The following is a 57355-nucleotide window of genomic DNA, read 5'->3' on the forward strand; positions in this document are numbered from 1 at the left end:
GATCTTGTCCGCCAGCGTCATCGCCTCGACCTGGTCGTGGGTGACGTAGATCATCGTCGCTTTCAGCCGCCGGTGCAGGCCGGCGATCTCCAGGCGCGTCTGCACACGCAGCGCCGCATCGAGGTTCGAGAGCGGCTCGTCGAACAGGAAAAGTTTCGGTTCGCGCACGATAGCGCGGCCGATCGCGACGCGCTGGCGCTGACCGCCGGACAATTCGGCAGGGCGGCGAGTGAGATAGGGATCGAGCGACAGCATGGAGGACGCCTTGGCGACACGCTTGTCGATCTCTGCCTTTTCTGTGCCGGCCTGTTTCAGGCCAAGGCCCATATTGTCCTTGACCGTCAGGTGCGGATAGAGCGCATAGGACTGGAACACCATGGCAATGCCGCGTTTGGCAGGCGGCACATTGATGACCTCGGCGCCATCGATCCTCACGCTGCCCGATGTCGCGTCCTCAAGGCCGGCTATCACTCGCAGCAACGTAGACTTGCCGCAGCCGGAGGGGCCGACGAAGATGACGAATTCTCCGTCCTTCACCTCGAGATCGATGCCCTTCAGCACCTCGTGGGTGCCGAAGGCCTTGCGGATGGATTTCAGTTCAAGGGAACCCAAGGGCTTTTTCCTTAAAGTTTCACGGGCCTGCCGGTGCGCACGCTTTCATCCGCAGCAAGGCAGATGCGCAGCGACTGCACGGCATCATCCATGTGGCGGGTGAGATCGATATCCTCGCGGATGGCTTTCAGCACATAGGCCTGTTCGAGATCGCAGAGTTTCTGGTGATCCGGTTCGCCGGTCATCGACAGATCCTCGTCGGGGCGGATGAACAGGCCGTCCGGGCCGGTCTCGGCCGAATGGACGCGGATCACCGAGGTTTTCGTATGTGTATCGATGTCGTCGGATTTCGCCTTCGCGTCGACGAGGATCGAGACCGAGCCCTTGGGCGACATGACGTCCTTCACGAAGAAGGCCATTTCCGACATCATCGGGCCCCAACCCGCCTCGTACCAGCCGACCGAGCCGTCCTCGAACAACACTTGCATGTGGCCGTAGTTGTACATATCCGGCGCGACCTCTTCGGTCATGCGCAGCCCCATGCCGCGCACTTCGACCGCTTTGGCATCGGTAATCTGGCACCAGACGTCGACATAATGCACGCCGCAATCGACGATCGGCGGGGTCGTCTGCATCAGCGCCTTATGCACGTCCCACTTGTCGCCGGAGGACTGCTGGTTGAGGTTCATGCGGAACACGTACGGAGGCCCGAGCTTGCGGGCCTCCGCGATCAGCCGCATCCAGGACGGATGATGGCGGAGGATATAGCCGACCACCAGCTTGCGGTCATGCTTCCTGGCGGCCGCAACGACGCGCTCGGCATCGGCAACGGTGGTCGCCAGCGGCTTTTCGACGAAGACGTGGCAGCCGGCCTCGAAAGCCATGACGGCATAGTCCGCGTGGCTGTCGGAATAGGTGTTGATCGAGCAGAGATCCGGCTTCGTCTCCCGCAATGCCCGCTCGAAGTCCGTAAAGAGCGGATAGGCATCGAGTTCGCCCGGCAGGTCGCGCTTGGTGCGATTGACGAGACCGACGATCTCGAAGCCCGCATTGTCGTAATAGGCCAGTGCATGGCTCCTGCCCATATTGCCGAGGCCGGCGACAAGGACACGGATGGGACGATTGGACGGGTTCACTTGACGGCTCCGGAGGTAATGCCGCGGATCAATTGCCGCGAGAAGATGACGTATAGAACCATGACCGGCAGAATGGCGAGCGACAGCGCCGAGAGGACCGCATTCCAGTTGGTGACGAACTGGCCGATGAACATCTGCGCACCAAGCGTGACCGTCTTGGTGCTTTCGCCGGGGGCGAGGATCAGCGGGAACCAGAGGTCGTTCCAGATCGGGATCATGGTGAAGACTGCGACCGTCGCCATGGCCGGACGCACCAGCGGCAGGACGAGGCGGAAGAAGATCGCGTATTCCGAAAGCCCGTCGATCCGGCCGGCATTCTTCAGGTCGTCCGAGACGGTGCGCATGAATTCCGACAGGATGAAGATGGCAAGCGGCAGGCCCTGCGCTGTGTAGACGAGGATCAGCGATGTCAGCGTGTTGACGAGGCCGGCCGCCACCATGCCCTGCAGGATCGCCACCGTGCCGAGGCGGATCGGGATCATGATGCCGAGCGCCAGGTAAAGCCCCATCAGCGTATTGCCGCGGAAGCGGTATTCGGAGAGCGCGAAGGCGGCCATGGCGCCGGTGAGCAGAACCAGCGCGATCGACACGACCGTGACGATCAGGCTGTTCTGGAAATAGCCGACGAAATCGCCCTGGTTCAGCACGGTCTGGTAGCCGATCAGGCTGAAGGTCGACGGCGTCGGTAGCGCCATCGGCTCTCGGAAGATGGCATTGCGGCTCTTGAACGAATTGACCAGCGTCAGGAAGACCGGGAAAAGCGCCACCAGCGTATAGGCGATCAGCGCCAGGTGAATGAGCGCAGTGCGCAGCGGAGCGGAGCGGGCTTTCGACATGTCCGTCTCCTCAGAACTGATAGCGGCGCATGCGCCGCTGGATGACGAAGAGATAGAGCGAGACGCCGGCGAGGATGATGAGGAACATCACGGCAGCGATGGTGGCGCCCATCGAGCGGTCGCCCATCTGGTTCTGGAACCCGAAGAAGGTGCGGTAGAGCAGCGTGCCCAGGATATCCGTCGAGCCGTTCGGGCCGGCGAGTGCCCCCTGCACCGTGTAGATCAGGTCGAAGGCGTTGAAATTGCCGACGAAGGTCAGTACCGAGACGATGCCGATCGAGGGCAGGATGAGCGGCAGCTTGATCTTCCAGAACTGGCTCCAGCCGGTAATGCCGTCGCACTCGGCGGCTTCCAGCACCTCGTCGGGAATGTTCAAGAGCGCCGCATAGATCAGCATCATCGGAATGCCGACATATTGCCAGACCGAGATCAGCGAGACGGTGACGAGCGCCGTTTCCGGCTTGCCGAGCCAGGGCGCGAAGGCCCATTTCAGTCCCACCCAATCCATCATGCCGGGCGCAATGCCCCAGATCGGCGAAAGGATGAGCTTCCAGATGAAGCCGACGATGACGAAGGAAAGCAGTGTCGGCACAAAGATCGCCGAACGGTAGAAGGCGGCGAAGCGCAGGTTCGGCGCCGACAGCATGGCGGCGATGGCAATGCCGACCGGGTTCTGCACAAGCATATGGATGATGAAGAAGATGACGTTGTTGCCAAGCGCATTCCAGAAATCGGCGGAAAGCCTCGGATCGCTGAAGAGGACGCGGAAATTGTTGAAGCCGACGAAAGCAAGCTGGCCTTCGACCATGTTGAAGAGCGAGAGCCTCAGCGTTTCGATGAGCGGCAGGATCATCACCGCCGTATAGACGAGGAAGGCCGGCGCCAGGAAGACGAGGATATGCCAGCGAGCGGGCCGCTTCACCGGGACGATCTCGGTATCGGTCATGTCGGTATCGCTCATGGCGCGGGTTCCGGTCTTTAGTTACGGCGTGTGCAGGATGTTACGGCAATGCTCCTCATCCGGCTACCGCCACCTTCTCCCCGTTTTGACGGGGAGAAGGAATATGCCGCAAGGGTTTCCTCCATCTCGAAGGTCGAGCGAGGCAGGTCCCCTCTCCCCGCAAGCGGGGAGAGGGTTAGGGTGAGGGGCAGATGGTGGGCGTGAGGCGTTACTTCGCCGGCTTGTACCAGCTGTCGAGGCCTTTCTGAGTCTCGGCGGCAGCTTGCTCAGGCGTTTGCGTGCCGTTGATGACGTTTGCCGAAACGCGCCACATTTCGAGGTCGAGGTTCGGCTGGCCGCGGCCGACGATCGCAGCACTCGGACGGATCGTCGTCTTGCAGTTCTCGCGCCAGGACACGAATTCCTGGGCAAGATCATCCGTCATTTTCACCGGCGTCGAGTTCAGGCTGAAGAAGCCCGGAAGCGCATTGGCGTAAAGCTCGGCGAATTCCGGCGAGGCGACCCAAGCGAGGAATTTCTTCGCCGCTTCCGGATTCTTGCCCTTGGCGTTGAGGCCGAGACCGATGTCGTTATGGTCGGAGATGTAGCAGGTGTCACCTGCCTTCTTCACCGGCGGCGGGAAGGCGCCCATTTCGAAATCGGCCTGAGCCTTGAACGGAGCGATTTCCCACGAACCGGCCGGATAGATCGCGGCGCGGCCAAGCGTGAAGAGATTCTGGCTGTCCGGATAGGTCTGAGCCTCGAAACCATCGCCGAGATAGGGCTTCCACTTGGCAAGCGTTGCATAGGGCTCGATCCATTGCGGATCGGTGAGCTTTTCGGTGCCTGCGATCAGCGCCTTGCGGCCCTCCTCACCCTTCCAGTAGTTCGGGCCGATGTTGTAGTAGCCCATCGTGGCGGCTTCCCACTGGTCCTTGGTGCCCATGGCGAGCGGGATGTAATTGCCATCCTTCTTGAACTTCTCGAGCACCGCGAAGAATTCATCCTCGGTCTTCGGAACCTCAACGCCGGCTTCTTCGAAAGCCTTCTTGTTGTAGATGAAACCGTGAATGACCGATGCCATCGGCACGCAGAAGGTGGTCTTGCCGTCATCGGTGGTCCAGGCGGACTTGGCGACGTCGGAGAAGTTCGAAATGCCGGGCAGGTCGTTCAGCGAGGCGAGCTGGCCTTTCTGGAACATGGCAAGCGACAGGTCGAACGGACGGCAGGTGATGAGGTCTCCGGCCGTGCCTGCCTCCAGCTTGGCGTTGACGGCGGAATTGTATTCCGTCGGCGCCATCGGTGCGAAGGTTACTTTGATGTCGGGGTTCTTCGCTTCGAAGGCCGGAATGATCTTCTCCTGCCAGATCGGCAGGTCGTCGTTGCGCCAGCTCTCGATGGTGAGCTGGGCGGTCTGTGCGGACGCGTTGGTGGCGACAAGGCCCGCAGGCGCGAGCACGGTCGTTGCGAAAAGCATGCCTTTCAAGATGCGGGTCATGATGCTCTCCCTCTTTTTGCGCCGTCAAGCGCGCTTCATGGAACTTTTGCCTGCGTGCAGCTCATTAAGCGCGGCACGCAGCACCTCGCCGGACCTGGCCAGCAGCGCCTTCGCCGCCTCCGCATCGGCCGCACCGGCCGCAAGCAGAACCGCCACCTTCACCGAACCATCGGCAGCGCCGAACCAGGCGCGCGCTTCTTCGAAATCGATCCCTGCAATATCCGCCACCATGCGGGCGGCGCGGGCCTGCAGCTTGTCGTTATCGGCGCGCAGGTTGACCATATGGCCGTCATGCACGTGGCCAAGCTTCACGGCCGCCAGCGTCGAGAGCATGTTGAACGCCATTTTCTGCGCCGTGCCGGCGCCCATTCGGGTGGAGCCCGCCACCACTTCCGGCGGCGTTTCAAGCAGGATCGCCACATCGGCGCCATCGAACAGTCTTGCGCCGGCATTGTTGGCGATCGCCACCAGTTTCGCGCCGCGTGCCCTGGCCACTTCGGCGACGGCGACCGTATAGGGCGTCGAACCGCTGGCCGAGACACAGATTACGCAGTCTTCCGCGAAGATGACATCCGCATCGCGCTGCCCGAGCACCGGATCGTCTTCCGGTCCGCCGGGCAGATCGGTGACCGGGGAGAGGCCGCCGGCGAACAGGACAACCAGCTTCTCCGGCGCGATCCCGTAGGTTCCGGGCAATTCAAGAGCATCGGTCATGGCGACCAGACCGGCGCTGCCGGCACCGACGTAAACGAGCTTGCCGCCAGACTTCAACGTTGCAGCCATAAGATCAGCAGCTTCGGCGATAGCCGGGATGGCGCGATCGACCGCTTTCGCAGCCTCCTGCTGGGCCGCTGCCAGAAGCTCAAGGATTTCGGCGGGCGCGCGCATGTCGAGCCCTTCCGCTTTCCCATGTCTTGCTTCGGTGGCGTTTTTGCTCATCCGATTTCTCCCTCTGACCAAAATGATGCCAAAAAAATACCAATTGTCCAGAAGGAAAATTAACTTTTATCACCAAATCAATAACGCACTTTGGGGAAAATGAAAATAATCCAATCATTTCAGCGCAATATCGCAGAGCATTTCGAAAATCGGAAATCTCTCTTGGTTATTGGTATTTTTTTGGTATTATCAATTTCTGGAGGTATCCATGGTCGATTATTTCATCGGAATCGATGGCGGGGGAACCAGCTGCCGCGCAGCATTGGCTGACGGAAATGGCACTATTCTCGGCCGCGGCAAGAGCGGCGCGTCCAATATCCTCACTGATCCGGATACCGCGTTGAAACATATCGCCGAGGCGGCACGGCTGGCCTTTGAGGAAGCCGGGATCACGCCCGATCTCCCATCCGCGCCCGCCGTCCTTGGCCTTGCCGGCAACAATGTCGGAGACGCCGTGAACTACGTTCAGGCGCGGCTGCCCTTCAAGCAGTCGGAAATCGTCTCCGACGGCGTGATCGCGCTGCAAGGCGCGATCGGCGACGAGGACGGCGCGATCGGCATCGTCGGCACGGGAACGGTCTATATTGCGCGACATGACGGCGAACTTCATTCGATCGCAGGCTGGGGATTCCAGGTGAGCGATCTCGGCAGCGGCGCGCGACTCGGCCAGCTCGCACTGCAGGAAAGCCTGCTCGCCTACGACGCTATCCGCCCGATCACCGGGCTCTCGAAAGCCATTCTTGCGGAGTTCGGGAACAATCCGGAAAACGTGGTCGATTTCGCCCGGCTGGCGAAACCGGGCGACTACGGACGTTATACGCCGAAGGTTTTCGAATTTGCCCGGCAAGGCGACGAAGCGGCGATCCGCATCCTGAAAACCGGCGCGGACGGCATCAACGAAGCACTTGACGCAGTGAACGCCATCACCAGGGGTAAAGGCCGACTCTGCCTGCTCGGGGGCCTCGCACCGCTCTATCCCGAATATCTCGCAGAACGGCATCGCAGCCGGCTTTCCGAGCCGCTTGCCGACGCGCTGACGGGTGCCGTGGCGCTCGCGGTCAAGGCCTATGGCTCACCTTCGGAGGCGCGTGCATGAACGAGACGCTTGCCGCCATCCTTCCCCTCGACGGCCTGCAGAATGCCGGAACCGGGCCGCTCTACAGGAAATTGCGCCAGAGCCTGGAAGATGCGATCCGCTCCGGCAAGCTCGGCCACGGCGACGCGCTGCCGGCCGAACGCGACCTTGCGGATTACGCCAATGTCAGCCGCGTCACCGTGCGCAAGGCGGTCGACGATCTCGTCAAGGATGGACTGCTTACCCGCAGGCATGGTTCCGGTACCTTCGTGGTCAAGCCGCTGTCACGCGTCGAGCAGCCGCTGACCCGGCTCACGTCCTTTACCGAGGACATGGCGCGGCGCGGGCTGGTGACCAAGTCCGAATGGCTGGAACGGGGCCTGTTCCACCCTTCCCCTGAAGAAATGATGATGCTGGGCCTCGCCCCGGGGACGAAGGTGGCCCGCCTCGGACGCCTGCGCATCGCCAACGACATGCCGCTTGCCATCGAACGCGCCAGCATTTCCGCCGAATTCCTGCCGGACCCTTCCGCCGTCACCAATTCGCTCTACGCGGAGCTGGAAAAAAAGGATGCCCGGCCCGTGCGCGCCATACAACGGATATCCGCCTGCAATATGAAGAACCCGGATGCCGGATTGCTGGCAGTGCCCGTGGGCTCCGCCGGGCTTTCGATCGAACGCGTATCCTATCTGGCATCCGGCCGCGTGGTGGAACTCACCCGCTCGCTCTATCGCGGCGACGCCTACGATTTCGTGGCCGAGCTCTCGCTCGGCGAAAACTGACAAGGACTGAACCATGCAAACCCATATGCGGCAAGAGATCAACGAGATACCGGAGGCGACGGCCCGGTTGCTTGACCGGTCGGCAGCGGAGATCGTTGCCGCCGGCCGGGCGCTCCGGGAGAAGGATCCCACGTTCCTGATCACCATCGCCCGCGGCTCCTCCGACCACGCGGCGACCTTCATCAAATACGCGATCGAGCTTACCGCCGGCCGGCCCGTCGCTTCGCTCGGCCCCTCGCTTGCCTCGATCTACGGCGCGAAGCTGAGGCTCGAGGGCGGCGCGGCGATCGCGATTTCCCAATCCGGCAAAAGCCCGGATATCGTCGCCATGGCGGAAGCCGCAACCAGATCCGGCGCCGTCACGATCGCGCTCACCAATACGCTGCCGTCGCCGATTGCCAGCGCTTCGAACCATGCGATCAACATCAATGCCGGACCGGAACTTGCGGTCGCGGCAACGAAATCCTTCGTCAATTCGATTGTCGCGGGCCTTGCGCTGCTTTCCGAGTGGGTGGACGACGAGGACCTGAAGGCCGCCATTCGCAACCTGCCGTCGCATTTCGAAAAGGCGGTCAAGCTCGACTGGAATGAACTCGCCAAAGAGCTCGGCGACGCGGAATCGCTCTACATGCTCGGTCGCGGACCGGCGCTCTCGATCGCCAGCGAGGCGGCGCTGAAATTCAAGGAAACCTCCAACATGCATGCGGAGGCCTATTCGGCTGCTGAAGTGCTGCACGGCCCCGTGGCGCTGGTGGAAAAGCAATTTCCGGTCGTCACCTTCGCGGCGCGCGACGCGGCCGAGGCCTCGGCCGTCGAGATTGCCGAGAACCTCGCCGCCAAGGGGGCGCTTGCCTTTGCGACCTCCGACAAGGTCAAGGCCGCTCGAAAGCTGCCTTTCGTCGCGACCGGCCATCCACTCACCGATGCGCTGGCGCTCATCCTGCCCTTCTACGGGTTCGTGGAAGCCTGGTCGCGCGCGAAAGGCTTCAACCCGGATGCGCCAGTTGCATTGAAGAAGGTGACTGAAACACTATGAGTACAGCCAAGGCCATCACCGGCGCCCGCATCTTCGACGGCGCTTCCTGGCATGAGAATGCCGCGCTCGTTTTCGGCAACGGCCGGGTCGAGGCGATCCGGCCTGTCGCGGCCCTGCCGGAAGGCATCGAGACGATCGATGCCGGCGGCGGTCTGATCGTGCCCGGCTTCATCGACCTGCAGGTGAACGGCGGCGGCGGCGTGCTGCTCAACGAGGAGCCGACTGTCGAGGGTCTCAAGCAGATCTGCGCGGCGCACGCCAAGTTCGGCACGACCGGCCTGCTGCCGACCCTCATCACCGACACATTCGAGATCACGGCAAAAACCGTCGAGGCCGGCAAGCAAGCGAAGCAACAGGGCGTGCCGGGTTTCCTCGGCCTGCATCTCGAAGGTCCGCATCTTTCCATCGCCCGCAAGGGGGCGCATGACCCGAAGCTGATCCGGCCGATGGAGGAGAAGGACATCGAACTCATGCTCTCCTGCCAGGGTATATTCGATGCGATGATGATCACCGTCGCGCCGGAGAACGTCACCCCGGAACAGGCGAAGCGGCTTGCGGAGGCCGGCTTGATGGTAAGCCTCGGCCACACAGACACGACCTATGAAACAGCCAGGGCCTATTCCGAGGCGGGCGTGCGCACCGTCACGCATCTCTTCAACGCCATGAGCCCGCTCGGCCATCGCCAGCCGGGCGTTGTCGGTGCGGCGCTGGACATCGGCCCGCTTTATGCTGGGCTGATCGCCGACGGCATCCATGTCCATCCCGCCGCGATGGGCATTGCTCTGCGGGCAAAGAACGGACCGGGCAAGATCTTCATCGTCACCGATGCCATGTCGCCGATCGGTACGGACATGAAGAGCTTTACGCTGAACGGCCGCGAGATCCTGCGCCGGGACGGACGGCTGACGCTTGCAGACGGCACGCTTGCAGGGGCCGACATAGACATGATCTCGTCGGTGCGCTTCGTGCATGAAAGGCTCGGCCTGCCGATCGAAGAGGCATTGCGGATGGCCTCGACCTATCCGGCGGAAGCGGCATGGCTCTCCGGCCGCAAGGGGGCACTGAAACCCGGCTTCGATGCGGATTTCGTTGTCCTCACCGAGGATCTCGGCATGGAGAGCACCTGGATCGGCGGAACCATGGTTCATCAGGAATGAATTAGCCGGCTATCGGAAAGCGGATTTCCACCGTCAGCCCTCTGGCCTCGCGGCCGTCCGCGAGGGTCATTGCCGCACCGTGGAGCCGGGCAATCTCCTCGATGATCGGCAGGCCGAGACCGCTGCCCGCCTTGTCCGTTTGCTCGCCACGCTCGAAGCGCTTCAATACGGAAGCCCGTTTCTCCGGCGGAATGCCGGGACCGTTGTCCTCGACTTCCAGCACGGCCGTATCGCCGTCCTGTCTCACGCGGACTGTCACCTCCGCGCCGTCCCCGGCATAAAGCAAAGCATTGCCGATCAGGTTCTTCAGGAGCTCGCCGATCAGCAGCGGCTCCGCGAAGATCGCAACGCCGCACCCGCCTTCGAACCCGAGATCGATGCCGGCTTCGGCGGCAAGCGGCACATGGTCCGCCGTCGCGCCCTGCGCCAGGGTCGCCAGATCGACCTTCTGCATCGAAGCGGAGCGCTTCGATGCATCAATCTTCGCCATCAGCAGGAGCTGGGCCAGGATGCGTTCGGCATCGGCAACCGCCTCATCCGCCTTGCGGACCGCTTCCTTCGCCCCGTCCAGCCCGGCAGCGCGGCCGGCCAGCGCAAGCTGCGTGCGGATGATGGCAAGCGGCGTTCGGAGCTGGTGGCTGGCATTACCGGTGAAATGCCTGAGAGCCTCCAGTGCCCCCTCGAGCCGCACCATGAAGGAGTTGACCGTATCGACAAGCCCCTGGACCTCGCTCGGCACCCGTTCGCTGATCGGATGCAGGTCGTCCGGGCTGCGCTCGGCGATCGCTTCACTGAAGCGGTAGAGCGGGCGGAGCGACAGGCTGACAGCAACCCAGACGATGACCGCTGCGCCGGCGATCATGAAAAGCAGGCGCAATGCCGACCGGATCAGAATGGTCCGGGTCAATTGCTGGCGGGCGATCGTGGTTTCCGCCACGGTGACGATGAAGGGCACCGAATTGATGCCGGTCGAGGCCGACCGGGCCAAAGCAGCAACGCGGATCGGCTCACCCCGAAAAGTCGCGTTTTCGAACGCCGCCGCCTGCCCTTCACGTCGCGGGATCGACGGCAAGGTCTGATAGCCGGTGATAAACGTGCCGGGCGGGCCGTCGACCCGGTAGAAGACGCGATCCTGTGCCGCCGACGTCAGCATCTCCAGCGCCACATAGGGGATATCGACTTCCAGCGAGCCGTCTTCGGCAACGATCACCCGTTCCGCGATCGCCAGCGCCGAGCCGGCCAGAACGCGATCGGAAACCTCGTTCGCCGTATCGACGGCCTCGTCCCATGTGTCGACCATGGCGACCGTGCCGATCACCGCCGTCGAGATGAGGAGCCAGGCGAGCAGCCGCCGGCGCAGCGAGTAGGCGGCAGTTTGCGTCATTGGCGGCGTCATGGTACGGGCGCCACCGTATCGAGATAGTAACCGATGCCACGGGCAGTCTTCACCGTCAGCCCATGCGGCGCAAGACGACGGCGCAGTCGACTGACATATTGCTCGATCGCATTGGCCGAAAGATCGTCGTCGAAACCCGTCAGCGAGCGCATGATCGCGTCCTTGGAGACGACCTTGCCAGCGCGCAGGAAAAGGAGTTCCAGGAGCGCCACTTCGCGTGCAGGAATATCGAGCGGAGCGCCATGGCTGGAGAATGTCCGGGAATTCAGGTCGAAGGTGACGCCGCCATAATTGACGATCGAGCTTCTCAGGCCCGCATGGCGGCGCAGGAGCACGCGGATACGCGCCTCGAATTCCGAGATGTCGAAAGGCTTGATCATGTAGTCATCGGCGCCGAGATCGAGCCCCTTCACCCGCTCCTCCGGCGTGCCGCGGGCCGTCAGGATCATGACGGCGGCCTTGTTCTGCCTGGCCCGCATCGCGCGCAGCACGTCGAGCCCATCCATCTCGGGCAAATTCAGGTCGAGGATGACGAGGTCGTATGTCTCCGCAGCGGCAACCGCTTCCGCCGAAGCACCGTCCGCCACCGCATCGACGGCATAGCCGCTGCCGCGCAGGATCGTCGACAGCCCCTCGGCCAACGCCTGATTGTCCTCGACCAGAAGGATACGCACCCGTTGTTCCCCTTTTTCCTTCCAGTTTACAGGCGCAGGTCAGGGAAGTCACGGAAGCGTTGGGAGCATGGTTATTGGCTCCGGCCGATATAGTCCATCTTGCCGATCGGCACGCCCTTGTGGCGCAGGACCGCGTAGGCCGTTGTGACGTGGAAGTAGAAATTCGGGATGGCAAAGCCCAGGACATAATTACGGCCGGTGAAGGTCGTCGATCCGCTGCGGGTCTTCAGCACCACCTCGGCCTCTTCACGGTCGGCCATTACGGCCGGATCGACACTTTTAAGAAAAGTCACGGTCCTTTCGATGCGGGCATGCAGGTCGGCAAAAGTCGCTTCGTTGTCGTCCATCGGCACGTTTTCAACCTGTCCGAGCCGGACGGGCACGAACTTGGCCGTGTCGCTGGCGCGCTGGATCTGCGCGATCAGCGGATACATGTCCTCGATCAGCCGGGCATTGAGAAGCTCCTTGTGCGCCAGGCCCTTTTCGTCGGCATAGGCCTCGCCCTTCTTCAAGATTTCGGTGAGATTGCCGAAGGCGCGGATGAAGACCGGTACGGTGATATCGTAGAGTGAGAGCGACATGGTTCTGACCTCTGTTTGCGGCAAGGCACCGGATCTTCCGGCGTGAAAAGAACCGCCCACAGGTAATGAGGCCTGTGGGGAAAACAAGCCGGATAAAGGCTGCAATCGGTGACCGTGACGCGAAAGCCACGCGGCCACCGGTCTACTTGTCCCTGGAACCTCTGTAAGGCATTGTGGTCGTATGAAAAGGCTCCTTCTCGTTTCGCTCTGCCTTGTCCTTTCGCCGGGTCTTGCGGCTGCCGGCATAACGCTGTTTCCCGCCCTTTCCGGCCGTAGCGACGCCCGGGTGCTGAGCGTCTATTCCTCCCTCGACGAACCGCTTGCCAAGCCGATGATTACCGGCTTCCAGCAGGCAAACCCGGATGTGACGGTGCGCTACGAGGACATGCTGACCGGTGAAATCTACGACCGGATCGTCCGCGAGACGGATGCCGGCCAGAAAACCGCCGATTTCGCATTCTCTTCCGCCATGGACCTGCAGGTGAAGCTCGCCAATGACGGGTATGCGCAGCCGAGCGAGCTGCCGATGAGCGGCCAGTGGCCAGCCTGGGCGAACTGGCGCAACACGGCCTACGCGCTGACCTTCGAGCCGGCCGTCTTCGTCTATCACAAGCCGAGCTTCAAGGATGCTCCGCCCCCGTCGACCCGGGCGGAATTCGTCGAGTTCCTGCACAAGCAGGGCGACGCCATCTATGGAAGGATCGGTACCTATGACATCGAGCGCTCCGGTGTCGGCTTCCTGTTCATGGCGCGCGACCAGGAACAGTTCGGCGATATCTGGTCGGTGATCCGGGCCATGGGTGCGGCGGGCGTCAAGCTCTATTCCACGAGCCAGGCGATCCTGGAGCGCATCGCGGACGGGCGCTTCCTGCTCGGATACAACATCCTCGGCTCCTATGCCGCCGACTGGGCCTCGCGCCATCCCGACGTCGGGATCGTATTGCCGAAGGACTATACCGTCGTCATGTCGCGGATCGGCCTCGTGCCGCAGGCCGCCGCCGCGCCGGACCTCGGAAAACGCTATCTGCAGTTCTTCATGTCGAAGGAAGGCCAGACAATCATGGCCCGCGAACTGCAGATCCCGGCCGTCAGCCCCGAAGTCGCCGGCAACAATACCGCAACCACATTGCGGGAGATGCTGGGCGGGCAGTTGAAGCCCGTTCCCGTCAGCCTCGGGTTGATGGTCTATCTCGACCAGGTGAAGCGGGCGCGACTGATTTCCCGCTGGAACGAGGCTCTCAGGCTGCAATAGCCACAAAATTCGACGCGGCACGGCGGATACCTCTTGCCAAACGTCAAACCCGCGAAAAATGTCAGGTAGATGTCAGCTTCATATGCTGGCTTATGTCTAATCGGCCCCCGTTTGGAGGCGGGCTCCGATCAACGACGGGAGGGCGTCGGTAGCGGTTCTTGCGCACCGGCCCATCTTTTTCGTTTCGACAGAAGAAACATTTGCGTCCACTTCGGGCGCCAACGGAGGATCAACCCTTGAAACATTTCTTTCTCGCTTCCATTCTCGCGGGCGCACTTGCCTTGCCGGCCGCTGCGGCCGACTACACGATCATGGCTCCAGCCGCACCGGGCGGTGGATGGGACCAGACGGCCCGCACCATGCAGACGGCGCTCCAGCAGGAAAAGATCGCCGGCAACGTGCAGGTCGTCAACGTACCGGGCGCCGGCGGCACGATCGGCATCGCCCAGTTCGCCAGCCAGCAGAAGGGCAACCCGAATGCACTCCTGGTCGGCGGCTACGTCATGGTCGGCGCAATCCTGACCAACAAATCGCCCGTGACGCTCAAGGACGTCACGCCGATTGCCCGCCTCACCGGCGAATATGAGGCAATCGTCGTTCCGGCCTCTTCCGACATCAAGACGATCGGCGATCTCGTCGCCAAGCTGAAGGAAAACCCAGGCGCCGTTTCCTGGGGCGGTGGCTCGGCTGGCGGCACCGACCATATCCTCGTCGGCCTGCTTGCCAAGGCGGCCGGTGTCGACCCGACCAAGATCAACTACATCGCGTTTTCGGGCGGCGGCGAAGCCCTTGCCGCCATTCTCGGCAGCCAGGTGACTGCCGGCGTTTCGTCCTACGGCGAGTTCGAATCGCAGATCAAGGCCGGCACGTTGCGCCTCTTGGCCGTTTCCTCCGACAAGAAGATCGAAGGCGCCGATGCCCCGACGCTGAAGGAATCCGGCTTCGACGTGGTTGTCCAGAACTGGCGCATGGTCGCCGCCGCTCCCGGCCTTTCCGATGAACAAAAGAAGGCCGTGGCAGCCGACATCGAGAAGCTCGCCCAGTCCAAAACCTGGCAGGAGGCCCTGAAGACCAAGGGCTGGACCGATACCTATCTCGCCGGCTCGGCCTTTGATGAACAGCTCGCCAAGGACATTTCCGCCACGGAAGTGGTCCTCAAGGACATCGGGCTGGTCAAATGAGCCTCGACCGCAACAAGACCGAGCAGCGCCGCCCCGATTGGGCGGCGCTTGCCGTTGCCGTAGTCCTGGCGGCAATAGCCGCCGTGATTTTCATCGATGTGTCACGGTTGAAGGGTACGGGCGGCTATTCGCAGGTCGGTCCGGCGACGGTGCCCGACTGGATCGGCTTTGCGCTGATCGGACTTGCGATCTGGACGGTGATCGAGGCTTTCCGCGGCGATTTTCCGACGCGCGACAAACAGGAGATCGGTCCGGTCGTCTGGATCGTCGCGGGGCTTATCGCACAGATGCTGCTTCTTCGCGTTGCCGGCTTCTCGATCGCGACCGGTATCCTGTTCGGCCTCACTGCCGCGGGCTTCGGCAAACGCAAACTGTGGATCACGATCCCGCTCGGCATCGTCGTCTGTCTCTTCATCTGGCTGATCTTCGCAGGCCTCCTGCAGCTTGCGCTGCCCGCCGGCCCGCTGGAACGGCTTTTTTGGTGATCGGGCCCGGAAAGTAAGACCATGAGCACATTCGAATTCCTCCTGCAGGGGCTTGCCTCCGCAGCGCAACCCATCAACCTGCTCTATGCGCTGATCGGCGTGACGCTCGGCACCGCAGTCGGTGTTCTGCCCGGTATCGGGCCGGCGCTGACCGTCGCGTTGCTTCTGCCCGTCACTTATCGCCTTGATCCGACCGGTTCGCTGATCATGTTTGCGGGTATCTATTACGGCGGCATGTATGGCGGTTCGACCACCTCCATCCTGCTCAACACACCGGGCGAGAGCTCATCGATCGTCACCGCGCTCGAAGGCAACAAGATGGCCAGGGCGGGACGTGGCGGACCGGCACTGGCGACGGCGGCGATCGGCTCCTTCGTCGCAGGCCTGATCGCCACGATGGCGCTTGCCTTCATCGCGCCGTATATCGTCAAGCTGGCGCTGGTCTTCGGACCGCGCGAATATTTCGCGCTGATGGTGCTCGCCTTCGTGACGGTATCCTCCGCCTTCGGCGATTCCACTTTGCGCGGCCTCACCTCACTGTTCATCGGTCTTGCCTTCTCTGTCGTCGGCATCGACCAGCTCACCGGCCAGAACCGGCTGTCCTTCGGCATCCCCGACCTTCTCGACGGGATCGAAGTCACGACCATGGCGGTCGCCATGTTCGCGATCGGAGAAACCCTGTTCATCGCCGCCCAAGGAAACAAGGGTCCGGAAACGGTGGAAGCCGTCAAGGGCTCCGTCTGGATGAGTGCGCAGGATTGGGCGCGGTCCTGGAAAGCCTGGCTGCGCGGCACGGTTATCGGCTTCCCGATCGGCGCCATGCCGGCGGGCGGAGCCGAAATCGGCACCTTCCTCTCCTACGCGACCGAAAAGCGCCTCAGCAAGCATCCGGAAGAATTCGGCAATGGCGCGATCGAAGGGGTTGCCGGCCCGGAAGCTGCCAACAATGCGTCTGCCGCCGGCACGCTTGTGCCGTTGCTGACGCTCGGCCTGCCGACGTCCGCGACCGCGGCGATCATGCTTGCCGGCTTCCAGCAATACGGTCTGCAGCCGGGCCCGCTGCTCTTCGTGACCAATCCCCAGCTCGTCTGGGGCCTGATCGCGTCGCTGCTTATCGCCAACCTGATGCTGCTGGTCCTCAACCTGCCGCTCGTCGGTCTTTGGGTGAAGCTGCTGACCATTCCGAAGCCATGGCTTTATGCCGGCATCCTGCTGTTTGCGACGCTCGGGACGATCGGTGCCAATCCGTCGGTTTTCGAACTCGGCATGCTTCTGACCTTCGGATTCCTCGGCTATGTCATGCGTGTCCTGGGTTACCCGATCGCGCCGGTCGTCGTCGGCCTGATCCTGGGGCCGCTTGCCGAACAGCAGCTCCGCCGCGCGCTGGCGATCAGCCAGGGCGATGTCACGACGCTGGTCCAGTCGCCGATCGCGGCCGTTCTGCTCATCCTGGCAGCGCTGGCTTTCATCATACCGCTGATCCTGCGCATACGCGGACGCGGCGAAGTGCTCTCGCAGATGGCAGCCAGCGAGGACTGATCACAACACGCTGCCACTACATTCAACCCGGCTTCGGCCGGGTTTTTTATGCCGTATGCGGGATCAATGGCCGAAGACCGACCAGCCCGTGCGGGTCGTCAGCATTTCCAAAGCCAGCGAACCAAGAAGCGAATTGCCATTGTGATTGAGCCCCGGCGACCAGACGGCAACCGAGGCCCTGCCCGGTGCGACAGCGAGGATGCCGCCGCCGACACCACTCTTGCCCGGCAGGCCCACCCGATAGGCAAAATCTCCCGAACCGTCGTAATGCCCGCAGGTGAGCATGAGCGCATTGATGCGCCTTGCCCGCTGTTTGGAGACGACTGTGTGTCCCGTCAGCGGATTGCGGCCGGAAGCAGCGAGGAAAAGACCGGACTTCGCAAGCTGCGTGCAGGTCATGGCGAGTGCGCAGTGATGGAAATAAACGCCGAGCACATGCTCGACCGGATGGTCCAGCTTGCCGAAGGAGCGCATGAAATTGGCAAGCGCGAAATTGCGGTAACCTGTCGCCTGCTCCGATTTCGCTACCTCCGGATCGATGGCGATCGAATCGTCGTCCGCCAGATAGCGTACAAAACGGACGATCTCGCCGATCGCCTCGCGCGGCGTATGCCCGGCAAGAACGAGATCGCTGACGGCGATCGCGCCGGCATTGATAAATGGATTACGTGGCTTACCCTCTTCGTGTTCCAACTGGACGATCGAATTGAAGGCAGAGCCAGACGGCTCGCGTCCGACACGGTTCCAGGTCGTCTCGCCATGCTTGCCGAGCGCCAGCGTCAGCGTAAAGACCTTGGAAATGCTCTGGATCGAGAAGGAGGCATCGGCATCGCCAACTTTGAAGGTCTCCCCGTCCACGGTCACGATCGCCATGCCGAATTTCTTCGGATCGACATGGGCGAGCTGCGGAATATAGTCGGCGACCTTGCCCTCGCCGAGACGCGGCGCCAGCTTGTCGTGAATCTCGTCGACGATCGCCTGGAGGTCTGCCATCTATCACCCCGAATTCGTTACCAGCACCGGGTCTACTGATCGAAAGCGCTGCTGGAAAGGTGATTGCTGGCAGAAATTTTCACGGCCCCAATCTCCGACCACAGCGATGCGATCGTGGCCGGAGCGACATCTGCCATGATATCCCGCAGCCAGCCTTCATGGGCAGCGGCCATGGCAACGAAAAGCTTCGTACCCTCCGGCGTCAGCCTGGCGACCGTAACGCGCCGGTCACCGTCCGGCGTTACCCGCTTAACGAAGCCATCGGCCTCCAGTCGCTCGACAAGACCGGTCACGTTGCCATTCGTCACCATGGTTCGCTTCGAAAGCTCGCCCAGGCGCAGGCCGTCGCTTTCGCGATAGAGCTGGGCCATCAGGTCGAATTGCGGCAGCGTTGCACCAAATTCGGTCCTGAGCCGTCGGCGGATTTCGTTGGTGATCAGCTTTGTGGTGGAAAGCATACGCAACCAGAGCCGCGTTTCCGGCTTGTTGCGCCCATGCGGACCGTGGGCGATCAATTCCAGATCGGCGCTTCCCGCTTCACCATCCATCGCTTACACTCCGAGATATCGATCCTGCAGTTCCGTCGTCAGTTCCTCAGCCTTGCCGCTCCAGGCGCTTCTTCCGTTTTCCAGGATGACACAGCGATCCGCAACCGGCAAAAGCTCGGAAAGCGTCTTATCCACCACAAGGATCGAAAGCCCTTCCGCCTTCAGCCTCCGTATGGCTCTCCAGATATCCTGGCGTATGACCGGAGCAAGCCCCTCCGTTGCCTCATCGAGGATCAGGATGCGCGGATTGGTCATCAGAGCCCTGCCGATCGCCAGCATCTGCTGCTCACCGCCGGAGAGCGACCGCGCCATCTGGGCATGCCGTTCCTGGAGGCGGGGAAAAAGCGCATTGACCTCGTCCAATGTCCATCTGCCCGGCCGCGCAGCCGCGACCAGGTTCTCATGCACCGTCAGGTTCGGAAAGCAGCGGCGACCTTCCGGCACGAGGCCGATGCCGAGCTTCGCCACATGATGCGGTCGCCTGCCCTTGAGGTCCGCGCCACCGAGCCGGACTGCGCCGGCGCGCGGCGGATTGAGGTTGCAGATGGCACGTATGGTCGTGGTCTTGCCCATGCCGTTGCGGCCCATCAGCGCCACGGCCTCGCCCTCCGCCACAGACAGGTCAACGCCGAACAGCGCCTGGCTTGCGCCATAAAATGCTTCGATCCGGGAGACGTCGAGCAGCATCAAACGTGATCTCCGAGATAGGCGGTGCGCACAGCCGGGTCGCCACGGATTTCCTCAACCGTGCCAGTAGCAATAATGCGGCCGTAGACGAGCACGGAAATCCGGTCGGCGAGTGCAAATACTGCATCCATATCATGCTCGACCAGCAGGATCGGCGCTTCCTGCCTGAGCGCATCCAGGAAACGGGTGAGCGATTTCGAGCCTTCCGGCCCCATGCCGGCCATCGGCTCATCAAGCAGGAAGGCTTTCGATCGAAGCGCCAGCGCCATGGCGATTTCGAGCTGCCGGCGTTCACCATGCGAGAGCTCGGCAGCGGGGATGCGGGCGCGGGCAGCGAGGCCGACACGCTCCAGCATGGCCATGGCCGGGTCGATCAAGGATCCGTCGCGCATCACCGGCTTGAAAAAACGGAAGCTCGTACCCTCCCTCGCCTGCACCGACAGCATGACATTGCGGAGCGCCGAAAATTCCGGCGCCAGCGAAGAGACCTGAAAGGTACGCCCCAGGCCCAGCCGGGCACGGCCTGCAACACCCAGGCCGCCAATATCCTGCCCCGCGAAGCGGATCGTGCCGCTATCCTGCCGGAGCGTGCCGCAGATCTGGTGAATGAGCGTCGACTTGCCGGCGCCGTTCGGGCCGATCAGCGCATGGATTTCGCCCGGCCTGAGATCGAGCGTGACGCCGTCGGTCGCACGCAGCGCTCCAAAATTCTTGACCAGGTCGGAGATTTCGAGAACCGGCTCAACCATGTCTGGCCTTTCCGGCGAGAAGCCCCAGCAGGCCGCCGCGGGCGAAGAGTACCACGACCAGCAAAATAAGCCCCAGGAAGAACTGCCAGCGTTCCGTGATGCCGCCGAGCGCATATTCGAAGGCGACGTAGAGCGCCGCACCCGCCAGCGGACCGAACAGCCGGCCAGTTCCACCGAGCACGATCAGCACGATCAGCTCCCCCGACATGTGCCAGGAGAGCATGGAGGGACTGACGAAACGGTTGAGATCGGCAAACAGCGCGCCGGCAAGGCCGGTCATCATTGCCGAAATGGCAAAGCCCGTGAGCCTGATACGGTACGGCTGGATCCCGACCGTCGCGACGCGCACCTCATTCTGCCGCGCCGCCTGCAATGCGGTGCCGAAACGCGAGGCGCGGATCAGCGCGAAAAGGCCTATTGCGACCAGCAGCACCACGTAACAGATCAGGAAGAAGCTCAAGGGCCGCATCGTCATGACGCCCGGAAACTGGTTCCGGACGAGGATCGACAGCCCGTCCTCCCCGCCATAGGCCGGCCAGGAGACCGCGAAGTAGTAGACCATCTGCGCAAAGGCGAGCGTGATCATGATGAAATAGACGCCTGACGTCCTGAGGCTGATCGCGCCGATCGCAAGGCCCAGGAGACCCGCGAGCAGGACCGCGACAATCCAGATCACCCACATCTGATTGGTGCCCGGCAGACCGAAGAGCAGAGGTTCACCTGAGAAGCTGTGCGTCGCCAGGATGCCGGCAACATAGCCTCCGATACCGAAGAAGGCCGCATGACCGAAGGAGACGAGGCCGCCCAGGCCCAATGCCAGATTGAGGCCGGTCGCGGCAAGAGCAAGAATCGCAACACGGGTTGCCAGCGTGACGTAGAAGGGCTGGCCGACAGCGTTCGCCGCAAACGGCACGGCAAGCAAAGCCAAGGCCAGGATGAGGTTGACGAGGTTTTCGCGGCTCACGATCCGGACCTCACGCATGCGCTGCCGGGAAGAGCCCGCGCGGCTTCACCGCGAGGATGACCGCCATGACGATATAGATGAGCATCGAGGCCACGGCGCCGCCGATCATGCCCGCCTGGGCCGGCGGAGCGAAGAATGCGAATATCTGCGGCAGCAGGAAACGGCCCATCGTGTCCGTGACGCCGACCAGAAGCGCGCCCAGGAGCGCCCCCTTGATCGAGCCGATGCCGCCGATGACGATCACCACGAAGGCGAGGATGAGCACCGGCTCGCCCATGCCCACCTGCACCGATTGCAAGGCGCCGACCATGGCACCGGCGAACCCGGCCAGCGCCGCACCAAGGGCGAAGACGACCGTATAGAGCGTGCGGATATCGACGCCGAGCGCCCCGATCATCTCCCGGTCGCTTTCGCCGGCCCGGATGCGCATGCCGAGCCGCGTCTTCGAGATCAGCATGTACAGCCCGAAAGCGACAACCGCGCCGGCAGCGATGATGGCCAGACGATAGACCGGATATTGCGTGCCGCCGGGCAGTGTCACCGCCCCCTGCAGGAGCGGCGGGATATCGAGATAAAGCGGAAACGAGCCGAAGAGCCAGCGCGTGCCTTCGGAGAACATCAGGATCAGCGCGAAGGTGGCAAGCACCTGATCGAGATGGTCGCGATCGTAAAGCCTGCGGATCACCACGAGCTCGACGATCGCACCGGCCGCCGCCGCGGCGACGAGGCTGGCGATGAGCCCGATCCAGAACGAGCCGGTCCAAGCCGCCACGGCGGCGCAGGCGAATGCGCCGACCATATAGAGCGAGCCGTGAGCAAGATTGATCAGGCCCATGACGCCGAAGATCAGCGTCAGCCCGGCGGCCATCAGGAACAACATGACGCCGAGCTGCAGGCCGTTCAGCAACTGCTCGAGAGCAAGCGCAACGGTCACGGGGAGACCTTAGATCTTGCAGTCTTTGGCATAGGCGTCCTTATGATCGGTGAAGATCTTTTCCACCGTCTTGTTGGTGAGGACGCCATCCTGCTTCACCACTTCCGTGAGGTAGATGTCCTGGATCGGATGCTGGTTCGTGTTAAACTTGAACTTGCCACGCGGCGACTGGATATCCGCCTTCAGAAGTTCGGCGCGGAAAGCATCCGCATCCTTCACATCCGCCTTCGCAGCAGCAGACAGGATGAGCTGCGCGGCGTCATAGGCCTGAACTGCATAGATCGATGGCAAGCGGTTATATTCCTTCTGGAAGTCGGCGAGGAACTTCTTGCTGGCTTCGTTGTCGAAATCCGGAGCCCACTGGCCGGACGCCTTGGCGCCAAGCGCCGCATCGCCGATTGCCGGAAGCACGTCTTGGCTGAAGGAGAAGCCCGGCCCCATGACCGGAATCTTCACGCCCGACTGGGCAAATTGCTTCATGAACGCAATGCCCATGCCGCCCGGCAGAAAGACGAAGATACCATCGGCACCGGAAGCGCGCATCTGGGCGATTTCCGCCGCGTAATCCGTCTGGCCAACCTGAGTATAAACCTCGGCAGCGAGTTCGCCCTTGTAATAGCGCTTGAAGCCCGTCAGCGAATCCTTGCCGGCCGGATAGTTCGGGGCAAGGATGAACATCTTCTTGTAGCCCTTATTGGCATATTCGCCCATCGCCTCGTGAAGATTGTCGTTCTGATAGGCCGCATTGAAATAGAGCTTGTTGCAGTTCGCCCCGGCAAGTGCAGCGGGAGCGGCATTCGTGGAGACGTAGAACTTGCCTTGCGCAACAGCACTCGGAGCAACCGCCATCAGCAGGTTCGACCAGACGATGCCGGTCAAAATATCCACCTGGTCGCTCTGGATCATCTTGTCGGCGATCTGCACCGCAAGTTCCGGCTTCTGCGCATCGTCCTCGGTGACGACGGTAATGTCCTTGTTGCCGGAATTCTTGATCGCCAGCATGAAGCCGTCGCGTGTATCGATGCCGAGACCGGCGCCGCCGCCCGAAAGCGTGGTAATCATGCCGATCTTCAACGGCTCGGCAAAAGCAAGGCCCGAGGCGCTCATGCTCAGGGTCAGCGTGGCTGCGGCAAGCAGTTTCTTCATGTGACGAACTCCCGTTTGTTGTTGTATGTCGTTCCCAGATATTCCGGCAGCGGGGCAGCAGCCCGCCGAACGTTTCATTACCTTCCACATTTGCGCGGAAACTTCCACTCTGCATACGCAGTGAAACGCAACCACCACGAAGTACGGTTAAGCTGAAAGTTTCCGCTTCAACCGGAAGCGCTGGATCTTACCGGATTCGGTCTTCGGCAGCGCGTCGGTGAAAACGATCGAACGCGGATATTTGTAAGGCGCAATGACGCTCTTCACATGCTCCTGCAGCAGCTTCACCATCGCGTCGCAAGCCTCACTGCCGGGAACAAGCACGACATGCGCCTCGACGATCATGCCACGTCCGTCGTCCGGCACGCCGATCACGGCGCATTCCAGCACTGCCTCGTGCTTCAGGAGAGCCGCCTCCACTTCCGGGCCGGCGATATTGTAGCCGGCCGAGATGATCATATCGTCCGAACGCGCAGCGAAATGGAAATAGCCGTCCTCGTCCTGCACGAAAGAATCGCCGGTGAGGTTCCAGCCGTTGCGGACATAATCCTTTTGCCGCTCGTCGGCGAGGTAACGGCAGCCGATCGGGCCTTTGACTGCGAGCCGGCCGATCGTGCCACGCGGCACCTCGCTCATATCGTCGTCGACAACGATCGCCTCATAGCCGGCGAGCGGCTTGCCGGTGCAGGCGGGCCTGGCATCGCCCAAGTGGTTCGAGATGAAGATATGCAGCATCTCAGTCGCACCGATGCCGTCCAGAATGGGTTTGCCCGTCTTTCTCACCCATTCTTCGAAAACGGGGCCCGGTAAGGTCTCGCCGGCCGAAACGGCGATGCGCAGAGAAGAAAGGTCCGCACCTTCGTCCATCGCGGCCAGCATGGCGCGGTAGGCGGTGGGCGCGGTGAAGCTGATCGTCGCCTTGTAGGTTTCGATGATCTCGATCATCTTCGGAGGCGTCGCCTGCTCCAGAAGCGTCGCAGAGGCGCCGAAGCGCAATGGAAAGACCGCGAGGCCGCCGAGGCCGAAGGTGAAGGCAAGCGGTGGCGAACCGACGAAAACATCGTCCGGCGTGACGTCCAGCACCTCTTTGGCATAGGCATCGGCGATGATCAGGAGATCGCGATGGAAATGCATGGTAGCCTTCGGTACACCGGTGGAACCGGAGGTGAAACCGAGCAGGGCCACATCGTCCCGACCTGTCTTCACCGCATCATAGAGCACCGGCTTGTTCAGCGCCGCGCGATCGAGTTCCGCATCATGGTTGGCAGTGCCATCAAAACCGATCACCTGCTTGAGGAACCGGCTTTCCTTGGCGCAAGCGACCAGTTCGTCCATCAGGCGCGTGTCGCAGAGCGCCAGGGAAATCTCCGCCTTGTCGATGATCTTGGCGAGCTCGCCGGCACGCAGCATCGGCATCGTGTTGACCACGACAGCGCCGGCCTTCGTCGCCGCCAGCCAGCAGGCGACCATGGCCGGATTGTTGGCGGAGCGGATCAGCACCCGATTTCCGGGTTTCAGGCCATAATCCTCCGTGAGCGCCAGGGCGATGCGGTTCGTCCAGTCGGAGAGCTCCTTGTAGGTGCGACGGCGGCCGTTGCCGATCAGGGCGGTATGATCGCCAAAACCCTTTTCCACCATACGATCGGTGAGCTCAACCGCTGCGTTCATCCATTCCGGATACTCAAAGCCGTCGAGCTTGATTTCCGGCCAAAGATCCGGCGGTGGAAGGTTGTCGCGGGCAAACGTATCCAGATGGCCTGACGGTCCCAGCATTTTTCAGTTCCCAAGTTTTTTATCCATGCGGCTTTTTGCCTTTTGTTCAGAATTGCACCGCTTCCTTCCGGTTGCAAGAGAGAAATTTTAAGTTTGTAATAATTTTCACCGGCTGCCATTTTCCGCTCCGGACGGGTTCCAAGCAGGCGATGGCGATGCCAATATGCGGCCGGGGATCATAACCGCATTGAGGGGAGAAAACGAAAATGCGCCATCGGATCAGCGACTGGGACAATGCCTATGCCAACGGCATCAACATTCCCCAGGGCGACCGCTGGCCGGCGGCATGGGTGGAGCCTGCACAGCAATATCGTGAAGCGCTTTCCGCCGAAGGACGTGCGAAACTCGGCCTTGTCTATGGCGGAAAGCCTCGCAACCGCTTCGATCTTTTCCTGCCGGAGTCCAGGCCTGCCGGCCTGATGGTCTTTGTCCATGGCGGCTTCTGGATCGGGCTCGACAATAGCTACTGGTCGCATTTTGCCAAGGGGGCGGTGGAACGCGGTTATGCCGTCGCCATGCCGTCCTACACACTTGCCCCCGAAAGCCGCATCGCCGACATCACGATTGAAATCGGCGGGGCGATCGAAGCTGCCGCCGAAGAGGTCGAGGGACCGATCCGACTGATCGGCCACTCCGCCGGAGGCCAACTGGTGACGAGAATGATTTCCGCGACGTCACCGTTGCCGGAAACGGTTCGAGGCCGCATCGCCAATGTTGTTTCACTCTCCGGCGTCCATGATCTCCGTCCCCTCCTTACCACGAAGATGAACGAAAAGCAGCGCATAGACCGGGACGAAGCCTATCGCGAAAGCCCTGCCCTTCTGGAGCCGATGCCAAACGCAAGGGTAACCTGCTGGGTGGGTGCTGCGGAACGTTCTGAATTCGTCCGCCAGAATGCACTGCTCGCCAGCATCTGGAAAGGCCTGGGCGCTGAGACCGAAGCCGTCGAGGAGCCGGACAAGCACCACTTCAACGTGCTGGACGGAATGACGGATCCCGATCATCCGTTGATGGAAGCGCTTTTCTCCTAGAGGGATGCGGCGGCGCGAGCCGCCTGATCGTAGTGGCCGGAAAGTGCGCGGAGGCGGGCTGCCACTTCCGAAAGCGATTCAGCCGAGACTTCCGTGGCCAGCACCGAACGGACCAGCAGGCTTTCGCGCATCGCCTTGTAGCGGGCGCAGGCCTCGGCACCTGCTTCCGTCGCCATGACCAGCTTTTCCTTGCCGCGGCGCCCGGATTTGATCAGCTTGAGCCGCTCAAGCTTCTTTAACGCGTAAGTGACGACATGCGTATCCTCGATGTTGAGGACCAGTGCGATGTCGGCCAGTGTCTTAGGCTTGTTGCGGCTGTTGATGTTGTGCAGCACGAGGATGTCGATCGGGGAAAGATCCGGCACGCCGGCTGCCGCCATGCAACGAACCATCCAGCGATTGAAGGCATGATTCAGCATGATCATGCCGAACTCGATCTCGGAAAGCGCCGGCAGGGCGCCGCTCGCCAGATGCCCGGAGGAAACGATCGGGCCTAAATAGTCCTTTTCCGATGACATGACTTCTCCTCCCGGCAAATGAAAACGCCGCTAGCGACTGCTTGCGGCGTCCTCAAATCACATCTTCTTGTAGGCGTCCAGAATGGCGGCGCCGTCGGCGCCGGCTTTCTTCGACCAGTCTTCGGTCAGTTTGCTACCAACATCGGCGAGACCCTTCTTGAGCTCGTCGCTGGGTTCGATCACCTGCATGCCGTTCTGCTTCAGTGTGTCCATGTAGCTCTTGGTTTTTTCGACTGCGAGGGACCAGCCGCGGGTTTCGGCCGCTGCCGCCGCATCGGCAACTGCCTTCTGCACGGCCGGATCGAGTGCTTCGAACACAGCCTTGTTGACGAAGATGATGTTCTTCGGAATCCAGGCCTGGGTGTCGTAATAATGGGTGAGCGATTCCCAGATCTTTGAATCGACGCCGGTGGCGCTGGACGTCATCAGCCCGTCGACGACGCCGGTTGCGAGCGCCTGCGGCAGCTCGGCGGCCTGGACGGTGACCGGCTGGGCGCCGACAAGCTCGGCGATGCGCGACGTGCCGACATTGTAGGCGCGCCATTTGAGGCCCTTGAGGTCAGCGGTGCTGTTGACGTCCTTCTTGGTGTAGATGCCCTGCGGCGGCCATGGCGTCGAGTACAGAAGTTTCAGCCCCTGCGCATCGAGCGCCTTTTCGACGGTCGGCTTGGAAGCCTCCCAGAGCTTTTTCGCCCGATCGAAGCTGGTGGCCAGGAAGGGCACGACATCGATGCCGAAGACCGGATTCTCGTTCTCGTGCAGGGAAATCAGCACTTCGCCTGCCTGGGCCTGGCCGGTCTGGACCGCGCGCTTGATATCCGGAGCCTTGAAGAGCGCTGCACTCGGATGAACGGTGATCTTCAGCGCGCCATTGGTTGCCGTTTCGACGTCCTTGGAAAACTGCATCAGGTTTTCGACGTGGTAATTGGCCGGCGGATAGGCCGAGGGCAGGACCCAGGCAGTCTGAGCCAGAGCCGAGCCGGCACAGGCGATTAAGGCAGCAGCCGTGAGGCCGACGCGGGTAATGGCCTTGAAGTGCATCATCATGTTTTCATTCCCCTTTTTAAGAAATTAACCCGGAAAAGCCATTTTCGGCAGGACCAGCACGATATCCGGGAAGATCGTGAGGATGGCGACCGTCGCCAAAAGCAGGAAGAAGAACGGCAGCGCGGCGCGCGCAACCGTCAGGCTGTCTCTACCGCTCATCGTCTGGAGCACGAAGAGATTGAAGCCGACCGGCGGGGTGATCTGAGCCATCTCCACCATCAGCACCAGGAAGATGCCGAACCAGATCAGATCGAAGCCGGCCTGCTGGATCATCGGCAGCACCACCACAGTCGTCAGGACGATCATCGAAAGACCGTCGATCGCGCAGCCGAGCAGCACATACATGACGGTGAGCACCGCAATCAGCGCATAAGGGCTCAGGTGGAAGCTATCGACCCAGGAGGCCAGCGCATTCGGAATCCCCGTATAGCCCATGGCGATCGACATGTATCCGGCACCCGTCAGGATCAGCATGATCATCGCCGTCATGCGCGCAGCGCCCATGACGCTTTCCCAAAAGCTCTTCCAGGTGAGCGCCCGTTGCCAGAGCGCGATCACGAGCGAGCCGAGCACGCCCCAGGCCGCACATTCGGTGGCTGTCGCCCAGCCGAGTACCAGTGTTGTGAAAATGACGGCAATGAGAAGCGCAAGCGGGATGAGATTGAGCGTCTCCTTCAGCTTCTGCCGGAAGCTCAGGCCGGGCGCCGGAGGCGGAGACTTGTCGGGGTTCTTCAGCGACCAGATGACGATCGCTCCCATATAGAGCGCCATGACGATGACCGCCGGGAGCAGGCCAGCCAGGAACATCTGGATGATGGAAACGTTCGCGGCGACAGCATAGACGATCATGGTAATCGACGGCGGCACGAGAAAGCCGAGCGTACCGGCGCCTGCCAGCGAACCGAGACTGATCATCTCGTCATAGCCGCGCCTCTTCAATTCTGGCAGAGTGATCTTCGCGACCATGGCTGTCGTGGCGGCGGACGACCCGGAGACTGCGCCGAAAAGCCCGCAACCGAGAACATTGACATGTACCAATCTTCCCGGAATTCGGTTCAGCCAGGGGGAAAGCCCTCTAAACATTTCGTCAGATAATCTCGTCCTGTAGAGGATCTCCCCCATCCAGACGAAAAGCGGTAGAGCGGCGAGAGACCAGGAGGCGCTGCCCGCCCAGGCATTGGTCGCAAGTGCCGCGCCGATCTGTATTCCCGCCGGCGCGAACTGCATGGCGATGAAACCGCAGATCAGCAGCGAAATCCCGATCCAGACGCCACCGACGAGGAAGAGCAGGAGGGCGCCAAGGATGAGGCCCGATATTTCGACAAGGTTCGAGGCATCCATGGTCAGGCTCCGCTTTCCATGATCCGCTCGATCATCTCTTCCTCGGATTTCGGGGCCGGCTTTTCGTAGCGAGGCACGCCGCCAAAAAGCAGGTGGACCAGTTCATCCACGAAAGCGATTGCCAGGACGACCACGCCGACAGCCATGCCGAGCTGCGGTATCCACAACGGCACGGGTATGACGCCCTGAGAGATGTCGTTGAATTTCCAGGACGTCCAGACCATGTCCACCGCATACCAGGCGAAATAGAGCATGGCGGCCGCGCCGATCGCCGTGCAGGCGATCTCGATGACCTTGCGCGCAACACCGCTGAACCTGTCGATGAGAAGGCCCATGCGAATGAGCTCTCCGGAGCGGAACGTGTGGGCAAGGCCCAGGAAGGCCGCGGCCGCCATGCACCAGGAGGCGAAGTCGTCGCCGGCTGGGACATCCAAGCCGATTGGCCGGCCGGCCGACAGCGATAGCATGATGACGAAAATAGCGATCAGAAAAAGCCCGGCCAGCCAGCCGGAAACGAGATAGAGCCCGTCAAGCGTTTGACGGAGCCATTCAGGAAAGATGCTGTGGCGAGCATTAGCGGTGGACACGTGACGTCCTCCCCGCTGCGCGATGGCAAAGGATCATGGTCGGCTCCCCTCGGTTGCCGGTTTTGCAGGTGGAGCTCTTTGCTGGCTTCCTTGCCTGTTGGAAAGGCATGATGCTTCAAAAGACATTTTCCTGTCAACTAATCATTGACGTTTTATCGACGAAATGTTTTCGTTATTGCAAATCAAGCTTTCAACGAGGGGCAGAACATGGCCGATGGCAAGTGGGACTTCTGGATCGATCGCGGCGGCACCTTCACCGACATTGTCGGACGCAGACCTGACGGATCGCTGATCGCCCACAAGGTGCTATCGGAAAATCCTGAGGCCTATCGCGACGCAGCCGTGCAGGGTATCCGCGAGCTCCTGGGTATTCCGGCCGGCGTTCCGATCCCCTCGGAGGTGATCGGCGCGGTGAAGATGGGCACCACCGTCGCCACCAATGCGCTGCTCGAACGCAAGGGCGAACAGACCCTGCTCGTCACCACGCGCGGCTTCCGCGATGCCCTGGCGATCGGCTACCAGGCCCGCGCCGACATCTTTGCAAAGAAGATCATCAAACCTGAACTGCTCTATTCGGCCGTCGTCGAGGTCGACGAACGCGTCCGTGCCGACGGCACCGTCGAAGCGGAGCCGGAGGAAGGCGCGATCCGCGCCGAGTTACAGGGCCAATTCGACGCCGGTTTCCGCGCCGTCGCGATCGTCTTCATGCACGCCTATCGTTACCCGGCTCACGAACAGCTTGCCGCACGGATCGCCCGCGAGATCGGCTTCACCCAGGTTTCCGTCAGTCACGAGGTCTCGCCGCTCATCAAGCTGGTCGGGCGCGGCGATACGACGGTGGTCGATGCCTATCTGTCGCCGATCCTGCGCCGTTATGTCGACCAGGTGGCGGGCGAGCTTGGCGCCAACGAGGAAACCGGCCCGCAGCTCATGTTCATGCAATCCTCCGGCGGGTTGACTGCCGCCCGGCTCTTCCAGGGCAAGGATGCGATCCTCTCCGGTCCTGCCGGCGGCGTGGTCGGCGCAGTCGAAACCTCGCGGCTTGCCGGTTTCGAGCGCATGGTCGGCTTCGACATGGGCGGCACGTCCACCGACGTCTCGCATTATGACGGAGAGCTCGAACGCTCCTTCGAGACGGAAGTGGCCGGCGTGCGCATGCGCGCGCCGATGATGTCGATCCATACGGTCGCGGCCGGCGGCGGCTCGATCCTGCATTTCGAGAGCGGCCGCTTCCGCGTCGGGCCGGATTCGGCGGGCGCCAATCCCGGCCCCAAGGCCTATCGGCGCGGTGGGCCGCTCACCGTTACCGACGCGAACGTCATGCTCGGCAAGCTTTCACCCAAACTCTTCCCGGCGATCTTCGGGCCGAACCGCGACCAGCCGCTCGACGCCGACGCAGTGCGCGCCGCCTTCGAGGAGATGGCCAAGGTGATTGGCGATGGCCGCTCGCCGGAGGAAGTGGCCGACGGTTTCCTGTCGATCGCGGTCGAGAACATGGCGAATGCGGTCAAGAAGATCAGCGTCCAGCGCGGCTACGACGTCACCCACTATGTGCTGACCTGCTTTGGCGGCGCCGGCGGCCAGCATGCCTGCCTGACGGCCGACGCGCTCGGCATTTCCACCGTTCTGATCCACCCCTTCTCCGGTATCCTTTCCGCCTATGGCATGGGGCTTGCCGATATACGCGCCACCCGCCAGCGGACGATTTCGCTCGGGCTTTCGGCAGCGCTCGAAACGCTTTCTCCGATCCGCGAGGAACTTACGACAAGCGTGCTCGAGGAAATGGCCTCGCAGGGCGTCGCTCGCTCCGAAACGGACGTGCTGCATCGCGCCCATCTACGCTATCAGGGCACGGATACGACCTTGGCCGTAACTCTCGATGGAGCGACCGCGATGGTCGCCGCTTTCGAGACGGCGCACAAGAAGCAATTCGGCTTCATCTTCGAGAATCGCGAGATCATTTTCGAAGCCTATGAAGTGGAAGCGATCGGCGGCGGCGCCTCTTCCGCCGAGCCGGAATTTTCACTCGAAAGCTCCATGCCGACCGCGAGCGAGAAGACGAGATTCTTTTCGGGCGGTGCATGGCGTGAGGCTCCCGTCTATCGCCGATCCGACATCAAGTCGGGCGCCAAAGCGAACGGCCCCTGCCTCGTCGTGGAGCCGCACCAGACGATCGTCGTCGAAGATGGCTGGGCCTTCGAGATCACCAAATTGAACCATGTCGTCCTGAAGCGCGTCGCGGCGCTTTCCCGCGCCTTGCCGATCGGTACGCAAGCCGATCCGGTGCTGCTCGAAGTGTTCAACAACCTCTTCATGTCGATCGCCGAGCAGATGGGCGTCACGCTGCAGAACACCGCCTCCTCGGTCAATATCAAGGAACGGCTCGACTTCTCCTGCGCCGTCTTCGACGAAAACGGCGCGCTGGTCGCAAACGCCCCACACATGCCGGTGCATCTCGGCTCCATGGACCGATCCGTCGAGACGGTGATCGCTGCAAACAAGGGAAAAATCCGCCCTGGCGACGTCTTCGCCCTCAACGCGCCCTATAACGGCGGCACGCATCTGCCGGATATCACCGTCGTCACGCCGGTTTTTGACGAGAAGGCGCAAGAGGCGGGGAGCGCCGAAGGCGCGACAGGGAACAAAGAACCGAAGATTCTCTTCTACGTCGCTTCGCGCGGCCACCATGCGGATGTCGGCGGAACGGCGCCGGGCTCAATGACGCCGCTTGCGACGACGGTGGACGAGGAAGGCGTTCTCTTCGACAACGTTCTCCTGGTCGACCGTGGCCGCTTCGACGAGGCGGGCATCACCAGGCTCCTCTCCGACCATCCCTATCCCGCCCGCAACGTCGCCCAGAACGTCGCGGACCTGCGCGCCCAGATCGCAGCCAACGAAAAGGGCGTGCATGAGATGCGCAAGATGATCGCGCAATTCGGCCTCGACGTGGTCAAAGCCTATATGGGCCATGTGCAGGACAATGCGGAAGAAAGTGTCCGCCGGGTCGTCGCAAAGCTCAGCGACGCGGAGTTCTCCTATGCGACCGACCAGGGCAGCGTCATCAAGGTCAAGATCACGGTGGACCGGGACAAGCGCGAAGCGACCGTCGATTTCACCGGCACCAGCCCGCAGAAAAAGAACAATTTCAACGCCCCGGAGCCGGTGACGCGCGCCGCCGTGCTCTATGTCTTCCGGGTAATGGTGGAAAGCGCGATCCCGATGAATGCCGGCTGCCTCAGACCGATCCGTATCGTCGTGCCGGAAGGCTCGATGCTGAAACCGCAATATCCGGCGGCCGTCGTCGCCGGCAATGTGGAAACCAGCCAGCACGTCACCAATGCGCTCTTCGGCGCACTGGGAGCGATGGCCGCGAGCCAGGGCACGATGAACAACCTCACCTTCGGCAATGCGACCTACCAGTATTACGAGACGCTGTGCTCCGGCTCGCCCGCCGGCCGCTTCAACGACGGCACCGGGTTTGCCGGCACGGACGCCGTGCATGTGCACATGACCAATTCGCGCCTCACCGATCCGGAAATCCTGGAAACCCGCTATCCGGTGCTGCTCGAAGACTTCCACATCCGGCCGGATTCCGGCGGCAAGGGCAGGTTTTCCGCCGGCAACGGCACGAAGCGCACCATCCGCTTCCTGGAGAGAATGGATTGCGCCATGCTTTCCTCACACCGGACGATCCGGCCGCACGGGCTTGACGGCGGCGAGGCCGGCGAACTCGGCCAGACCCTGGTGCGGCGCCTCGACGGAACGATGGAAGAGCTCGCCGGCTGCGACCAGACGGTGATCGAGGCCGGCGAAGCGGTGATCGTCGTCACGCCGACCGCCGGGGGCTATGGCAAAGCGGATTGATTTGTCCTAACCCGCAAGGGATGACGAAACAGATCGCGATTATCGGCGGCGGACCGGCAGGGCTGATGGCGGCGGAAGTTCTTTCCGCCGCCCATTATGCTGTGACTGTTTATGATGCCATGCCGACCTTCGGCCGGAAATTCCTGCTGGCCGGCAAGTCCGGGCTCAACATCACCCATTCGGAGGATTTTTCGCGGTTCGCGGAGCGTTTCGGCGCGGCGTCCGCTCGCCTGCGGCCTGCCCTTGAAGCCTTCAAGCCGGTCGATATCCGGGCCTGGGCGCTCGGCCTTGGCACAGAGACCTTCGTCGGCACGTCCGGCCGTGTCTTTCCCAAGGTCATGAAGGCCTCGCCGCTTCTGCGCGCCTGGATAAGGCGCCTGGAAGCGCAGGGCGTCCAATTGAAGACGCGGCACCGCTGGACAGGCTTTGCGGACGACGGCTATCGCTTCGAAACCCCGGAAGGAGTGACGGTGATCCGCCCGGATGCGGTGCTGCTGGCGCTCGGCGGCGCAAGCTGGCCGCGCCTCGGGTCCGATGCGGCCTGGCTGCCCTGGCTCGGGCAGAAAGGCGTTACGGTCGCCGCTTTCCAGCCCGCCAATTGCGGGTTCGACGTCGCTTGGAGCGAGCCGTTTCGAGAGCGTTTTGCCGGTGTGCCGCTGAAATCCGTTTCCGCATCATCCGATGCCGGCACGATACAAGGTGAGTTTATCATTTCCAGGCATGGGATAGAAGGCAGCCTTGTCTATGCTCACGCAGCAGCACTGCGCGACCGCCTCGAACGGGAGAGCCATGCCGCGCTGACGGTCGACCTGGCACCCGGACGTTCGGCCGAGCGCCTGACCATGGACCTTGCCCGGCTTAATTCCAAAATGAGCTTCTCCAACCGGCTACGCAAGGGCGCAGGGCTCGAAGGCGTGAAGGCCGCCCTGGTGCGTGAGCTCGCGCCGGAAGCGAACCGCATGGCGCCAAAAGAACTGGCCCTATTCATCAAGGCCCTGCCCATTCCGCTCGTCCGACCGCGTCCGATTGCCGAGGCCATATCCTCAGCGGGCGGCATCGCGTGGAGCAATCTTGATGAAAACTACATGCTGAAGCCCCTACCGGGTCTTTTTGTCGCAGGCGAGATGCTTGATTGGGAGGCCCCGACTGGTGGTTATCTACTGACCGCCTGTTTCGCCACGGGCCGCGCCGCAGCAAAGGGTATCGAAGCCTGGCTTCGCTTGCGACTGAGCTGACGCACCGGGCAGATTTGCGATTTTTCAATTTGTCCACGACCATGCCGGGTAACACCATCCGGCATGGGTTCACTCCTGCTTTCGAGGCGAGAGGGCCTCCATGTCCAGAACCAGACGACGCCACATCATCAAACGAAGACGGACAATCACAGGCCTTGCGCTTGTCGCGGCAATTTCCTTCGTCGCCGGTATGACGGATGCGATCGGCCTGCTTCTTTCCGGCGACTTCGTGTCGTTCATGACCGGCAACACCACGCGCGCCGCGCTCTCCTTCGCGGACGGCAACTATTCCCATGCGCTCATCCTCTTCTGCGCGCTTTGGGTCTTCATCGCCGGCAATGCATTCGGTATCGTGCTGGCGCATACCGTCTCGGCCCGCCGCACTTTCGTGGTGCTGTCTGGCGTCGCAATCATCCTGGCTACCGCGTCGGTGCTGCCCGAGACAAGTTTCCCGCGGCTGCAATTCTATCTGGTCGTGCTTTCCATGGGCATGATCAATGCGACGGTAGAACATATCGAGGGATTGCCGATCGGCCTCACCTATGTCACCGGGGCGCTTTCCCGCTTCGGCCGGGGCATCGGCCGATGGCTCGTTGGCGACCGCAACCCCGCCGGCTGGCTGATCCAGACGGTGCCCTGGACGGGCATGGCCTGCGGCGCAGTGACGGGCGCCCTGCTGACGAAATATGTCGGTAACCACGCGCTCTGGATCGTCGCCATGCTGACCGTGGCGATCGCCCTGACAACGGTGCTCATGCCCCGCCCCCTGCATCTCCATTTTCACCAGCAGCCGATGGTGCCGGCCAGGCGCCGCTCTTGACGGGCGAGCCGGCCCGCCGCCATAAGATGTGCCGATGTTCCTGATTTCCAAATTCTTCTGGCTGGCGGCGCAGCCCTTGTCGATCGCCTTCGGCCTGGCTGCGCTTGCAACCCTGCTGGCCTTTGCCGGCCGGCCAAAGCTCGCGGGCACATTCTCGCTTCTCGCAGCCCTCGTGCTGTTCGTCACGCTCTACACGACGACAGGCACCGCTGCGCTGCAGATCCTGGAGGCGCGGTTTCCGAAACCCCGGCAGGAGCCTGCCGATCTCACCTGCATGATCGTGCTCGGCGGCGCGCTTGAGACCGAGGTGACGACCAGCCGCGGCGGCATGGAATTCAACCAGGCAGCCGATCGCTTTGTCGAGACCTTGCGGCTCGCCTTGCGCCATCCGCAGGCGCGCATCCTGATTTCCGGCGGCGACGGCTCCATCAGCGGTGTCTATGAGGGGGAGGCAGAAGCTTCGGAACGGTTCTTCTCCGCTTTCGGCATCCCGGCCGACCGGCTCGTGAAGGAGAATACGTCCCGGACAACCTATGAGAACACAGTCAATACCGCCGAACTCCTGAAGAGCCGGGGGCTCGAAAACTGCCTGTTGATCACATCGGCCTATCACATGCCGCGTTCGGTCGGCCTGTTCCGCAAGGCAGGAATTCAGGTCGTGCCCTGGCCGGTGGATTATCGGACGAGCGGCATTGCCGGCCTGTCGCTGGATTTCACCCAGCCTTCGCTCAACGCCCAGCTCACCACCACCGCCGCACGGGAATGGATGAGCCTGACGGCCTATTATCTGACCGGACGCATCGGCGATGTGTTTCCGCAGTGATCACTTCTTGGAGATCGTGACGAAGCGACCGCCGCGCACGCGCACGCGCATCTCGCAGGGCACCGCATCGGTGCGCTCGCAGAAGCGCGGATGCATCTTCAGCAAAAACACCATGTTGCCGAAATATTTGACGAAGTCATAGCTGTAGATTTGTGCCGTGGCGATCATGAAATAACCGCCCTCCCTGGCTTGCAGATAGAAGTTATAGGGGCAGCCATCGCTGTTGCAGCCCGGTCCTCTTTTTCCGTCGCAGACCAATTTACTGTGGTCGGAGACCAGATCGATGATCCCATCGTTGTTGATGTCGAACCGTTCGATGAAGTCCGGTTCGAACTGCGCCATCTTGCACTCGCTCCGGAAGTGATCCTTCTCGTAGATCTCCGGATCGCTGATGAGCTGCTGCTGCGCGAAGGCAAGGGTCGGCACCAGGATCAGCACAACAACCCGGACCCATACGATCAAGAACCTTTTCACGGGATCACCTCCGCAAATTCATCTGTTCACGGCGCACGCGCACCGGTGACGGGTGCGATCGCCGGTGATTATGCTAAGGAGGAGCACTTGCGCGACGCTGACCACACGGGCCGCAACGCTGGGGAATTTGCATGTCCTTGCTGATGATTCTCGACTATGCCGGCATCGCGCTTTTCGCGGCGACAGGCGCGCTTGCCGCCTCGAGAAAAGAGCTCGATCTGATCGGCTTCCTGTTCTTCGCGGCCGTTACCGGGCTTGGAGGCGGCACGCTGCGGGACATCATCCTCGACCGCATGCCGGTCTTCTGGGTTCTCGATCCGACTTATATCCTGATATGCGTGATTGTGGGCGCTTTTCTGTTCAGCACGGCGCACCGGGTGGGATGGCGCTATCGTCTGCTGATCTGGCTCGATGCAATCGGGCTTGCCGCCTACAGCGTGCTGGGAGCGGCAAAAGGGCTCGCCGCCACAGGGTCGCCAACGATCGCAATCGTCGCCGGCACATTGACCGCCACCTTCGGCGGCATCCTGCGTGACCTGCTTGCCAACGAACCTTCCGTCCTGCTTCGGCCGGAAATCTATATCACCGCTGCACTTGCCGGCGCCGGCGGCTTTACCGCGGCTGACGCATTTGGCCTGCCTCTTTATGCCAGCTCCGGCCTCGGCGTGGCAATCGCCTTCGCGCTGCGCGGCGGCGCCATCCATTACGGCTGGACCCTGCCGCGTTACAAGCCCCGGCCCGGCCGGCCTCCGGACGAAGCTATCAAAGGGAAAAAGACGAAATAACCCGTATCAGGACTTCTTTTCGCGCAGGCGGATGATCACATCCACATGAGCAACTTCCATGCCTTCCGGCGCTTCGGGGAGATTGCCGATCTCCAGATTGCTGACCGGAATATCGAGCACCTCGTTGCGGCCTTCCACGAAGAAGTGATGATGATCGGAGATATTAGTGTCGAAGTAAGTCTTGGTGCTTTCGACCGCGAGGACGCGAATAAGACCGGCCTCGGTGAACTGATGCAGCGTGTTGTAGACGGTTGCCAGCGAGACGAGAACGCCGGCCGCAGCCGCTTCCTCGTGCAGTTCCTCGACTGTCAGATGACGGTCGCCCTTGGCGAATAACAGATCGGCAAGCGCGACGCGCTGTCGCGTCGGACGCAGGCCGCAATGGCGCAGTCTCGCCTCGATATCGATCATGGCTTCTGCCATATTGCCTGTCAGCTCCCACCGTTCACGCGCATGTCAGGTATCTTGACTTTCGCATATAACTTTTACGGCCAGCACTTTCAATAGTTTCCGGAGGATACCGGCCGGGAGATCGGCAAAAACGCGCAAATTCCCTCACAAGCCTCTGGTTTGCGCCCATAGCTTCCTATATGCGGACCTAAACAGACGAATGTTCCCACGCTTGGCTATCCCCAGGGCAAAGTGAAAGGTCATCGTCACACTTCAATTTGGACCGATCTTGCAATAGTGGTTCTGATACAGAAGGTTCAACGGGGGAAACGGAAATTTATGGCAACCAGACAGTCCAGCTTCTCTTACGAAGAAATCCTCACCTGCGCCCATGGCCAGATGTTCGGCCCGGGCAATGCGCAGCTTCCGCTGCCGCCCATGCTGATGTTCCACCGCATCACCGAGATATCGGAAACCGGCGGCCCCAACGACAAGGGTTTCATCCGTGCTGAGTTCGACATAACGCCGGATCTCTGGTTCTTCCCCTGCCATTTCGAAGGTGACCCCGTCATGCCGGGCTGCCTCGGGCTCGACGCCATGTGGCAGTTGACCGGCTTTTATCTTGGCTGGCTCGGCGAACCCGGCAAGGGGCGCGCCATATCTACTGGCGAAGTGAAGTTCACCGGCATGGTTACTCCCTCAACCAAGCTGGTGGAATATGGCATCGACTTCAAACGCGTCATGCGCGGCCGTCTCGTGCTCGGAATTGCCGACGGCTGGATGAAAGCGGACGGCGAGGTGATCTACCGCGCCAGCGATCTGAGGGTCGGCCTGTTCCAGGAAAAGGCGGCCTGACACCGGCCTCGCGCCCAAGGCAGAACAGAGAGAAAAGGTTTTGATGAGATGAGACGGGTAGTTGTCACGGGTCTCGGTATCGTATCCTCGATCGGGAGCGATGCCGCCGAAGTCACCGAATCGTTGCGCCAGGCGAAATCCGGCATTTCATTCTCCCCCGATTTTGCCGAGCATGGCTTCAAGTGCCAGGTCTGGGGCAAGCCGACGCTTGATCCGACGGACCTCGTCGATCGCCGCGCCATGCGTTTCCTCTCCCAGGGAGGCGCCTGGAACCATGTGGCCATGAAACAGGCGATCGCCGATTCCGGCCTGGAAGACAAGGATATCGGCGAAAACGAGCGCACCGGCATCATCATGGGATCGGGTGGCCCGTCCACCCGGACGCTGATCGAGGCGGCCGAAATCACCATCAAGAACAACAGCCCCAAGCGCATCGGCCCCTTTGCCGTGCCGAAGGCCATGTCCTCGACGGCATCCGCCACGCTTGCCACCTGGTTCAAGATTCACGGCGTGAACTATTCGATCTCGTCCGCCTGCTCCACCTCCGCGCACTGCATCGGCAATGCGGCGGAGATGATCCAATGGGGCAAGCAGGACGTGATGTTCGCCGGCGGCCACGAGGACCTCGACTGGACCATGTCGAACCTGTTCGACGCCATGGGCGCCATGACGACCAAGTTCAACAACCGGCCGGAAAGCGCCTCGCGCGCCTATGACGTCGACCGCGACGGCTTCGTCATCGCCGGCGGCGCGGGCGTTCTGGTCCTGGAGGAGCTGGAACACGCAAAGGCCCGCGGGGCGAAGATCTATGCCGAACTTGTCGGTTACGGCGCAACCTCGGACGGCTACGACATGGTCGCGCCGTCGGGCGAAGGCGCGGTGCGGTGCATGCGGCAGGCGCTTGCGACCGTGAAGGGCGACGTGGACTATATCAACACCCACGGCACCTCGACGCCGGTGGGCGATAGCAAGGAGATCGGCGCGATCCGCGAAGTCTTCGGCGACAAGATCCCCCATGTCCAGTCGACCAAGTCGCTCACCGGGCATTCGCTCGGCGCCGCCGGCGCGCAGGAATCGATCTACAGCCTTCTGATGATGCAGGAAGGCTTCATCGGCGAAAGCGCCCATATCGAAAACCTGGATCCGGAATTCGAGGGCGTGCCGATCGTGCGCAAGCGCATCGACAATGCCAAAATCGACATTGCTCTTTCCAATTCATTCGGGTTCGGCGGCACCAACGCCACGCTCGTCTTCCAGCGCTATAATGGATAATTCCATGACGGGAATCATGCAGGGGAAACGCGGCCTGATCATGGGGGTCGCCAACAATCACTCGATCGCCTGGGGGATATCCAAGGCGGTTGCCGCACAGGGCGCGGAACTCGCCTTCACATATCAGGGCGAAGCTCTCGGCAAGCGCGTGAAGCCGCTTGCCGCCGAACTCGGCTCTGATTTCGTCGTCCCGTGCGATGTCGAGGATATCGCCTCGGTCGATGCCACCTTCGCGGCGATCAAGGAGCGCTGGGGCACGCTGGATTTCCTCGTCCACGCCATCGGCTTTTCCGACAAGAACGAGCTCAAGGGTCTTTACGCCGACACGACGCGTGAAAACTTCAGCCGCACCATGATCATTTCCTGCTTCTCGTTCACCGAAGTCGCCAAGCGTGCCGCCGAATTGATGCCGAATGGCGGCTCGATGCTGACACTGACCTATAACGGGTCCCAGCGCGTCATCCCGAACTACAATGTCATGGGCGTCGCCAAGGCGGCTCTCGAAGCATCGGTTCGCTATCTTGCTGCCGATTACGGCCCGCGCGACATCCGCGTCAACACGATCTCGGCCGGCCCTGTCCGGACGCTGGCGGGTGCCGGAATTTCCGATGCGCGCGGCCCCTATTCCCTGAACCAGCAGAACGCGCCGCTGCGCCGCACCGCAACCATCGAGGATATCGGTGGCTCAGCCCTCTACCTTCTGTCCGATCTCTCCCGCGGTGTCACCGGTGAAGTTCACTACGTCGACGCCGGCTACAGCATCACGTCGCTTCCGACGCTCGACAAACTGCGCAAGGCGGATGCGGAATAGGACTTTCGGATTTTCGGTCTATCAATAAAAAGACCCTGCCGACATCGGCAGGGTCTTTTTTTGCGTTTATTTCTTCGCCCAGAGAACCTTGAAGCGGGCGTTGCGGCAGGTTTCGCCATGCTCGCGGAATTCCGACGCGAGAACCGGTTCATAGGGCAGGCCGCGATTGGCGACCAGCATCAGCCGACCGCCAAGCTTCAGCGCAGATGCGGCGCTGCGGATCATCGCCTTGCCGAGCTCCGGATCGGCCGCCTGCGCTTCATGGAACGGCGGATTCATGACGACAAGGTCGTATTTCTCCTTCACCGGCTCGCCGCCGAGATCCTGCCAATAGAAGCGGGCGTTGAGGTTCGGGCAGTTGCGCGCGAGGTTGAGCTTGGCGAATTCCAGCGCCCTGTGATCAGCCTCGTAGAGATCGATGCGGTTCAGGCGCGGCGATCTCGCCGCCAGCATCACGGAGAGATAGCCCCAGCCGGCGCCGAAATCGGCGGCATTGCCGTCGAAATCCGTCGGCAAGCGGCCGGCCAGCAGTTCCGAGCCTGCATCGACACGATCGTGGGAGAACATGCCGGGTGCCGCCTCGAAGCGATCCTCGACCGTCACCGGCATTTTCTTCAGGGCCGTGATCGCCGCATCGGCACTCTGCGGGCGGGCAAGCCAGATCGCGACGCCATGGTATTTCGGCGTGTAGTCGATCTGCAGCCCGAGCTTCAGCAGCGTGTTGCGGAGCGGCTGGATGCCATCCTCTTTGCCGCCGGCAATGACGATGACGCCGCCTGGCTTCACGCGTTGCAGGGCTTCTGCCACGCGATCCTCGTTTTCGCTGCGATGCTTGCCGCAGAGCACCAGCGCCCCATCGTAATCCTCACCTTCGGGTTCCGGAACCGCGCCTTCTCCCAGGGCTCGGAAGAGCGGCCGGAACGGCTGCACGGCGGTGATTTGGGCGCCAAACTCCCCCGGCAGGGCATTGCCGGCTTCCGCGCCGAGAAAAATCACGCGCGCGCCCTCGCCCGGCATGGGCACGGCTTCAGTTGCGAAGGGATGGAACAGGGTTTTCAAGGCGTCGCGGCTCATGTCAGCTCTCTCGGCAATTCCCGGATATCGGATACAGAAAAGGCGCGGAAGAGCTTCCGCGCCTCGATTTTTTCCTGAGCGGAAGGAAGCTTACTCGGCGGCTTCGCCGTCAGCCTTCTTTTCTTTCTTCTCCTGCGGGAGTTCCTGACCGGTCGCCTGGTCGACAACCTTCATCGACAGGCGAACCTTGCCACGTTCATCGAAGCCCATCAGCTTGACCCAGACCTTGTCGCCTTCCTTGACGACATCGGTCGTCTTGGCAACTCGATCAACGGCAAGCTGCGAGATGTGAACGAGGCCGTCGCGGGCGCCGAAGAAGTTCACGAACGCACCGAAATCGGCAGTCTTGACGACCGTGCCCTCGTAGATCTGGCCGACCTCCGGCTCGGCAACGATCGAGTGGATCCACTTGCGGGCAGCTTCGATTTCCTTGCCCGAGGACGAGGCGATCTTCACGGTGCCGTCGTCTTCGATGTTGATCTTCGCGCCGGTCTTTTCGACGATTTCGCGGATGACCTTGCCGCCGGAGCCGATGACTTCACGGATCTTGTCGACCGGGATGTTCATCACTTCGATGCGCGGGGCGAATTCGCCGAGCTGGCCGCGGCTTTCGGTGATGGCCTTGGCCATTTCGCCAAGGATGTGCTTGCGACCACCCTGAGCCTGGTTGAGGGCGACCTTCATGATCTCCTCGGTGATGCCGGCGATCTTGATGTCCATCTGGAGCGAGGTGATGCCGCTTTCCGTTCCGGCGACCTTGAAGTCCATGTCGCCGAGATGGTCTTCGTCACCCAGGATGTCGGAGAGGACCGCGAAACGGTCGCCTTCGAGAATGAGGCCCATGGCGATACCGGCAACCGGCTTGGCGAGCGGAACGCCGGCATCCATCAGCGCGAGCGAGGTGCCGCAGACGGTCGCCATCGAGGACGAGCCGTTGGACTCGGTGATCTCGGAGACAACGCGCAGCGTGTACGGGAACTGTTCGGGCGTCGGCAGCATCGGATGGATGGCGCGCCAGGCAAGCTTGCCATGGCCGATTTCACGGCGGCCCGGAGAACCCATGCGGCCCGTTTCGCCGACCGAATAGGGCGGGAAGTTGTAATGGAGCATGAACTGCTCCTTGTACATGCCCGTCAGGCTGTCGACATACTGCTCGTCTTCGCCGGTTCCGAGGGTCGCGACGACGATCGCCTGCGTCTCGCCGCGGGTGAAGAGAGCGGACCCATGGGTACGTGGCAGGAGGCCGACTTCGGCGACGATCGGGCGGACCGTCTCGAGATCGCGGCCATCGATGCGGCTCTTGGTATCGAGAATGTTCCAGCGGACGATCTTGGCCTGCAGGTGCTTGAAGATCGCGCCAACCTCTTCAGCCGTGTACTTCAGTTCCGCGGCGCCTTCAGGCAGGAAGTGGGCCTTGACCTTCGCCTTGACGGCGTCGACGGCGGCATAGCGGTCGGCCTTCTGGGTGATCTTGTAGGCTTCGCGCAGCTCGGCCTCGAAGTGCTGCAGCATTTCGGCTTCGAGTTCGGAATAGTCTTCCGGCTGGAAGTCGCGGGGTTCCTTGGCGGCAACTTCGGCGAATTTGATGATCGCGTCGATGACCGGCTGGAAACCACGATGGCCGAACATGACGGCCCCGAGCATGACTTCTTCGTTGAGTTCCTTGGCTTCCGATTCGACCATCAGAACGGCATCGGACGTGCCGGCGACGACAAGGTCGAGGCTCGACTCGTCCATCTCGTCGAGATGCGGGTTCAGAACGTATTCACCGTTGATGTAACCCACGCGGGCGCCGCCGATCGGGCCCATGAACGGGATGCCGGAAAGCGTCAGGGCCGCGGAGGTCGCCACCATGGAGAGTACGTCCGGGTTGTTTTCGAGGTCGTGCTGAACGACGGTCACGACGACCTGCGTATCGTTCTTGTAGCCTTCCGGGAAGAGCGGGCGGATCGGGCGGTCGATCAGGCGGGAAACCAGGGTTTCATTCTCGCTCGGACGGCCTTCACGCTTGAAATAGCCGCCGGGGATCTTGCCAGCGGCGTAGGTCTTTTCCTGATAGTTGACGGTGAGAGGGAAGAAATCCTGGCCCGGCTTCGGTGCCTTGGCGGAAACGACGGTCGCGAGAACCACGGTCTCGCCATAGGTCGCGAGGACTGCGCCGTCAGCCTGGCGGGCGATCTTGCCGGTTTCCAGCTTCAGCGGGCGACCTGCCCATTCGATTTCGACAGAGTGAGTATTGAACATGTCTTGTCCTTCAATGCGGAAACATGCGCATCGCAACATCCGGCGCAGCGCATGATCAACCGCAATCAATGTGACGCATCATGGGCAAGACAACGGGAGGCTTTGCAGCGACAGTTTCCCTTTTGGAGAAACTTGGCCAAAGCCACTATGGACTTCGGCCGAAAGCATCCGGCAATCCTGCCCCATGACAGGTCAACGGTTGGTTGGCAGATCCGGCCCATCCGGGTCCGCCGTCGCCTCGTACCGCGTCAATCTGGTGCGCGGCTTGAGTATTTCATCGGGCAAAGCCCGAAAAGACAACCGGCGGGCACTGTTTCCAGGCCCGCCGGAGGATTTCTTAGCGGCGGATACCCAGGCTGCCGATCAGCTTGGTGTAGCGCGCTTCGTCCTTCTTCTTGAGGTAGTCAAGAAGCGAGCGGCGGCTCGAAACCAGCGTCAGAAGACCACGGCGGGAATGGTTGTCCTTCTTGTGGTCCTTGAAGTGTTCGGTCAGATTGTTGATGCGCTCCGTGAGGATCGCGACCTGTACTTCCGGGGAACCGGTGTCGCCCTCGGAGGTGGCGTATTCCTTGATAAGCTCAGCCTTGCGCTCGGCAGTGATCGACATCGGACGATCCTTTCTATTGAAGAGGAATTAGGGACGCCAAAAGCCGGGATGTCGTCCAGCCTTGGCCGTGAAAAGCAAAAGGACCGCTTGGAGCGCCCTTCATGCTGGCGGTGCCTATAAACCATTCATGTCTGGATTGGAAGAGCCGATGTTTTTGGAGGCTGAATGGCAGTCGATCGCGTCCTTCCCGGCGACGTATCGGCTGCAGTCAGAACAGTTCATAACCGGGGGCGAGTGCGCCAAGCGGATCATAGCGCCGCTTTGCCCCGTCCAGGAACGACCATTTCGGCCCGAAATGGCTTCTCCAATCGTCCCGCGACATGGGAAGGGCACTGACGGGGTACAAGATCCCACCTGCATCGCGAATATGCTCATAAAGCAAGCGATTCCTGGCGACCAGTTGCTCCGCTTCAACAGCTCCGCTCGATGTGGGGATGCGGACCAAATTGAATGGAAAGACGATGCTCTCATCCGGCAACCGGAGCAGAGGAGTGCGCAGCGCCCCTGTGAGCAAGGGATAGAAGGTGATCCGTCCGAAGGGGCCGACATCCTCGTTGGTCAATCCGTTCAAAATGTCGCTGGCGATCTGTTCCGCGCAGGAGCCGAGAAGGAAGGTCAGCAGCCAGGGGTGTGGACTGAACCATTGGCCGTTGGACCGGAGCAGGTTTTCAAGGCGTGCAAATGCTCTGACATCCTCGGAATAGCTGACATCGGAAATGTCCGCTGCGCTACGCTGATCCGACAAACCGGCAAGGACGGCTTTGTCATCGGGAACCGCAGCGCCATCGTAGAAGACGACTCCTTCGAGCTGATATTGCCAGGCGCCGGCTCCGTCAGGAAGAACTGCGCCTTGCAGATAGTCGAAGCGGCCATCCGCGAGGGCAGTCCGCTGGTCTTCGGTCAGGGAACGCAAGTCGGAATAAAGCAGGTGGAACCGGCGAACCCGCTCGGGGGCGCGCATCAGGCGCAACGTGACTCGTGTGATGATTCCGCACTGGCCCAATCCCGCACGAACGGCATCGAAAAGATCGGGATTCACGTCTTCGGAACAGGTCAGTTCACGACCGTCACCCGTCACCACATTCAATGCAAGGACGTTGTCGGTCTGCATGCCATGACGAAATGTCGTCCCGCCAATTCCACCGACGGCAAGCGTGCCGCCCACAGACAATTCAAGATAGTTTGGAAGAACCGGCGGCGTAAGTCCGTACGCCAGCGCCGCATCGAGAACGGTGCTCCACGTCGCTCCTGCATCGACGACCATATGATCCGGCTGGACATAGTGGATCGTGTTGATCGCCTTCATCTCAATGACGATTCCACCGTCCACCGCCGCCCGGCCATAGGTCGAATGGCCCTGCCCTCTGGCAGCGACCTTCAATCCGCGGCTAGCAGCCCAGCGAACGAGGTCAGCAATATCGGCAACCGATGCGGCCTTGAGCACGGCCTGTGGGCGCCTCTGCACGACATGGCCGAAGTCGTCCGCCGCTTCAGCGAGATCCTGCGGATCTCGGCTGAACATGCTCGGACCGGCAAGGTCCGGATGCTGCGCCGCGCGTTTGTCGATGGCCATCAGCTCCTCCTCTGTCTTGAGGCCAGCAAAGGCATGAGCCAGCTCGCCGCTTCGTATCCGGCTGGCAACCAGGCGTTACAATCGACTTTAAACAATACGAACTTTTCGAAAAGATGGCAGTACGGGATCGGACCCGCACGGCCCGATCCCTTCCCCGGTCTGGGTCAGTTCAGCCGAATACCCGCTTCGGGCGGAATTCCCCCTGGCCGATCTCGCCGATGGCAATCAGTTTTCCGCGCGCCGTTGCATAGGCCTCGGTCTCAGCCACCGGAGCGTCGCGTCCCCGCAGAATCACCGGATTTCCCATCTTCAGCCGATGCGCCTGATCGTCGGTCATCGACAAGTGTGGCAGGTTGGAGAGCGCCTCCGCCGTATCGATGAGGAATTCATCAAGCGCAGCGAGCCGCTCGTCACGGTCTTCGATCTGTTCCAGCGCCACGAGATCGGCGAGCGGCACCATGCGGTCCTCGGCAAACGGCGCCACGAAGGTACGGCGAAGCTCGGAGATATGGCCGTAGCAGCCGAGCTCGCGGCCAAAGTCGCGGGCCAGCGCCCGAACGTAGGTGCCCTTGCCGCATTCCACCTCGAAATGCGCCTTGTCGGCCGCAACCCCAAGCAGCGTCAGGCGAAAAATTTCCACCTCGCGGGAAGGGATTTCCACCGTCTCGCCATCGCGGGCAAGATCATAGGCGCGTTCGCCGGCGATCTTGATCGCCGAAAACTGTGGGGGAACTTGCGTAATGAGGCCTGTATATTTCGGCAGGAGATCGCGGATCGCCTGCTCCGTCGGACGCGTGTCGGATGTGGCGGTCACCTCGCCTTCCAGATCATCGGTCGAACGCTCCTCGCCCCAGGTCACGGCAAATTCATAGATCTTACGCCCGTCCATGACATAGGGAACCGTCTTGGTCGCGTCGCCGAGCGCGATCGGCAGCATGCCGGAGGCAAGCGGGTCGAGCGTGCCGGCATGGCCCGCTTTCTGGGCATTGAACAGCCACTTGATCTTGGAAACGGCTTCGGTCGAGCCGAAATCCACCGGCTTGTCGAGGATCAGCCAGCCGGAAACCGGCCGGCCCTTGGGTTTACGTGGTTTGGACATGCTTTTTCTTGGCTAATTCTTGTCTTCGTCATCACCGTCAAGGTCCCGCTGGACCTCGGGTGAACGGAGCAGATCATCGATTTTCTTATAATTGTCGAAGCTGGTATCGTCGCGAAAGCGCACTTCCGGCATGTATTTCATCTGCCGGAGCTGGCCGCCCAACCGGCCACGGATGAATTTCGCATGACGGTTGAGGGCATCGATAACGGCCGCATGATCGGGCAGGCCAAGGGGTGTCACATAGGCTGTGGCGATCTTCAGGTCCGGCGACATGCGCACTTCGGAGACGGAAATCACCGTCCTTTCGATCAGGTCGTCGCGCACTTCGCCGCGCTGCAGGACCTGGGTTATGGCGGCGCGGACCTGTTCGCCAACGCGAAGCATGCGCTGGGAGGGCGCCGAGGATGTGGCTTTGGTCATCTTGTTTCTCTTTATAGAACGCTGCCGGGGTTCGTCCCGACCGAGCGCTACCTCAAGCAAGGCGGTCCAAATGACCGAGACGCGGCCAAAGGTCAAGGCTCGAACTGCAGTTTATCATAATACGGAACGCGATCCGACAGGACCTTAATTCGTTTTTCGATGAAGGGCGGATCGCGCAGCAGGTCCAGCTGGTCGAAACCTGCTGCCCGATGGATCTCGCCTCAGAACAGCGCGTCCTCGATATCCTCGTCGGACAGGAGCGTGGCGACGGCCGGCGCCTCCACCGGCGGCGCAGTACCAAGCACCTCGGCATGCACCTCGCGCTCCGCGACCATGGTATAGAGACGGGCGATGCGGCTGCCGAGATCGGCCAGGGGCCTTTCGATTCCCGGTAGACCGACCACGTCTTCCTTGAGCGCGAGATCATCGGCACAGGCGCGCAGCACCTCGCCAAGTTCGGCATTGAAGTTCAGGCGTGACAGCGAGGCATCCATCTCTCCGACCGCCGTCCTGCTCTGTTCGCCAAGTGCAGACATCTGCTCATCCATGCGGTCGCCGACGGCGCGGATGTTTTCGAGCGCGTTCTCCAGGCGCTGGTCAAGGGAACTCTCACATTCCTCGCCCTGAACATCATTCAGCTTGTTGGAGGCGGCCTCCAGTGTCTGAAGTTCGGCAAGGATCTTCTCGGCCGTCTCGTCGAGCTGGGCTGCAAAGTTGCGCAATTCGACGGTCACGACATTGATCGCTTTGCCCTCTTCACCAATCTTGCCGCAGCGAAGATTGGTGTTGAGCGCCATATAGTGGATGTCGGTACGCACCGCCCTTACAACACCGATACCATCCAGAAGTTCACGCACGATGCCACCAATCGAGTGGCTGAGCTCACCGGCTTCCCGGGCGACACCTTCTATTTCCCGCACGGTACCGCGGGCGGTTGCCACGCCGTTTTCGAGTTCACGGATCGCGTTGTCGTTTCCACCGCTGTCGGAATCGGTCATCGTCTTGCGCAAAGCCTCTATTTCCGACAGGTCGGAACGAAAGCTTGCAACGGTGGCGACGATTTTCGCCGTATCGCGATCGAAGTCTAAAATCGAATGATCGAGCTGCAGCGACACGAGTTTGCGGATGATCAGTGACAGGCTCTCGCGCTGCTCGGTCCGCAGTACCGCTCCTTCGGGCGACTCCAGATATTCCGAGAGAATCTTGAAGCTGGACTGACAATGCTCGATGCGCTGGCGGGTAATATCGCCAACCTGCATGGCCGAAAGCGTGGCAGCGAGCTTCGTCTGGATACCACCGGCAACGGCGCGCACCCTGGCGGCGCGTTCGACAAGCAGCTTGCGGTGCTGGCCGATCTCCGCTGCACCATTCGACAATCCGGCGACGATTTGCGGTATCTTCTCGTCATATCTCGCAAGGATCGCCTTTCCCTTGGCCATGACCGGACCGAGGCCGTGACCGAGCGTGCCGAGCTTGCTGGCGAGATCGTTGACCTGTCGCGTACCTTCCTGGATCCGTTCCAGAATCTCTTCCGCAAAACCGGAAAAATCGGCGATGCCGGCGCCGGTGATCTTGGCGGTCACGGCAAAGGTGCGCAGATAGCGCAGCGTCTCCTGCATCTCCTCGATCTCGGGCTCGAGCTTACGCTCGACGCAGGCGATTTCCTGGAAACCGGCCTGGCGAGCGGCCTCAAGTTCGGTCAGATGCGACAGCCGGTCGACCGTGCTCTTCAGCTCGGCCATCGTGGCATTTGCCGTTCCTTCATCCAGCGAACCGGTCAACTGGTCTAGAGAGGCGATCAGCTTGTTCAGTACATCAAGGATTGCCAGAAGCGCAGCGCCGCCGTCCAGAAAGCGCTCTTCTATCCGCGAGCGCGCCGTTTCCATCCGGTCGGCAAAATGCAGGACGCCTGCCGTGTCTTCCGCGACGTTTAAAATGGATGCCCTGACAGCCACTCTGCCTCACCTTTCAGGCCCCGCAGGGACCTCACCTTTTTCAATGAATGACGAATGACTTCGCCCGGATCGTTTTGGGACAGGCCCGCGCCGGCAAATCCCGGCACTGGTTTCGTCCTGCGCGGAAATTACTCTGAGAGGCGAGGGGTTAATTCCGACAGAACAGGCGTCCGGTTTCGCGACTTGTGGTTAATTTTCCCGACGATCTGTCGGCGAGGCGGGAGCTATCACTATTATGCCGTGAGAAATCGCCACCGTCGCTTAACGTACCGTTAACGATAGAAGCTCAGAGTTGAATAATATTTCAGCTTTCCCGAAATTATGTATTGAGGTAAAAATGCCCGCTTCTAACAATATTGAGGAACGCGTTATATTATCGAAGAATTTGACTGTTCGGACAATCAATTCCGTTCAGCAGGAATTACTTCAATCCATCGAGAAGAATAAATCCACGACGATCGAACTTTCTGACGATTGCCAGGTGGACATCAGCTTCATCCAGCTCATGGAAGCAGCCCGCATCTATGCCGGCACGGCCGGAAAACACATCGCGCTCGCGCGGCCCGCCAGCAATGCAGCGCTTGATGTCCTGCAGCGCAGCGGCGTTCTCGAAGGAATGTCCGACGACGACGCGAAATTCTGGCTTCATCAAAAGGGAATTCAATGACCGCCAGCATCCTCACAGTCGATGATTCCGCCAGCATCCGCCTGACGACACGCGTCGCCCTCAGCAATGCCGGATACCAGGTCACCGAAGCCGTAGACGGCATGGACGGCATCGCCAAGCTCAATGCGGGCCAGTTCGATCTGATCGTCACCGACCTCAACATGCCGAACATGGACGGGCTCACGATGATCCGCGAGCTGCGCAAGATGCCGGCACATATGGGCGTCCCGGTGATCTTCCTGACGACGGAGTCCGACAGCGACCTGAAGCAGCAGGCGAAAGCCGCCGGCGCCACCGGCTGGCTCACCAAACCGTTCGATCCGGAAAGCCTGGTCAAGATCGTCCGAAAGGTGCTTGGCAAATGAGCTTTCCCGATCCTATCGCGGTTTTCAGAACGGAAGCAGCCGAGCTTCTGGAACAGATCGAGGCCGGGCTCCTCGATCTCAACGTAAACCTCGGCGACAAGGACCAGGTGGACGCGGTCTTCCGCGGCCTCCATACCTTGAAGGGCTCGGGAGCCATGTTCGGCTTCGATGCGCTCGCCGCTTTCACCCATCATTGCGAAACGGCCTTCGACCGCGTCCGCAAGGGCGAGGTGCCGGCAACGCAGGAACTGGTCACTGCGGTCCTCGAAGCCAAGGACCACATGCGCGCCCTGGTCGAGACGCCGGTCGGCGACCATGAGGCCGCGAGCGAGGCGCTTCTCGCCAATCTGCGCGCTGCCGTCGAAGGCGCCGGGCAACCGGGATCGGCACCGGCAGCAGGGTCCGCGCCGGCGCAGACCCTCTTCCATATCCGCTTCAGCCTGCCGCAGAATGCGATGGCGAACGGCACCAATCCCCTGCCGCTTCTCGACGAGCTGCGGGAACTCGGCGAGTGCAAAATCGTTGCCGACCGCTCGGCGATCCCATCGCTCGATCTCCTTACGCCGACCGACCTTCATATTTCCTGGGATGTGGAACTCCTGACCGCTCAGCCGCGCTCGGCGATCGAAGATGTGTTCATCTTCGTCATGGACGAGATGCAGCTCGACATCACCACCGTCGAGGCTACGGCCCCCGCCGTAAAGGCACCGGTCAGATCGGAAGCCGCTCCCTCGCCACAGCCGGTTGCCGCCACGCAGGATATGGCAGCCGCAGCGCGCGCGCCAACGCCGGTATCCGCCCTCACCGCTCCCGCCGACACGAAGCCGAACAAGGCATCCGAAAACGTCCGGGTGCCGGCCGAAAAGCTCGACGAACTGATGGACCGGGTCGGAGAACTCGTCATCGCCCAGTCGCGGCTCAGTCAGCTCGCGGGCGGCAGCGGCGATCTCCAGCTCCGCGCCGTCTCCGAGGACGTCGAGCGCCTCTCCGGCGAGTTGCGCGACACGATGATGGTGCTGCGCATGGTTCCCGTGGCGCACCTGTTCAGCCGCTTCCGCCGGCTGGTGCATGACCTCGCGCACGAGACGGGCAAGACGATCGAACTCATCACCGAAGGCGAAAGCACGGAAGTCGACAAGAGCGTCATTGAGCGCCTTGCCGATCCGCTGGTGCATCTGGTGCGCAATTCCTGCGACCACGGCCTTGAAACGCCGGAAGAGCGTCGCGCGGCCGGCAAGCCGGAAGCGGGCCGCATCCTGCTTTCCGCCCGCCAGCAGGCCGGCGAGGTCATCATCACCATCAAGGATGACGGCCGCGGCATCAACAAGGACCGCGTCCGTGCCAAGGCGGAAGCTTCCGGCCTCATTCCTTCCGGCGCCAGCCTCACCGATAACGAACTCTACCAGCTCATCTTCCAGCCCGGCTTCTCGACGGCGCAGCAGGTCACCAACCTTTCCGGCCGCGGCGTCGGCATGGACGTGGTCAAGCGGACGATCGACGCGCTGCGGGGCACGATCAACGTCGCCAGCCATCCGGGCCAGGGTTCCGAAATCTCGCTCGCGATTCCGCTGACGCTTGCGATCATCGACGGCCTGCTCGTTCGGGTCGGCGCCGGTCGTTATGTCATCCCGCTCTCGGCCGTCGAGGAATGCCTGGAGCTTTCCATCGAGGAGGACATGCGCTCACGCGGCCGCAGCTTCATCTCGCTGCGCGACAGCCTCGTCCCCTTCCTGAGGCTCCGCGATCTCTTCCGCACCGGCACGAAGCCGGATCCCTTCCAGAAGGTGGTCGTCATCTCGACCGGCTCCGAACGGGTGGGACTGGTGGTCGACCAGATCATCGGCGACCATCAGACGGTCATCAAGGCCATGTCGAAACTGCACCATGATGTCGCGACCTTCTCGGGCGCCACCATTCTCGGTGACGGAGACGTGGCGCTGATCCTCGATGTCGGCCATCTCGTGGCCGAAGGCCAGCAACAGGAGGCGCATTTGCGCGCGGCAGGATGAACGAGGCAGCCAGAAAGATTTCAGAAGACCTTTGGGACGGCCGCGACGAGCTGGAAGTCCTGACATTCGACATCGCCGGCGAGATGTTCGCGCTGGAAGCCTTCATCGTGCAGGAAATCCTCGATCTCCTGCCGGAGACCGTCGTTCCGGGCGCCAAAGCCTTCGTCGGCAGTGTCATCAATTTCCGTGGCAAGGTCATTCCGCTCGCCGATATCCGGCTCGCATTCGGCATGGAAGCGACCAAGCCAACCATCGACAGCCGGATCATCGTCATCGAACTCGATATCGACGGGGAGCCGGTGCTGGCGGGCATCCGCACCGACAAGGTGCACGAAGTGACAACCCTCCTGCGTGCGGCGGGCGAGCCGCCGCCGAGCGTCGGCATGCGCTGGCGGCCGGACTTCATCGACTGCCTGGTCAAACGGGGAACCGAATTCATCATCATCCCCAATCTTCAGGCGATTTTCTCTGCTCAACACGATCATCCTGCGGCTGTGGGCAGCCACAGCTAACGACCTTCACGAGGGACTTGAAATGCGCGCGACGATCAAATTGAAGTTGGCTTTGGCGTTCGGTTTCGTCATCATCATGCTACTGGCGACGGCCGCTTACGGTATCTTCAGCCTCAGCAGTCTCAACGATACGCTTGAACAGGTCATCACGGGCCCCGCCGAACGCCTCAAGCTCGCGCAGACGCTCAATAACGAGCAGCTCCAGCAGATTCGCCAGCAGAAGAACCTGCTGATGGCGGAAAGCGCCAGCGAAATGCAGGACTACATTTCGAAGAGCGACGAGGCTCGCCGGGCCTTCGACCAGACTTTCAAGTCGGTTTTCGCGCTTGCGACCGAACAGGGCAAGGCGAACTGGGCGAAACTCGAAGGTTTCACCGCCGAGTTCCGAAAGCAGGATGATCGCATCCGCGGCCTGATGCTGGGCGGCGATGCCGCGGGCGCACTCAGGGTTTCGAGCAACGAAGCCCGCGCCGTCACCAATGACATCGATGCGCTGCTCACCCAGGTCGTCAGCCTTGAGGAATCCCGGCTGAGTGAAGCGGACGCGCAGGCCGACGTCGACTATGCCCAGACCCGCACGATCATGATCTCGGTCGCCGGTATCGCTTTCGTCATCGCCGTGCTCGCGGCCATCTGGATCGCATTGTCGATCAACAAAGGCCTGCGCAATGCGGTGACCGCCGTACAGCGCATTGCCGAGGGGGATCTCACCAAATTTGCGACGATCACCAGCAGGGACGAGATCGGCGAACTGCTCGGTTATGTCAATACGATGATCGAACGCCTGCGCGGCGTGGTCGGCGATGCACTCACTGCCGCCGACAACGTCTCCTCCGGCAGCCAGGAACTTTCGGCGAGCTCCGAGCAGCTCTCGCAAGGCGCGACCGAACAGGCTTCCTCGGCCGAAGAGGCCTCCGCGTCCATGGAACAGATGGCCGCCAACATCAAGCAGAACGCCGACAACGCCGCCCAGACCGAAAAGATCGCCCGCCAGTCCTCCAGGGATGCCGAAGCTTCCGGCCAGGCTGTCAATCGTGCCGTCGGCGCCATGCGCACGATCGCCGAGAAGATCTCCATCGTGCAGGAAATTGCCCGCCAGACCGACCTGCTCGCGCTGAATGCCGCAGTCGAGGCCGCTCGCGCCGGCGAGCATGGCAAAGGTTTTGCGGTCGTCGCGTCCGAAGTGCGCAAGCTTGCGGAACGCAGCCAGGCCGCAGCCGCCGAAATCAGCGCGCTTTCCGGCGACACGGTTCAAGTCGCCACGGAAGCCGGCGAAATGTTGAACAGGCTGGTTCCGGATATCCAGAAGACGGCCGAGCTGGTCTCCGAGATCTCCGCGGCCTGCCGCGAGCAGGATATCGGCGCCTCACAGATCAACGAGGCGATCCAGCAGCTCGACAAGGTAACCCAGCAGAATGCCGGCGCTTCGGAGGAGATGTCGGCCACCTCGGAAGAGCTCGCATCGCAGGCGGAGGAACTGCAGGCCTCGATCGCCTTCTTCAAGGTCGACCAGAATGGCGGCAATAAGCTGGCAAAGCGGGCTGCGGCTGCTGTTACCGCCTCGAAGCCGGCAACAAGGCCGGCGCACCGCCCGGCAGCACCTCAGTTCCACAAGCCTGATCATTCGGTGCAGAGCCAGCAGGCCCGTGCCAAGGGCTTTGCCCTCGATATGTCGATGGGCGGCCCCGACGCGGACGACGAAAACTTCCGCGAAAGCGCCTGAGGCCTTTAACAGAATTCACCCAGGGCCGCTCAAACGGCCTTGGGATGGCCAGGTGCATGTAGCGCATGGCTGTCCGACTGGCCCGGACGATCGCAGAAGAGTGAATGTATCGGTCTTCCTGCTTCAAACCGCTTTCCGGCAAGACGAAAGGAAAGCACGACTGATGCATTCATTGCCTTTGGGGATAAGGTTATGCGATTTACGATCAAGCTCAAATTAGGACTGGCCTTCGGCTTTCTTGTCAGCATGCTGATCGGTACGGCCGGCTACGGAATCTACAGCCTGGGTACTGCCAATGAAGCCATGACCTACGTCACGGAGGTCGCGGCAACCCGGCTCGACAAAATCCAGCAGATGAACATCCTGTCGCTCAATCGCATCCGAGCGCAGAAGAATATGCTGCTGGCTACATCACCGGCGGAAATCGAAAAGTTCTATACCGACGGTGGCAAGCTAGAACAGGAATTCCTTGCACTGCTGGACGAACTCGTTTCCACGGCGACAGCCGATCAGAAGCAATTCTGGGACACGACACGCGCACTGGCATCAGCCAACCACGGCGCAAACGAAAAGGTCGATGCGGCCGTCAAACGCGGCAACATGCAGGAAGCGCTCGACCTCTCCTCCGGAGAAAGCCGAGAGGCGATTGCAGAACTTACCGCCCAGCTCGAGGAAGCAGTGCAGATCAACCGCGACCGGATGCAAAAGTCGAACAACGAAGCGGAAGCCAATTACTGGGCCACACGTTCGCTCATGATCGTGATTGCCGTGATCGCGGTCATCACGGCGGCGGCAACCGCCATCTGGATTGCACTCAGCATCAACTCCGGTCTTCGCAAGATCATGGCGGTTGCAGAAGCAGTTGCGATCGGCGACCTCAACCAGAACGTCGAGATCAAGACGAACGACGAGATCAAGGACCTGGTCGACACGATCAACGTGATGACCGGCAACCTGCGCAACACCGCCAGTATCGCTGACCAGATCGCCAACGGCAATCTGATGGTCACGCCGAAGCCGCTTTCCGATAAAGATACGCTGGGTCTCGCGCTCGAAAGCATGGTAGAGCGCCTGCGCGGCGTCGTTGCCGATGCACTCTCCGCGGCCAACAACGTCTCGTCGGGCAGCCAGGAGCTCTCCGCAAGTTCGGAGCAGCTCTCGCAGGGTGCCACCGAACAGGCTTCCTCGGCGGAAGAAGCCTCCGCCTCGATGGAGCAGATGGCGGCAAACATCAAGCAGAATGCCGACAACGCCGCGCAGACGGAAAAGATCGCACGCCAGTCTTCCCGCGATGCGGAAACCTCAGGTGAGGCCGTCGGCCGCGCCGTTACGGCCATGCGCACGATCGCCGAAAAAATCTCCATCGTCCAGGAGATCGCCCGCCAGACAGACCTTCTCGCTCTGAATGCCGCCGTCGAGGCCGCCCGCGCGGGTGAACATGGCAAGGGTTTTGCGGTCGTCGCCTCCGAGGTCCGCAAACTTGCCGAACGCTCTCAAGCCGCCGCAGCGGAGATAAGCTCCCTTTCCGGCGACACCGTACAGGTTGCAACGGAAGCCGGGGAGATGCTCAACAAGCTCGTTCCCGCGATCCAGAAGACGGCCGAGCTCGTTTCCGAGATTTCCGCCGCCTGCCGCGAGCAGGACGTGGGTGCCTCGCAGATCAACGAGGCGATCCAGCAGCTCGACAAGGTAACCCAGCAGAATGCCGGCGCTTCTGAGGAAATGTCTTCGACCTCCGAGGAGCTCGCCGCTCAGGCCGAGGAACTGCAGGCTTCGATCGCCTTCTTCAAGGTCGATAGAGGCGGTTCGCAGGAGCGGTCTCCATCTGCCGGAAGAATGCCCGCCGCCCAGCCTAACGCGCGACCCGCAACGAAGTCCTCCGCGTCCAGAGCGGCCGACCATTCGGTTAAAGCGCAGCAGGCCCGAGCCAAGGGCTTTGCCCTCGACATGTCGGTCGGCGGTCCGGATGCGGATGACGACGATTTCAGGGCGAGCGCATGACGCGGGACGCGAAAGGAAGAGACAAAGCATCGTGCAGGCTCCGCAGCATGGTGACACCGGGACTGAACTTACCGGCGTTCCGGGGAGCGTGTGGCCCCAATATGAGAAACTCATGCGGACGGCAGTCAGTGCGCGGCCGGAAACTTTGAAGGGATAGCAGATGCGGTTTACAATCAAACTAAAGCTGGCGCTCACATACGGCCTGATCATTACTCTTCTGATCGCCGTTGCGGGCTTCGGCATCTACAGCCTCTCCAACCTGAACGATGCAGTCGGCAGGCTGATCGAAGGACCGGCAGCGCGGCTGGAGACGGCTCAGAACCTGAGCAACTTTCAGCTGCGCCTGACGCGCGCGCAGATGAACATGGCGAACGCGACCACTTCGAAGGACTTCGATATC

54 protein-coding genes (2 of these 54 running past the window's edge) are annotated in these 57355 nt (G+C 61.6%); 24 read left to right on the plus strand and 30 right to left on the minus strand.

The features are described 5' to 3' along the window. The 6 genes from JL39_RS14560 to JL39_RS14585 all read right to left on the minus strand — a co-directional run. Window positions 1–612, minus strand: the 5' portion of a protein-coding gene (locus tag JL39_RS14560; protein WP_037151720.1) for an ABC transporter ATP-binding protein. 390 nt of this gene lie to the left of the window's left edge; 612 of the gene's 1002 nt are visible here — the first part of the coding sequence; it begins with the start codon at window positions 610–612; the stop codon falls past the left edge of the window. An 11-nt stretch (window positions 613–623) separates the two neighbouring features. After that, window positions 624–1688 carry a Gfo/Idh/MocA family oxidoreductase gene (locus JL39_RS14565; protein ID WP_037151723.1) on the minus strand — a complete coding sequence of 355 codons (1065 nt, stop codon included), beginning with the start codon at window positions 1686–1688 and terminating at the stop codon, window positions 624–626. Then, entirely contained in the window at window positions 1685–2524 is an 840-nt protein-coding gene (locus tag JL39_RS14570) for a carbohydrate ABC transporter permease (RefSeq protein ID WP_037151726.1), read from the minus strand. Before JL39_RS14570 ends, JL39_RS14565 begins: the two co-directional genes overlap by 4 nt. Before the next feature lie 10 nt (window positions 2525–2534). Then, the gene (locus tag JL39_RS14575; protein ID WP_037151730.1) at window positions 2535–3485 is read right to left on the minus strand and encodes a sugar ABC transporter permease; all 951 of its coding nucleotides are present in this window, start codon (window positions 3483–3485) and stop codon (window positions 2535–2537) included. Between the two features lie 208 nt (window positions 3486–3693). Then, the gene (locus JL39_RS14580) at window positions 3694–4962 is read right to left on the minus strand and encodes an ABC transporter substrate-binding protein (protein ID WP_037151733.1); all 1269 of its coding nucleotides are present in this window, start codon (window positions 4960–4962) and stop codon (window positions 3694–3696) included. A gap of 24 nt (window positions 4963–4986) precedes the next feature. Continuing rightward, entirely contained in the window at window positions 4987–5901 is a 915-nt protein-coding gene (locus tag JL39_RS14585) for an N-acetylmuramic acid 6-phosphate etherase (RefSeq protein ID WP_037151735.1), read from the minus strand. A gap of 208 nt (window positions 5902–6109) precedes the next feature. Between JL39_RS14585 and JL39_RS14590 the strand changes: the two genes are divergently transcribed. From JL39_RS14590 to nagA, 4 genes are read left to right on the plus strand one after another with little or no spacing between them, the layout of a single operon-like run. Continuing rightward, entirely contained in the window at window positions 6110–6997 is an 888-nt protein-coding gene (locus tag JL39_RS14590) for an N-acetylglucosamine kinase (protein ID WP_037151738.1), read from the plus strand. Then, on the plus strand, window positions 6994–7758 hold the full coding sequence (locus tag JL39_RS14595) for a GntR family transcriptional regulator (RefSeq protein ID WP_037151742.1): 765 nt from the start codon (window positions 6994–6996) through the stop codon (window positions 7756–7758). Before JL39_RS14590 ends, JL39_RS14595 begins: the two co-directional genes overlap by 4 nt. Before the next feature lie 13 nt (window positions 7759–7771). Continuing rightward, window positions 7772–8794: an SIS domain-containing protein gene (locus tag JL39_RS14600; RefSeq protein ID WP_037151744.1), complete on the plus strand. Its 1023-nt coding sequence runs from the start codon at window positions 7772–7774 to the stop codon at window positions 8792–8794. Next, a complete protein-coding gene (gene nagA / locus JL39_RS14605) occupies window positions 8791–9951 on the plus strand; it encodes an N-acetylglucosamine-6-phosphate deacetylase (protein ID WP_037151747.1) in 1161 nt (386 codons plus the stop codon). The genes JL39_RS14600 and nagA overlap by 4 nt, the downstream gene beginning before the upstream one ends. A 1-nt stretch (window position 9952) precedes the next feature. Here the strand turns inward: nagA and JL39_RS14610 are convergent, their stop codons facing one another. The 3 genes from JL39_RS14610 to JL39_RS14620 form a co-directional block, all read right to left on the minus strand. Next, on the minus strand, window positions 9953–11335 hold the full coding sequence (locus JL39_RS14610; protein WP_037151895.1) for a sensor histidine kinase: 1383 nt from the start codon (window positions 11333–11335) through the stop codon (window positions 9953–9955). An 8-nt stretch (window positions 11336–11343) separates the two neighbouring features. Continuing rightward, the gene (locus tag JL39_RS14615) at window positions 11344–12021 is read right to left on the minus strand and encodes a response regulator transcription factor (protein ID WP_037151750.1); all 678 of its coding nucleotides are present in this window, start codon (window positions 12019–12021) and stop codon (window positions 11344–11346) included. A 71-nt stretch (window positions 12022–12092) separates the two neighbouring features. Beyond that, window positions 12093–12602: a DUF1993 domain-containing protein gene (locus JL39_RS14620; protein ID WP_037151752.1), complete on the minus strand. Its 510-nt coding sequence runs from the start codon at window positions 12600–12602 to the stop codon at window positions 12093–12095. A 181-nt stretch (window positions 12603–12783) separates the two neighbouring features. Between JL39_RS14620 and JL39_RS14625 the strand changes: the two genes are divergently transcribed. The 4 genes from JL39_RS14625 (at window position 12784) to JL39_RS14640 (ending at window position 17059) form a co-directional block, all read left to right on the plus strand. Then, window positions 12784–13854 carry an ABC transporter substrate-binding protein gene (locus JL39_RS14625; protein ID WP_037151754.1) on the plus strand — a complete coding sequence of 357 codons (1071 nt, stop codon included), beginning with the start codon at window positions 12784–12786 and terminating at the stop codon, window positions 13852–13854. 236 nt (window positions 13855–14090) lie between these two features. Beyond that, complete coding sequence (locus JL39_RS14630) at window positions 14091–15035, plus strand: tripartite tricarboxylate transporter substrate binding protein (RefSeq protein WP_037151757.1); 945 nt, start codon at window positions 14091–14093, stop codon at window positions 15033–15035. Further along, window positions 15032–15520: a tripartite tricarboxylate transporter TctB family protein gene (locus JL39_RS14635; protein ID WP_037151760.1), complete on the plus strand. Its 489-nt coding sequence runs from the start codon at window positions 15032–15034 to the stop codon at window positions 15518–15520. Before JL39_RS14630 ends, JL39_RS14635 begins: the two co-directional genes overlap by 4 nt. Before the next feature lie 21 nt (window positions 15521–15541). Continuing rightward, window positions 15542–17059 (plus strand): tripartite tricarboxylate transporter permease, encoded by a 1518-nt coding sequence (locus tag JL39_RS14640; RefSeq protein WP_037151763.1) that lies wholly within the window; start codon window positions 15542–15544, stop codon window positions 17057–17059. Between the two features lie 63 nt (window positions 17060–17122). On the opposite strand, the gene JL39_RS14645 is transcribed toward JL39_RS14640, so the two are convergent. The 8 genes from JL39_RS14645 to JL39_RS14680 all read right to left on the minus strand — a co-directional run bounded on the left by JL39_RS14645 (window position 17123) and on the right by JL39_RS14680 (window position 24853). Next, entirely contained in the window at window positions 17123–18052 is a 930-nt protein-coding gene (locus tag JL39_RS14645) for a glutaminase (protein ID WP_037151765.1), read from the minus strand. 32 nt (window positions 18053–18084) lie between these two features. Further along, a complete protein-coding gene (locus tag JL39_RS14650) occupies window positions 18085–18600 on the minus strand; it encodes a MarR family transcriptional regulator (RefSeq protein ID WP_037151768.1) in 516 nt (171 codons plus the stop codon). A gap of 3 nt (window positions 18601–18603) precedes the next feature. Beyond that, window positions 18604–19290, minus strand: a complete 687-nt coding sequence (locus JL39_RS14655) for an ABC transporter ATP-binding protein (protein ID WP_200883956.1) — start codon at window positions 19288–19290, stop codon at window positions 18604–18606. Beyond that, entirely contained in the window at window positions 19287–20036 is a 750-nt protein-coding gene (locus JL39_RS14660; RefSeq protein ID WP_037151770.1) for an ABC transporter ATP-binding protein, read from the minus strand. Before JL39_RS14660 ends, JL39_RS14655 begins: the two co-directional genes overlap by 4 nt. After that, window positions 20029–21000 carry a branched-chain amino acid ABC transporter permease gene (locus JL39_RS14665; protein WP_210165753.1) on the minus strand — a complete coding sequence of 324 codons (972 nt, stop codon included), beginning with the start codon at window positions 20998–21000 and terminating at the stop codon, window positions 20029–20031. Before JL39_RS14665 ends, JL39_RS14660 begins: the two co-directional genes overlap by 8 nt. Window positions 21001–21010: 10 nt before the next feature. Next, window positions 21011–21934, minus strand: coding sequence for a branched-chain amino acid ABC transporter permease (locus tag JL39_RS14670; protein WP_037151775.1), 924 nt, complete (start codon window positions 21932–21934; stop codon window positions 21011–21013). Window positions 21935–21943: 9 nt separating this feature from the next. Next, the gene (locus JL39_RS14675) at window positions 21944–23080 is read right to left on the minus strand and encodes an ABC transporter substrate-binding protein (RefSeq protein ID WP_037151779.1); all 1137 of its coding nucleotides are present in this window, start codon (window positions 23078–23080) and stop codon (window positions 21944–21946) included. A 147-nt stretch (window positions 23081–23227) separates the two neighbouring features. Further along, a complete protein-coding gene (locus JL39_RS14680) occupies window positions 23228–24853 on the minus strand; it encodes an AMP-binding protein (RefSeq protein ID WP_037151782.1) in 1626 nt (541 codons plus the stop codon). Between the two features lie 206 nt (window positions 24854–25059). On the opposite strand from JL39_RS14680, the gene JL39_RS14685 reads away from it, so the two are divergent. Further along, complete coding sequence (locus tag JL39_RS14685) at window positions 25060–25884, plus strand: alpha/beta hydrolase (protein ID WP_037151785.1); 825 nt, start codon at window positions 25060–25062, stop codon at window positions 25882–25884. Here JL39_RS14685 and JL39_RS14690 read toward each other — a convergent pair. Genes JL39_RS14690 through JL39_RS14705 form a run of 4 tightly spaced genes read right to left on the minus strand, consistent with a single transcriptional unit; the run spans window position 25881 to window position 29377 of the window. Then, window positions 25881–26402 (minus strand): winged helix DNA-binding protein, encoded by a 522-nt coding sequence (locus JL39_RS14690; RefSeq protein ID WP_037151787.1) that lies wholly within the window; start codon window positions 26400–26402, stop codon window positions 25881–25883. The two genes, JL39_RS14685 and JL39_RS14690, sit on opposite strands and share 4 nt — an antisense overlap. A 57-nt stretch (window positions 26403–26459) precedes the next feature. Further along, complete coding sequence (locus tag JL39_RS14695) at window positions 26460–27449, minus strand: TRAP transporter substrate-binding protein (protein ID WP_244446891.1); 990 nt, start codon at window positions 27447–27449, stop codon at window positions 26460–26462. Window positions 27450–27473: 24 nt separating this feature from the next. Then, window positions 27474–28790, minus strand: coding sequence for a TRAP transporter large permease subunit (locus JL39_RS14700; protein WP_037151791.1), 1317 nt, complete (start codon window positions 28788–28790; stop codon window positions 27474–27476). A 2-nt stretch (window positions 28791–28792) separates the two neighbouring features. Further along, complete coding sequence (locus tag JL39_RS14705; protein ID WP_052182871.1) at window positions 28793–29377, minus strand: TRAP transporter small permease; 585 nt, start codon at window positions 29375–29377, stop codon at window positions 28793–28795. 207 nt (window positions 29378–29584) lie between these two features. On the opposite strand from JL39_RS14705, the gene JL39_RS14710 reads away from it, so the two are divergent. The 4 genes from JL39_RS14710 (at window position 29585) to JL39_RS14725 (ending at window position 36119) form a co-directional block, all read left to right on the plus strand. Then, a complete protein-coding gene (locus tag JL39_RS14710; RefSeq protein WP_037151793.1) occupies window positions 29585–33241 on the plus strand; it encodes a hydantoinase B/oxoprolinase family protein in 3657 nt (1218 codons plus the stop codon). 20 nt (window positions 33242–33261) lie between these two features. Continuing rightward, a complete protein-coding gene (locus JL39_RS14715) occupies window positions 33262–34476 on the plus strand; it encodes a TIGR03862 family flavoprotein (RefSeq protein WP_037151796.1) in 1215 nt (404 codons plus the stop codon). A 100-nt stretch (window positions 34477–34576) separates the two neighbouring features. Further along, complete coding sequence (locus JL39_RS14720) at window positions 34577–35296, plus strand: YoaK family protein (protein ID WP_037151799.1); 720 nt, start codon at window positions 34577–34579, stop codon at window positions 35294–35296. Window positions 35297–35330: 34 nt separating this feature from the next. Beyond that, window positions 35331–36119: a YdcF family protein gene (locus tag JL39_RS14725; protein ID WP_037151801.1), complete on the plus strand. Its 789-nt coding sequence runs from the start codon at window positions 35331–35333 to the stop codon at window positions 36117–36119. Here the strand turns inward: JL39_RS14725 and JL39_RS14730 are convergent, their stop codons facing one another. Further along, window positions 36120–36593: a hypothetical protein gene (locus tag JL39_RS14730; RefSeq protein WP_037151804.1), complete on the minus strand. Its 474-nt coding sequence runs from the start codon at window positions 36591–36593 to the stop codon at window positions 36120–36122. Between the two features lie 131 nt (window positions 36594–36724). On the opposite strand from JL39_RS14730, the gene JL39_RS14735 reads away from it, so the two are divergent. Next, a complete protein-coding gene (locus tag JL39_RS14735; RefSeq protein WP_037151808.1) occupies window positions 36725–37378 on the plus strand; it encodes a trimeric intracellular cation channel family protein in 654 nt (217 codons plus the stop codon). A 6-nt stretch (window positions 37379–37384) separates the two neighbouring features. Here JL39_RS14735 and irrA read toward each other — a convergent pair whose 3' ends face one another. Next, window positions 37385–37801: an iron response transcriptional regulator IrrA gene (irrA, locus tag JL39_RS14740; protein WP_037151811.1), complete on the minus strand. Its 417-nt coding sequence runs from the start codon at window positions 37799–37801 to the stop codon at window positions 37385–37387. Window positions 37802–38107: 306 nt separating this feature from the next. On the opposite strand from irrA, the gene fabA reads away from it, so the two are divergent. From fabA to fabI, 3 genes are read left to right on the plus strand one after another with little or no spacing between them, the layout of a single operon-like run. Next, a complete protein-coding gene (fabA, locus tag JL39_RS14745) occupies window positions 38108–38623 on the plus strand; it encodes a 3-hydroxyacyl-[acyl-carrier-protein] dehydratase FabA (protein ID WP_037151814.1) in 516 nt (171 codons plus the stop codon). Window positions 38624–38671: 48 nt separating this feature from the next. Beyond that, window positions 38672–39895: a beta-ketoacyl-ACP synthase I gene (gene fabB / locus JL39_RS14750; protein ID WP_037151817.1), complete on the plus strand. Its 1224-nt coding sequence runs from the start codon at window positions 38672–38674 to the stop codon at window positions 39893–39895. Between the two features lie 4 nt (window positions 39896–39899). Further along, window positions 39900–40706: an enoyl-ACP reductase FabI gene (gene fabI, locus JL39_RS14755; RefSeq protein ID WP_037151820.1), complete on the plus strand. Its 807-nt coding sequence runs from the start codon at window positions 39900–39902 to the stop codon at window positions 40704–40706. A gap of 66 nt (window positions 40707–40772) precedes the next feature. Here fabI and JL39_RS14760 read toward each other — a convergent pair whose 3' ends face one another. The 7 genes from JL39_RS14760 to JL39_RS14790 all read right to left on the minus strand — a co-directional run bounded on the left by JL39_RS14760 (window position 40773) and on the right by JL39_RS14790 (window position 49678). Further along, entirely contained in the window at window positions 40773–41780 is a 1008-nt protein-coding gene (locus JL39_RS14760) for a class I SAM-dependent methyltransferase (protein ID WP_037151822.1), read from the minus strand. A 90-nt stretch (window positions 41781–41870) separates the two neighbouring features. Further along, window positions 41871–44024 carry a polyribonucleotide nucleotidyltransferase gene (gene pnp / locus JL39_RS14765; protein WP_037151825.1) on the minus strand — a complete coding sequence of 718 codons (2154 nt, stop codon included), beginning with the start codon at window positions 44022–44024 and terminating at the stop codon, window positions 41871–41873. A 337-nt stretch (window positions 44025–44361) separates the two neighbouring features. Beyond that, entirely contained in the window at window positions 44362–44631 is a 270-nt protein-coding gene (gene rpsO / locus JL39_RS14770) for a 30S ribosomal protein S15 (RefSeq protein ID WP_037151827.1), read from the minus strand. A 208-nt stretch (window positions 44632–44839) separates the two neighbouring features. After that, window positions 44840–46204, minus strand: coding sequence for an FAD-binding protein (locus JL39_RS14775; RefSeq protein ID WP_037151830.1), 1365 nt, complete (start codon window positions 46202–46204; stop codon window positions 44840–44842). A gap of 169 nt (window positions 46205–46373) precedes the next feature. Further along, on the minus strand, window positions 46374–47303 hold the full coding sequence (gene truB, locus JL39_RS14780) for a tRNA pseudouridine(55) synthase TruB (RefSeq protein WP_037151833.1): 930 nt from the start codon (window positions 47301–47303) through the stop codon (window positions 46374–46376). Window positions 47304–47315: 12 nt separating this feature from the next. Further along, window positions 47316–47723 carry a 30S ribosome-binding factor RbfA gene (gene rbfA / locus JL39_RS14785; protein ID WP_037151836.1) on the minus strand — a complete coding sequence of 136 codons (408 nt, stop codon included), beginning with the start codon at window positions 47721–47723 and terminating at the stop codon, window positions 47316–47318. Between the two features lie 221 nt (window positions 47724–47944). Then, on the minus strand, window positions 47945–49678 hold the full coding sequence (locus JL39_RS14790; RefSeq protein WP_037151838.1) for a hypothetical protein: 1734 nt from the start codon (window positions 49676–49678) through the stop codon (window positions 47945–47947). A 292-nt stretch (window positions 49679–49970) separates the two neighbouring features. Between JL39_RS14790 and JL39_RS14795 the strand changes: the two genes are divergently transcribed. The 7 genes from JL39_RS14795 to JL39_RS14825 form a co-directional block, all read left to right on the plus strand. Then, window positions 49971–50345: an STAS domain-containing protein gene (locus JL39_RS14795; RefSeq protein WP_152601137.1), complete on the plus strand. Its 375-nt coding sequence runs from the start codon at window positions 49971–49973 to the stop codon at window positions 50343–50345. Next, entirely contained in the window at window positions 50342–50710 is a 369-nt protein-coding gene (locus tag JL39_RS14800) for a response regulator (RefSeq protein ID WP_037151841.1), read from the plus strand. Before JL39_RS14795 ends, JL39_RS14800 begins: the two co-directional genes overlap by 4 nt. After that, the gene (locus tag JL39_RS14805) at window positions 50707–52719 is read left to right on the plus strand and encodes a chemotaxis protein CheA (RefSeq protein ID WP_037151844.1); all 2013 of its coding nucleotides are present in this window, start codon (window positions 50707–50709) and stop codon (window positions 52717–52719) included. Before JL39_RS14800 ends, JL39_RS14805 begins: the two co-directional genes overlap by 4 nt. Beyond that, entirely contained in the window at window positions 52716–53231 is a 516-nt protein-coding gene (locus JL39_RS14810) for a chemotaxis protein CheW (RefSeq protein ID WP_037151847.1), read from the plus strand. Before JL39_RS14805 ends, JL39_RS14810 begins: the two co-directional genes overlap by 4 nt. Before the next feature lie 22 nt (window positions 53232–53253). Next, the gene (locus JL39_RS14815) at window positions 53254–54954 is read left to right on the plus strand and encodes a methyl-accepting chemotaxis protein (protein ID WP_037151850.1); all 1701 of its coding nucleotides are present in this window, start codon (window positions 53254–53256) and stop codon (window positions 54952–54954) included. Window positions 54955–55146: 192 nt separating this feature from the next. Continuing rightward, window positions 55147–56955 (plus strand): methyl-accepting chemotaxis protein, encoded by a 1809-nt coding sequence (locus tag JL39_RS14820; protein ID WP_037151853.1) that lies wholly within the window; start codon window positions 55147–55149, stop codon window positions 56953–56955. 160 nt (window positions 56956–57115) lie between these two features. Further along, window positions 57116–57355, plus strand: part of the annotated coding region (locus JL39_RS14825; protein ID WP_037151857.1) for a methyl-accepting chemotaxis protein (this coding region is incomplete at its 3' end). Its footprint extends 1379 nt past the window's final position; 240 of its 1619 annotated nt are in view.

Origin of the sequence: Rhizobium sp. YS-1r (assembly GCF_000757525.1) — a bacterium.
Classification (GTDB): domain Bacteria; phylum Pseudomonadota; class Alphaproteobacteria; order Rhizobiales; family Rhizobiaceae; genus Neorhizobium; species Neorhizobium petrolearium.

What these genes read in the sequence shown, in the direction of transcription:
- JL39_RS14570 (WP_037151726.1), bottom strand. Translation starts at nt 2,524, where the DNA reads ATGTCGAAAGCCCGCTCCGCTCCGCTGCGCACTGCGCTCATTCACCTG.
- JL39_RS14575 (WP_037151730.1), bottom strand. Translation starts at nt 3,485, where the DNA reads ATGAGCGATACCGACATGACCGATACCGAGATCGTCCCGGTGAAGCGG.
- JL39_RS14580 (WP_037151733.1), bottom strand. Translation starts at nt 4,962, where the DNA reads ATGACCCGCATCTTGAAAGGCATGCTTTTCGCAACGACCGTGCTCGCG.
- JL39_RS14585 (WP_037151735.1), bottom strand. Translation starts at nt 5,901, where the DNA reads ATGAGCAAAAACGCCACCGAAGCAAGACATGGGAAAGCGGAAGGGCTC.
- JL39_RS14590 (WP_037151738.1), top strand. Translation starts at nt 6,110, where the DNA reads ATGGTCGATTATTTCATCGGAATCGATGGCGGGGGAACCAGCTGCCGC.
- JL39_RS14595 (WP_037151742.1), top strand. Translation starts at nt 6,994, where the DNA reads ATGAACGAGACGCTTGCCGCCATCCTTCCCCTCGACGGCCTGCAGAAT.
- JL39_RS14600 (WP_037151744.1), top strand. Translation starts at nt 7,772, where the DNA reads ATGCAAACCCATATGCGGCAAGAGATCAACGAGATACCGGAGGCGACG.
- nagA (WP_037151747.1), top strand. Translation starts at nt 8,791, where the DNA reads ATGAGTACAGCCAAGGCCATCACCGGCGCCCGCATCTTCGACGGCGCT.
- JL39_RS14610 (WP_037151895.1), bottom strand. Translation starts at nt 11,335, where the DNA reads ATGACGCAAACTGCCGCCTACTCGCTGCGCCGGCGGCTGCTCGCCTGG.
- JL39_RS14620 (WP_037151752.1), bottom strand. Translation starts at nt 12,602, where the DNA reads ATGTCGCTCTCACTCTACGATATCACCGTACCGGTCTTCATCCGCGCC.
- JL39_RS14625 (WP_037151754.1), top strand. Translation starts at nt 12,784, where the DNA reads ATGAAAAGGCTCCTTCTCGTTTCGCTCTGCCTTGTCCTTTCGCCGGGT.
- JL39_RS14635 (WP_037151760.1), top strand. Translation starts at nt 15,032, where the DNA reads ATGAGCCTCGACCGCAACAAGACCGAGCAGCGCCGCCCCGATTGGGCG.
- JL39_RS14640 (WP_037151763.1), top strand. Translation starts at nt 15,542, where the DNA reads ATGAGCACATTCGAATTCCTCCTGCAGGGGCTTGCCTCCGCAGCGCAA.
- JL39_RS14645 (WP_037151765.1), bottom strand. Translation starts at nt 18,052, where the DNA reads ATGGCAGACCTCCAGGCGATCGTCGACGAGATTCACGACAAGCTGGCG.
- JL39_RS14650 (WP_037151768.1), bottom strand. Translation starts at nt 18,600, where the DNA reads ATGGATGGTGAAGCGGGAAGCGCCGATCTGGAATTGATCGCCCACGGT.
- JL39_RS14660 (WP_037151770.1), bottom strand. Translation starts at nt 20,036, where the DNA reads ATGGTTGAGCCGGTTCTCGAAATCTCCGACCTGGTCAAGAATTTTGGA.
- JL39_RS14675 (WP_037151779.1), bottom strand. Translation starts at nt 23,080, where the DNA reads ATGAAGAAACTGCTTGCCGCAGCCACGCTGACCCTGAGCATGAGCGCC.
- JL39_RS14680 (WP_037151782.1), bottom strand. Translation starts at nt 24,853, where the DNA reads ATGCTGGGACCGTCAGGCCATCTGGATACGTTTGCCCGCGACAACCTT.
- JL39_RS14685 (WP_037151785.1), top strand. Translation starts at nt 25,060, where the DNA reads ATGCGCCATCGGATCAGCGACTGGGACAATGCCTATGCCAACGGCATC.
- JL39_RS14690 (WP_037151787.1), bottom strand. Translation starts at nt 26,402, where the DNA reads ATGTCATCGGAAAAGGACTATTTAGGCCCGATCGTTTCCTCCGGGCAT.
- JL39_RS14695 (WP_244446891.1), bottom strand. Translation starts at nt 27,449, where the DNA reads ATGATGATGCACTTCAAGGCCATTACCCGCGTCGGCCTCACGGCTGCT.
- JL39_RS14700 (WP_037151791.1), bottom strand. Translation starts at nt 28,790, where the DNA reads ATGGATGCCTCGAACCTTGTCGAAATATCGGGCCTCATCCTTGGCGCC.
- JL39_RS14710 (WP_037151793.1), top strand. Translation starts at nt 29,585, where the DNA reads ATGGCCGATGGCAAGTGGGACTTCTGGATCGATCGCGGCGGCACCTTC.
- JL39_RS14715 (WP_037151796.1), top strand. Translation starts at nt 33,262, where the DNA reads ATGACGAAACAGATCGCGATTATCGGCGGCGGACCGGCAGGGCTGATG.
- JL39_RS14720 (WP_037151799.1), top strand. Translation starts at nt 34,577, where the DNA reads ATGTCCAGAACCAGACGACGCCACATCATCAAACGAAGACGGACAATC.
- JL39_RS14725 (WP_037151801.1), top strand. Translation starts at nt 35,331, where the DNA reads ATGTTCCTGATTTCCAAATTCTTCTGGCTGGCGGCGCAGCCCTTGTCG.
- JL39_RS14735 (WP_037151808.1), top strand. Translation starts at nt 36,725, where the DNA reads ATGTCCTTGCTGATGATTCTCGACTATGCCGGCATCGCGCTTTTCGCG.
- irrA (WP_037151811.1), bottom strand. Translation starts at nt 37,801, where the DNA reads ATGGCAGAAGCCATGATCGATATCGAGGCGAGACTGCGCCATTGCGGC.
- fabA (WP_037151814.1), top strand. Translation starts at nt 38,108, where the DNA reads ATGGCAACCAGACAGTCCAGCTTCTCTTACGAAGAAATCCTCACCTGC.
- fabB (WP_037151817.1), top strand. Translation starts at nt 38,672, where the DNA reads ATGAGACGGGTAGTTGTCACGGGTCTCGGTATCGTATCCTCGATCGGG.
- fabI (WP_037151820.1), top strand. Translation starts at nt 39,900, where the DNA reads ATGACGGGAATCATGCAGGGGAAACGCGGCCTGATCATGGGGGTCGCC.
- JL39_RS14760 (WP_037151822.1), bottom strand. Translation starts at nt 41,780, where the DNA reads ATGAGCCGCGACGCCTTGAAAACCCTGTTCCATCCCTTCGCAACTGAA.
- pnp (WP_037151825.1), bottom strand. Translation starts at nt 44,024, where the DNA reads ATGTTCAATACTCACTCTGTCGAAATCGAATGGGCAGGTCGCCCGCTG.
- rpsO (WP_037151827.1), bottom strand. Translation starts at nt 44,631, where the DNA reads ATGTCGATCACTGCCGAGCGCAAGGCTGAGCTTATCAAGGAATACGCC.
- JL39_RS14775 (WP_037151830.1), bottom strand. Translation starts at nt 46,204, where the DNA reads ATGGCCATCGACAAACGCGCGGCGCAGCATCCGGACCTTGCCGGTCCG.
- truB (WP_037151833.1), bottom strand. Translation starts at nt 47,303, where the DNA reads ATGTCCAAACCACGTAAACCCAAGGGCCGGCCGGTTTCCGGCTGGCTG.
- rbfA (WP_037151836.1), bottom strand. Translation starts at nt 47,723, where the DNA reads ATGACCAAAGCCACATCCTCGGCGCCCTCCCAGCGCATGCTTCGCGTT.
- JL39_RS14800 (WP_037151841.1), top strand. Translation starts at nt 50,342, where the DNA reads ATGACCGCCAGCATCCTCACAGTCGATGATTCCGCCAGCATCCGCCTG.
- JL39_RS14805 (WP_037151844.1), top strand. Translation starts at nt 50,707, where the DNA reads ATGAGCTTTCCCGATCCTATCGCGGTTTTCAGAACGGAAGCAGCCGAG.
- JL39_RS14810 (WP_037151847.1), top strand. Translation starts at nt 52,716, where the DNA reads ATGAACGAGGCAGCCAGAAAGATTTCAGAAGACCTTTGGGACGGCCGC.
- JL39_RS14815 (WP_037151850.1), top strand. Translation starts at nt 53,254, where the DNA reads ATGCGCGCGACGATCAAATTGAAGTTGGCTTTGGCGTTCGGTTTCGTC.
- JL39_RS14820 (WP_037151853.1), top strand. Translation starts at nt 55,147, where the DNA reads ATGCGATTTACGATCAAGCTCAAATTAGGACTGGCCTTCGGCTTTCTT.